The sequence below is a fragment of the Gordonia marina genome, from assembly GCF_052036135.1.
Classification (GTDB): Bacteria; Actinomycetota; Actinomycetes; order Mycobacteriales; family Mycobacteriaceae; genus Gordonia.
Window position 1 is genome coordinate 1 of the sequence record NZ_JBPSDN010000019.1, and the last position, 55772, is coordinate 55772.

Consider the following 55772-nt stretch of genomic DNA (forward strand, 5'->3'; position numbering starts at 1 on the left):
CTACACGGCTACCTCGACGACCTCCCGCCCACCGAGTTCGAAGGGAGGTTCTACGCTACCCAGCAGGGCACCCAGGCCCTGGTTGAAATCAAATGACCAGAGCCTCCACCAGACCCAGTGCGGTTCACTCCGGAAGCCGCCGCGTCTTCGTGGAATCCCCAGCCGTGGTAGGCGCCGGCGAAAGCGATCGTCTCGGTGCCAATCTCCGGCAGCCGACGCTGAGCGGCGACCGATCGTCGTTCGTAGACCGGATGCTCGTAGCTCATCGAGGCCACGATCAGATCCGGCTCCACCAGGTCCGTCCTGCCCATCGTCACCAAGTAACGCGGAATTCCGGCCGACCCGTCACCGTGCGGCAGGCGCATCAGTCGCGTGAGATCGTAGGTGACGGCGACATCGGACCCGTCCGCTCGAATCTGGTAGTTCCACGACGCGCGGGCACGACGAGCGCGGGGAAGCAGCGATTCATCGGTGTGCAGGACCGCGGGTTTGCGCGCATAGCCGATGTGCCCGAGCACCTCGCGCTGTACGGGCGTCGGTGTCGCAAGCATCGCGAGTGCCTGGTGCGGATGCGTGGCGATCACCGCCGCGTCGTAGTGTTCCGTGCCACGCGGGGTCGCGACATCCACGCCTGCACCGGTCGAAGTCACCGCGGAGACCGGCGAGGAGAGCGCGATCGAGCCGCCGTGCGCCTCGATGTGCGTGGCGACCGCGGTCACATACGTCGCCGACCCCCCGGTCACGGTGCGCCAGCTGGGCGAACCATAGACCGAGAGCATCCCGTGGTGGTCGAGGAACGTGAACAGGTACCGCGCCGGGTAGCGTTTGGCGGTGGCGGCGTCGCAGGACCACACCGCTGCCACCAACGGGAACAGGAAGTTCTCCTGGAAGTAGCGGGACAGCCGGTAGTCCGTCGCGAACTCGTCGAGAGTCCGATCATCGACCGAGTCGTCGAGCACCCACTGGGCGAGTTTGTGGAACCGTTTGATTTCGGCGAGCATCAGCAGGAATCGGCCCCGGGTGAGGTTCCGCCAAGTCGGGAAGAGACCCGCGACACCAAGTGCCCCTGCATACTCCAGCCCCGTCACCTGCGAACGCACCGACATCGACATGTCGGTCTCCCCGGTAGCGATACCGAGCTGGCCGAAGAGCTTCAGCAACGTGGGATAGGTCCGGTCATTGTGGACGATGAACCCAGTGTCGATCGCGATCCGGCCACCGTCGGGCGCCTTCACCACCTGAGTGTGCGCGTGACCGCCCAGACGGTCGTCGGCCTCATAGACGGTCACCCTGTGTCGCTGCGAAAGCAGATAACCCGCAGTCAGTCCGGCCGCCCCGGCCCCGATCACCGCGATAGCGCTGCCCGGATAAAGTTCCTTTGCTTCAGTCACATCGGTCATTCGGATCTGCTCACCGGTCGGATGGGTCCGTCCCGCACACTGGTGGTATGAAGCCATCGTCGATCGTCTGGTTCCGTCGGGACCTGCGGCTATCGGATCTTCCGATGCTGACCGAAGCCCGGGCCCACGCGCCGGACTCCGTGGCCGTCTTTGTGCTCGACGAGAACTTGTGCCGGCCATCGGGGGCCGCCCGCGCCGCTTTCCTCGCGGGCTGCCTGCGAGCCCTGGACGCCGAGCTCGACGGCCGCCTTCTCGTCGTGGCCGGCGACCCGGCCCGCGTCATCCCCGAACTCGCGACGCGGCTGGACGCCGTGTCGGTGCATGTCAGCGCAGACTTCGGTCCGTATGGCGCGGCGCGTGACCAGAGGACCGAACACGCCCTCTCGGCACTGGTGCGGCCGGTCCCTCTGGTGCGGACCGGCTCGGCGTACGCGGTGTCGCCCGGGCGCCTCTTGACGAAGACCGGTGGACCGTACCGGGTGTTCACCCCGTTCCGGCGCGCGTGGCTCGACTACGGATGGCATTCACCCGCTGTCACCGGCGCACGCACCCTCAATTGGGTCGATCCTTCACACATGCCCGGCCGTGTCCCGTTCGATGAGGTCGCAGCGAAGCTTGGCGAGAACTCGTACACCGCCCACCTCCCCGAGCCGGGCGAGGCCGCGGCACACCAACGGTGGGCGGACTTCCGCGACGAGGGCGATCCGGGGAACGGCGGCTTGACCGACTATCACGAACTCCGCGATCGCCCGGACCGCGACGCCACGTCCCGTCTGTCTCCGTATCTGAAGTTCGGGTGCATTCATCCCCGTACCCTCCTGCACGACCTGCGTCACCGCGACGACCCGGGCTCGACGGCCCTGCGCAACGAACTCGCGTGGCGCGACTTCTACGCCGACGTGCTGCACCACCGCCCGGATTCGGCCCGGCGGAACTTCAACCCCAAGTTCGACGCGATCGAGTACGACACTGGACCTGACGCGGACGAAGCCTTCGCCGCCTGGTGCGCGGGCCGGACCGGATACCCGATCGTCGACGCCGGGATGCGGCAGCTCGCGGCCCAGAGCTGGATGCACAACCGGCTCCGCATGATCGTCGCGTCCTTCCTCACCAAGGATCTGCACCTGCCCTGGTGGCGCGGCGCGCGCTATTTCATGACCCGGCTCATCGATGGCGATCTCGCGTCCAACCAGCACGGATGGCAGTGGACGGCGGGCTGCGGCACCGATGCCGCCCCGTACTTCCGGGTGTTCAACCCGGTGACGCAGGGAGAGCGTTTCGATCCGACGGGTGACTATGTTCGCCGCTGGGTACCCGAACTCCGAGGCATTCACGGCAAAGCCGTACACCGGCCCTGGAAGCTCGCGGCGCAACCGGACCTCTTCGCACGGGGGGCGTCGTATCCACCGCCGATCGTGGATCACGGCGAACAGCGCGACATCGCGCTGGCCCGCTACGCCAGACTCTGACTACGGCCTTGGCGGAACCAGTCCGGCCGGCGCACCGCTGCGAATACCCATCAGACACCGACGAAAGGACACTCCGCCGTGGGGATCATGCACACCAGCACAGTCGACGCACCCTGCGAGGAGGTGTTCGCCTGGCACAGCAGACCCGGTGCGCTGCGCCGGCTGCTCCCCCCGTGGCAGCCGATGTCGGCGATCAGCGAATCCCCGTCGCTGGCCGATGGGCAGGCCATCCTAGGACTGCCCGGCGGTCTGCGCTGGCGGGCACAGCACCGCGCAGATGGATATGACCCGCCGCACCGGTTCGTCGATGAACGCATCAGCGACAGCGCCCGTGACCTGCCCACGATGCTTTCCGGCCCGTGGCGGCACGAGCACGAGTTCGCCGCCCAGCCCGGCGGCCAGACCCGGATGACCGACCGCGTGCATACCGCGGTTCCCGCGGCAGCGCTGCGGTCGACGTTCCGGTTCCGGCACCGGCAGGTTTCCGACGATCTGTCCCGGCACCGGCACGCGCAGGCGGCCGGACTCACTCCGATGACGATCGCGGTGACCGGCGCATCGGGAATGGTCGGTCAGCAGTTCACCGCGTTCCTCACCACCGGTGGACACCGCGTGATCCGCCTGGTCCGGAGGCCCACCGATGCCCCGGATGAGCGGACCTGGAACCCGGAGTGCCCCGACGCAGACCTGCTGACCGGGGTCGATGCCGTCGTCCATCTGGCCGGAGCGCCGATAGCCGGGCGTTTCACCCCGGCACACAAGGCACAGATACGCGATAGCCGCATCGGACCGACTCGGCGGCTCGCCGCCGTGGCCGCCGGCGATGCGGCGGGGCCGTCGATCTTCGTCAGCGCCTCGGCGATCGGCTTCTACGGTCATGAGCGGCCCGGCGAGACGCTCACCGAAACCGATCCGGCGGGCGATGATTTTCTCGCCGACGTCGTGCGCGATTGGGAGGACGCGACTTCTCCCGCGGTCGCCGCTGGGCTGCGCTGCGTGCAAGTCCGGACCGGCATCGTGATGAGCCCGCTGGGCGGCGTACTGCGGCTGCAGCGGCCGCTATTCGCGTCAGGGCTCGGCGGGCCACTCGGAAACGGACGGCAGACGATGTCGTGGATCGATCTCGACGACCTCATCGACATCTACCATCGCGCCCTGTACGACGACCGGCTCGCCGGACCGGTCAACGCGTGCTCACCGGAGCCGGTCACCGGCAGCGAGTACGCGAATACACTCGGCCGGGTGCTGCACAGGCCGGCCCTGTTGCCGGTGCCCGCTCTGGGACCGAGCCTGATTTTGGGGCAGCAGGGCGCTCGCGAACTCGCTCTCGCCGACCAGCGCGTCCAGCCGTGGGTACTCCTGCACGCAGACCATCGATTTCGGCGCCCCGCACTGCGGGAGAGCCTGCGCCACCAACTAGGGAAGGCATAAAGATGGAGCAGCACGAAGAAGTCACCGTCACTATCGCGGCACCCGCCGATGCGGTGTGGAGTCTGATCAGCGATGTGACCCGCATCGGCGAGTTCTCCCCGGAGACGTTTGAAGCACAATGGCTGGGCGAGGCTGACGGACCGGTGGCCGGAGCACGGTTCCGCGGACACGTCCGCCGAAACGAAGTGGGGCCCATCTACTGGACCACCTGCACCGTCCTGGAATGCGAACCCGAGCGCGTGTTCACCTTCGGCGTCGGTTCCTCGAGCAATCCGGTCACCCGCTGGGGTTACCGGCTGACGCCGTCGCCGGACGGAGCCTCGGTCGACGTCACGGAGACCTTCGACTTCACGTCCTCGTGGTGGGCCCAGCCGTACTGGCTGTTGCTGGGAGGCTTGCGGAGACGGCGCGTCCGCCAGGACATGCTGCGAACCCTGGAACGGATGCGCGCCGTCGCCGAAAGGTGACCCCGCGGCCGCTCAGCTCCGTTCAGTGCACAGCGGCACGGTCTCTTCGAGACCGCCAGTCGTCGGCGAGGTCAGATACAGACAATCGGACTGACCCGCGTCGGCGATAGCCTTGCGCACGTCCCGCCAGTTCTTCGCCGACAGCGCGGGAGTCCGGGAGAGCACGAACCCGGACAAGCGGCTGGGATCGGTGACGACCGCCCAAGAGTAATCCGAACCCAGACCGACGATCACATAGTTCGGTGGGCCGTCGGGGCCACCCTGGTTCGGAATCCCGGGGAACCGGACGCGCAACTGCGCAGACGTCTTCTTGTCGACGACGTGCGCCGTTCCGATGATCGTGTTCGGGGTTCCTGCCCACGTCGTGCACTCGTTGCGAACGACGACGTCACCGCCGTCGCCGAGCGAGTAATGTGCCCGAGTATCTCGTGCGCACACCAGATTGAACGGTGCCGGAATGGCCGCCAGCTGGTGCCAGGTCCCCAGGTAACGGCTCAGATCAACCTTCGGAACCGGCTGGGGACCGCCCGGGGCGGCTTCGGCGCGTCCGGTGGCGCCGATGACGAGGCCCGATAGGGCAACAACGATCAGAACGGCACGAAGGAGACCGGCCGTGGTGCGAGAGTTGTGCATTGGTTCATCTTCCTAACGAGAGAAGACGGTGCGCTGCCCTTCTCGGACAGCGCACCGTCGTTCGGAGACCTACTTGTCGCTGGCCGGCGGCATGAGAACCTGATCGATCAGGTACACAGTCGCGTTCTCGGTCTTCACGCCACCACAGATCACGCTGGCTCCGTTGACCTTGAGATCGTCACCGCTTCCGGTGACTTTGAGCTTGCTCCCCTCCACCGTGGTGTGCTCACCGGCGACCTGCTTCGGTCCGACCTGACCGGGCACCACGTGATAGGTGAGCAGCGAAGTGAGCGCCGGGGCATCGGTCTTGAGCGAGTCGATGGTGGCCGGATCGACCTTGGCGAACGCGGAATCGACGGGCGCGAAGACGGTGAACTCACCACCGTTGAGCGTGTCGACGAGGTTCACCTGGGGGTTGAGCTTGCCCGATACGGCCGCAGCCAGGGTGCTCAGCTGCGGATTGCCAGACACGGCGACAGCCAGCTTTTCGTTCGCCATCTGCGCGATCGAGCCGGGGCCGCTGGGGACCTGCTTCGCATACGCCGCACACCCGCTACCGACCAGTCCGGCGGCCGGGTCCACGCTCCCGCTGGTCATGGCGGCGCTCGCGGTCGTCATGGTCGCGCTCGACTCCGACATTGCAGCACTGTCGGAGTCATTGCTGGAACACGCGGTCATGGTGGCCGCCACAGCGAGCGCAAAACCCGCCGCCGCAACCTTGGCAGTCATCGTCTTACCCGTACGCTTCATGGAAATCCCCTTCGTCGTCAGCACCGACTCGATAGTCGACGCTCTGTGCAGTGACATCGGTCATTCGGAGCCATCGCCGAAGTGGATGGTTTTCGGAACCGAAGAGGTTTTCCGCCACGCGACGCGGAGCGTCGTTCAGGCGAGTTCAGCCAACTGGCGGCCCAGCCCGTCGGCCCCCGCGCGCAGCAGGCTCCGGACGGCGGGCCGCAGGAGTGGTTCGGCTAATCCGAGCACTCCGTGAAAGTCGAACTCAACCGTGTAGCAAACCTCGGTACCGGAATCGACCGCGGTCACCGCGATGGTGTCGACGGCGGTCACCGACTTCTTCTCGCCGCGCAGACGGATCAGCGCGAGGGGCTCGCGGTCGGTCAGCCGGTAGTCGAGTTCGGTGCTGCGGCCGGCGAACGTGCTGACCACGCGGTACACCGTGCCGACCTCGCCGGCGCCGGCCAGCCGAGTGACGCGTACCGTGTTGGGGTCCCACCGGACAGCATTGGTGAAGTCCGCCAGATAGTCGAACACCGCCGGGGCCGGGGCCGGGGACCGCACGACCTGCTGCATACGGATCATCGGTTGCCCATCCCCGCGGCGACTCTGACGTCCCGCCACACCGAAATCCGGTCCTCCTCGCTGAATTGCGTTCGTTTCAGGTAGTGCAGCGGGCGGGAACGACGGTCATGCCAGAACTGGCCGCTGGGCGGGACGGGGCTGGTGGCCAAGAGCCACACCGCGGTATCGGCGCCCTGCTCGGCGCTGCGGAGCAGTGGGCCCATCACCCGCCCGAATCTCGGCAACGAATCGCTGACGCCGGGAGTGTCCACCCAGCCGGGATGCAGACCGGCCACAAACACGCCCGCGGGGGCCCAGCGCCGCGCGACGATCGGCAGCAGCGCGGTCTGGATCCGTTTTGAGCGTGCATATGCGCGCGCGCCCCGGTACTGGCCGGAGTGGTATTCGATGTCGTTCACCGGCAGTTCCGCGGTGTACATCCCGCCCGAAGACATGAAGATCACCCGTGCATCCGGGCTCTCGGCGAGCTGCGGCGCGAGCAGATCAGTGAGCAGGATCGGCCCCAGGACATGCGTCGCGAGCGACGATTCGTGGCCGTCAGCAGACTCGGTGCGTTCAGGTGGCAGCACGCCGGCGTTGTGCACCAACGCGTCGACCCGGTGCTGCGCGAGCCGGCCGGCCAGATCACGAACCTGGCCGAGATCGGAGACGTCGCCGATCTCGATGCGGACCATCGCGGCCGGGTTGCGGTCGATGATCCCCGCCCGTACCCGGTCGGCGCGCTCCTGGTTACGCCCGACCAGAACCACCTCGCCGCCGAGATCCGCCACCCTCCCGGCGATCGCCGCGCCGATGCCCGACGTCGCGCCGGTCACGATCACAGTCCGGTCGGCCAGTGCGCCTGCCTGCGGATCGTCATCAGACCACCGCGACGCCCTCAACCGGTACCCGATCTGCGAGTAGCCCAGCACGATCGATCGGTCGAGCGCCGTATCTGCCCAGTTCATTGCGCCCTCACTTCTTCGTCGCCCACCGGGACGATTCTGATTCGTCGGGGCCCGACGGTAGCAGCGGTCGACATCACTCGCCGTGAACCGCACACTCCCGCGGGCCCGGCACCGCCGAGTCGAGGATCACTCGTCCGCCGGATATCGAGTTTCGCAACACTGCTTAAGGCCCAAGCGCTGCCGTCGGCGGCCCCGATAGGCTGGTGGATACAGCCCTTGTTCTACCCCCGAAAGGTCGCAGCCCGTGCAGATCACCTCCATCGGCCACGCCGGCTTCCACATCGAGACCGCGGCCGGGTCGATCCTCTGCGACCCGTGGGTCAACCCCGCGTACTTCGCGTCGTGGATCCCCTTCCCGGACAACACCGAACTGGACTGGAAGGCCCTCGGCGACTGCGACTACCTGTACGTTTCTCACCTGCATCGGGATCACTACGACGAGCAGAACCTGATCGAGAACGTCAACAAGAACGCCACCGTTCTGCTGCCCGACTACCCGGTGCCGGACCTGAAGCGCGACCTCGAACGCCTCGGCTTCACCAAGTTCGTGGAGACCCAGGATTCGGTGAAGCACACCGTCTCCGGCCCCAAGGGCGACCTGGACGTCATGATCATCGCCCTGCGTGCGCCGGCCGACGGCCCGATCGGCGACTCCGGCATCCTGATCGACGACGGCGAGACCGTCGTCTTCAACATGAACGACGCCCGCCCCGTCGACCTCGACGTGGTCAAGGAGGAGTTCGGGCACGTCGATGTGCACCTGCTGCAGTACTCCGGCGCCATCTGGTACCCGATGGTCTACGACATCCCGCGCAAGTCGAAGGCCAACTTCGCCAAGCAGAAGCGCCAGCGCGGCATGGACCGGGCACGCAGCTACATCGAGCAGGTCGGCGCCACCTGGGTGGTTCCGTCGGCGGGTCCGCCGATGTTCCTGGACGACGACCTGTACGGCGTCAACGACTTCAACACCGGCAGCGAGGCCGACCAGGCGTCGATCTTCCCGGACCAGGCCGAATTCCTGGAGCAGATGACGACGCACGGCACCGACGACGGTGAGCGGCACCGCGGCCTGATGATGGTGTCCGGGTCGACGGCGACGTTCACCGGGTCCGCGCTCGACGAGATCGAGCACCCTTACCCGCCGGAGCAGGTCTTCGGCGAGAACAAGAAGCCGTATCTGGACCGCATGAAGGAGAAGTTCGCGCCGATCATCGCGGCGGAGAAGGCCACCTGGGCCCCGGCCGCCGGCGATCCGCTGCTGCCGCAGCTCAAGGAGCTGTTCGAGCCGATCATGGCGCAGTCGGACCTGATCTGCGACGGCATCGGCTACCCGGTCGGGCTCGTGGTGGGCGACGAGACGTTCGTCCTCGATTTCCCGAACCGGGAGGTCCGGATGAAGCAGGACGGCGACGGCAAGTACCGCTACGGCTTCCGGATCGCGCCCGAACTGGTCCGCACCGTCCTGCGCGACAACGAACCGGACTGGGTCAACACCATCTTCCTCTCGACCCGCTTCACCACCTGGCGGATCGGCGGTTACAACGAGTACCTCTACACCTTCTTCAAGTGCCTCACCGACGAGCGGATCGCGTACGCGGACGGCTGGTTCTCCGAGGCGCACGACGACGACGCGTCCGTCGAACTCGACGGCTGGGTGATCCAGCGCCGCTGTCCGCACCTCAAGGCCGACCTCGGCAAGTTCGGTGTGGTCGAGGCGGGCAAGCTCACCTGCAACCTGCACGGCTGGGAGTGGGACCTCAATTCCGGGCGCTGCCTCACCTCGAAGGGCCACGAACTGCGCGCCGAGAAGGCCGGCGAGCCCGCCACCAGCTGATGAGCTTCCCGCTCTCCGGTTACACGGTCGTCTCGGTCGAACAGGCGGTGGCCGCACCCCTGGCGACACGGCAGCTCGCCGACCTCGGCGCACGGGTGATCAAGGTGGAGCGGACCGACGGCGGCGACCTGGCCCGCGGCTATGACCACTTCGTCGAGGGCACGGCCGCGCACTTCGTGTGGCTCAACCGCGGCAAGGAGTCGCTGGCCGTCGACCTCAAATCGGACCGCGGGCGAGCGATCGTCCGGCGGCTGATCGACGACGCCGACGTCTTCGTCCAGAATCTGGCGCCCGGCGCGGCCGGCCGTCTGGGACTGGGTGCGGCCCGGCTCCGCGATGCGCACCCCGGGCTGATCGTCGTGAATCTGTCGGGCTACGGCAGCGGCGGACCCTACGAACGGCGCAAGGCGTACGACATGCTGGTCCAGGCCGAGGCCGGGCTGATCTCCATCACCGGCACCGCCGACCACGCGGTGAAGACCGGTATCCCGACCTCCGACATCGCGTCCGGCATGTACTGCGCACAGGCGGTGCTCGCCGCCCTGCTGCGGCGCGAGCGCACCGGGGAGGGCGCCGAGATCGAGGTCTCGATGTTCGAGTCCACCTTCGAGTGGATGGGCTACCCGATGTATTCGCAGCTCTACACCGGCCGGCAGCCGCCGCGGACAGGCGTCGGCCACGTGTCGATCGCACCGTACGACTCGTATCCGACCTCCGACGGCGAGATCCTGATCGGTATCCAGAGCGACAACGGCTGGCGCGCCCTGATGACCGAGGTGTTCTCGCGGCCCGACCTGGTCGACGACCCCCGCTTCGCCACCAACGTCGACCGCGTCGCGCATCGTGCCGAATGCGACGAGGTGGTCGCCGGGCTGACCGTGCGATTCACCGCCGACGACCTCTCCGCGCGCCTCGCGCGGGCCGGTGTCCCCGCCGCCGAGATCCGCGACGTCGGAGCGGCCGCCGGCCACCCGCAGCTGACTGCGCGCGACCGCTGGCGCCGGATCCGCACGGAGAACGCCGAGGTGGACGCGCTCCTCCCGCCGGCCACCTTCGCCGACCACGAAGCCCCGATGCGCGACGTGCCCGCCCTCGGTCAGCACACCCGCTCCATCCTGTCCGCCGCAGGCCTCTCGGACGACGAGGTGGCCGCCGCTTGTGCCGAGGGTGTCGTCCACGCGCCCCCAACCCGGTGATCCCGGCGAACCGGCCGGCCCCACCACCCCGCGACCCAGCCCCACCACCAGGCTGAGCGCGACAACCAGCCCCCACCCGTTGAGCCCGGCAACCAGCCCCCACCACCCGCTGAGCCGGGCGGCCGCCCCCGCAGCCCGTTGAACCCGGCAACCAGCCCCCCAACACCCGCTAAGCAGGGCGGCCCGCCTCCGCAGCCCGTTGAGCCCGGCAACCAGCCCCCACCGCCCGCTGAGCCGGACCGGCCCGCCTCCACAGCCCCTTGAGCCGGGGGCCCGCCTCCACAGCCCGTTGAGCCGGGCCGGCCGCCCCCCGCAGCCCGTTGAGCCGGGCGGCCCGCTAGGGCCGTCCGTGTCGAAACGACCCTTTCAGCCGGTCCCCGAGCGAAGGCGACCCGCCCGGCCGCGAAATGTCGCGGATACTGTCGCCGGTCAGCAGACGTCGCGGATCTTGCCGGATCCACCGTCCAAGTCGCTACCGATTTCGGCCCGACAAGGTCCGCGACAGATCACGCCGGCCCACTCAGCCGACGTTCGGGGGCAGCGGGTTCCATCCCGCTGGCGGGGTGACGCCGCCCGGCGACGCGGCCTGACCGCTCCTGCCGCACCGGCCGGCGGTGCGGCCGGATCTCAGCGAGCGATGTCGACGACGAGCCGCGCGGGGCCGCTCAGCGTGGTGATCCGCACCCCCGGGCGGTCCGCGGCCACCCCGATGAACGCGTCGGCCTGCCCCTCGAAGACCCCGGTCAACGTGACGCGGGTGATTCCGCCGGTGCCGGTGACCGGATTCGGCCCGGCGTACGCGGGAACACCGGTGTCGGCCGGGTAGCCCAGACCGAGGATCGTCAGCGCGATCACGGTCTTTCCGGGCACCTCGACGGGGTCGCCGCTTCCGGGCCGGCGCGGGTCGTCGGTGAACGACGCCCGCCACCCCGGCGTGCCACGACCACCGAGTTCGAAGACCACGCGATCGAAACCGTCATGACGTCCCACCCGGACATCGGTCACCGAGAGCCGGGCATCGCCGGAGGCCGCCCGGGATTGCGGCAGCGCGCCGGTCGGCACCGGCTCCCCCACCGTCGACGTCAGGGTCTCGACGCTCGTGACGGTGCGGGTCGTGGTCGCGGTGGACACCGGAGCCACCGGCGAACCGCTGGCCTGGCTCGATCGCCCATCGTCGTCACCGCAGCCGGCCAACAGCACCGTCGCACTCGCTCCGGCCGCCAGCACCGCCACGTATCTCCGCATATGCCCGGTTTACTCCTCCGCGCACCATTCCGCGAGCATCGAACTCGTCTCGCTGTTCCTCCGGAACCGGGCCGGATCAGCGCGGCCCCGCGGCACCTGGTCAGCCCCGGCCCGGGGGCATCGGACCCCAGCCCGGCGGCGGGGTCACGCCGCCCGGCGAGCGCGGCGACGGATACCGCCCCGTCGGCGGGTACTGCCCGGTCGGCGGGTACTGCCCCGTCGGCGGGGGCGCCCACGGGCGGGGCGCGCCCGGCATCGTCGTTCCGGGCAGCGGCGCACCCGGCATCGTCACGCCCGGCCCGTATCCGCCGAATCCGCCGGGGACGGGCGGTACCGGAGCCTGCGCGCGCGGACGGGCGAAGACCCCGTTGTACAGCGCGTATCCGGCCACCGCGAGCAGCGCCAGCGACACGATCAGCGCGAGGATCAGCGCCCAGCCAGCGCTCTGATCGACGTACATGTTGCGCCTGAGCACGTCGTCGGCCTCCCCGACGGCCTTCGTCGGCGTGACGTAGTCCGCGTACGTCGATGCGTCACCCCGATCCACCACGGCGGTGCCGGGAAACGGCTGTACGGCGACCGCCCCGGCCGGGTCGGACATGAACACCGCGGTCGCGATCAGCACACTCACACCGGCGGCCCCGCCGATCAGCGTGGCGATCGCCGGCCGCAGGCCCCACGCGATCAGTCCGCCCGCCGCGACGACCACCAGCCCCAGCACCAGCAGCGTGACGCCGGGGGCCGCGCCCGACCAGCTCTCGAGCGCCGACCGGATTTCGGCCTGGTCTTCCCGCAACCGCTCCCGGCTGTCGGAGGTGCCGGTGATCTCGGCGGTGGCCGAGCCCCAGCCACTGACCGAGATCGAGACGGTGCCGCGGTCGTCGGTGTCTTTGGAGATCAGCTCACCGTCGAACCAGCTGCCCAGCGGCAGCAGGATCAGCAGCACGCCCAGCGCGGCCGTCACGATTCCGAGCACCAGCTGAAGCTTGGGCGAGCCGGCCACATCGAGCCGCCGCAGCGGGCCCGGCGACGGCGGTACCGGTGGGATCGGTCCGCGCGGCATCGGTCCCGGCGGGCCGTACGACCACCCCGGTCCAGCGGGAAACGACACGGTACGGCTCCTCACTGCCGGGACGGCGCGACCGAACATCCCGGCGAATCGGGCTTCAACCTACCAACCGCGCGAACCGGACGCCCCGGCTCAGCTCATCTCGGCGAGGTGCCGCTCGATCGTGGCCTCCTCGACCGCGTCGGCGTACCAGGGACGACGGCCCCCGACCCGGTACACGACGCCGCGGCCCAGCATCTCCCCGGCCGTCGTGTGACCCTCGTCGAGCAGTGCCCGGATACGGTCCTCGCGGGCGCCGAGCGCCGCGGTGTGCGCGGCCAGATCCCGCAGGTAGTCCGCCCGATCGAGGTACGGGCCCTTGTGGTGGAAGGTCGCGTAGACGGCCGCGTCGATCTCGGCACATCTGGCCAGCGACGCCCGCACCTCGGGCAACCGCGAATCGAGGTCGGCGTAGACCGGCCCGAACGACATCAGATCGACGTCGGCGAGGAAGAACACCCCGTCCGGTTCGATGAAGAACCCGCAGTGGCCGCCGGTGTGACCCGGCAGCGGCACCACGCGAATGGTCACGCCGCCGCCGACGTCGATCACCTCGTCGTCGTCGAACGCGGTGGCCCGGGTGAGCGGGGACCAGCGGAATTCCCGTCGCAGCTCGTCGCCGACAAGACCGTCGGGCACGTTCATGTAGCGGCGGAAGGTGTCCCAGTCGGCCACGGCGGGCAGGTCCCGGTGGTGGACCGCGACCGGGACATCGGTCTCGCCCAGGCCGACCACGTGATCCTCGTGGTAGTGGCTGAGGAGCAGCAGATCGGCCGGCCACCGGGTGCAGTCCAGTGACGAATCGAGCTGGACCGTCGTCTGGCCGCCGGTGACCCGGAGCGGATTGCCGTGCGGGTACGCGCCACCGCCGCTGCCTCGAAGTACCACGACGTGTTCGCTGAGCCGCACTTCCTCCATGCCGCCGACCCTAATCCCCGGGCCGCGGACACACCGCCGAACCATTCCCTCCCCACCCCGAGTAAGGCTAGGCTCACTGAAATAGTGGGGCCGCGGGTCCCTCGACACAGAAGGGACGACGTGACCCAAGCAGTCGCTCCTGCCCCGGCGCCCGCCCCACCGGATCGGGCGCCGCGCCGCGGGGCGCTGACCCGCGCCACCGTGATCGGCGGCCTGCTCGCCCTCCTCGTACTCCTGCTGCTGGTCGGGCTCTTCGTCGGCAGCGGCGACATCACCGCGGGTCAGGCCTGGAACGCGCTGTGGGGACACGGTGATCCGACCGACGTCATCATCATCCGCGACGACCGCGTGCCACGCACCCTGCTCTGCGCGGTCGTCGGCGCCGCCCTCGGCGTGGCCGGTGCCGTGATGCAGGGACTGACCCGCAACCCGCTCGCCGACCCCGGCATCCTCGGCGTCAACGCCGGCGCCTACTTCGCCATGGTGGTCGGCTCGGTCGCCTTCGGCGCGGCGGGTGCGAGCTACACGTGGTGGGCGCTGCTCGGCGCGTTCGCCGCGTCGGGCCTGGTCTACTTCGTGGGCTCCCGCGGACCCGGAGGCGCCAGTCCGGCCAAGCTGGTGCTCACCGGCGTCGCACTCGCCGCCATGCTGAGCGGACTCGCCTTCGCGCTGACGATGATCCATCCGAGCACGTTCGACGCCATCCGGGGCCTGCTGATCGGCACGCTCGACGGCCGCGGCTGGGATCAGCTGACGATCGCCTGGATCCCGGTGCTCGCCGGTCTCGTCGTCTCGGTGGCCCTCGTCGGCTATCTCAACGCGCTGGCGCTGGGCGACGATCGTGCCAGTGCCCTCGGTGTCCCGGTCACCGCCGTCCGCGCGATCGGCTTCGTGGCCGTCACCCTGCTCTGCGGCGCGGCGACCGCCGCCGTCGGGCCGATCACCTTCGTCGGGCTGATGGTGCCGCACGCCGTGCGCATGCTGCTCGGCCCGGACAACCGCTGGGTGGTGCCGGTGTCGATGATCGGCGGCCCGATCATCATGGTCGCCTCGGATCTCATCGCCCGGGTCGCCACCCCGAGCGAGCTTCCGGTCGGCATGGTGACCGCGTTCCTCGGTGCGCCCGTCCTGATCTGGCTCGCCCGCAAGGATCAGGGGCCGAGCCTGTGACGACCTCCCGAAGCCGGTCGAGCTCCCCACGCCGGTCGAGCGAAGTCGAGACCACCGCCCCGCCCCCGGCGCCCTGGCCGCGCCGCATCCGGTTCCTCCGGCTCGGCCCGGTCAGCCTCAAGATCGATCTGCTCGCCACCGCGGTGACCGTCGTGCTGGTGGTCGCGACCGCACTGATCGCGCTCTGGTCGCTGGGGATCTCGACCACGTCGTCGCCGAACCTCGGCCTCGGCGAGATCTTCCGCGTGCTCGCGGGCCTGCAGAGCGGATCGGCGGCCGATCGCGTGGTCGCCGCCGCGCCCGCGGTGATCGTCGCGGTGCTCGGCGGCATCTCCCTCGCACTGTCCGGTGCGATCTTCCAGACCGTCACCCGCAATCCCCTCGGCAGCCCCGACATCATCGGCTTCACCACCGGCGCCTACACCGGCGCGCTGGTGGCCATGCTGGTCTTCGGGCTGGGCAGCGCCGGGACCACGGTCGGCGCGCTGATCGGGTGTCTGGCCACCGGCGTCGCCGTCTACTTCCTCGGCATGCGCGGCGGCACCGGGAACTACCGGTTCATCGTCGTCGGCATCGGCATCTCGGCGATGCTGGTCTCGTTCAACGGCTACCTGGTCGCCACCGCCGACGTACAGAACGCCGGGTCGGCGGCGGCCTGGGGCATGGGCAACCTGCGCGATCTGACCATGAGCGAGACCGTTCCGGTGTTCGTCGTCCTGGCGATCCTGCTTCCCGTGCTCGCCGTCGTGACGCCCCGGATGCGGATGTTCGAGCTCGGCGCCGACTCGGCACAGAGCAAGGGCGTCGACACCGGACGCACCGAACTACTGCTGCTGGTCGTGGGTGTCGGCTTCGCCGCGGCGACCACCTCGGTCGCCGGCCCCATCGCCTTCGTCGCCCTGGTCGCCCCGCAGCTGGCCGCGCGGCTCACCCCGAGCGCCGGTATCCCGCTGGTCACCTCGGCGGCCGTCGGGGCCACCCTGCTGGTGTCCAGCGATGCCATCGCCCGCACCGTGCTGGCCCCCACCACTCAGTTGCCGGTGGGTGTGGTGACCACCGCGCTCGGCGGCGTCTACCTGCTGTTCCTCCTCATGGCCCAGGCACGAAAGGCCCGACTGTGAATCCGCCCGCCCAGCCACCCGCGAGCCCGTCCGCGAACCCGTCGACCCCGGCCCGGCTCACCGTCTCCGGGCTGCGCGTCGGCTACGGCGACCGCGTCATCATCGAGAACCTCGACGCGGTGATCCCGGACGGCTCGTTCACGGTGATCGTCGGACCCAACGCGTGCGGCAAGTCGACGCTGCTCCGTTCGCTCTCCCGGCTGCTCAAACCGGCCGCCGGCGAAGTGCTGCTCGACGGGCGCCCGGTGGGCTCGTTCAAAGGCAAGGCCTTCGCCCGGGAGATCGGTCTGCTGCCGCAGCAGTCCCTCGCACCCGAGGGCATCACGGTGATCGACCTGGTGTCACGCGGCCGCTTCCCCTACCAGTCGATGTTCCAGCAGTGGACCGACGACGACCAGCGCGCCGTCGACCAGGCGCTCGCCGCGACCCGGCTGACCGAGCTGTCGACCCGCACCGTCGAGGCGCTGTCCGGCGGTCAGCGGCAACGCGTCTGGATCGCGATGGCGCTCGCCCAGGAGACCCCGATCCTGCTGCTCGACGAGCCGACGACCTACCTCGATCTGGCCCACCAGCTGGAAGTGCTGCAACTCTGCGCGGAGCTCAACGCGGCCGGTAAGACACTGGTCGCGGTCCTGCACGACCTCAACCAGGCGGCTCGCTTCGGCACCCACCTGATCGCGATGCGCAGCGGCGCGATCATCGCCAGCGGGGCGCCCGCCGACATCCTCGACGCCGCGCTCGTCGAGCGCGTCTTCGGTGTCCGCTCGCAAGTGCTGCCCGATCCGGAGACCGGCACGCCGATGGTCGTGCCGCTCGCCGAGAGCCCCGTCGACTTCCGTTCACTGCCCGGTGACACCGCGAATCTTCTTGCCACCCAAGACAACTGAATCCCCCAAGGAAAGGACCCACCATGTCGAAACGGCGTCTCGGAGCGCTCCTCGGCCTCCTGGCAGCACTCCTCCTCGCACTCACCGCCTGCGTCAAGACCGACGACGACGGCTCGAAGGACGTCTACAACGACCCGTCGGCCAATCCGGGGTTCTCCCTCCCGGACAATCCCCGCGTGGTGGCCCTCGGCTGGTCCGACGGCGGCATCGCCCTCGAACTCGGGGTGAAGCCCGTCGCACTCTACGACTGGATGGCCTTCGGCCCGGAGACCAAGGGCGTCGGCTCGTGGGACGCCGCCAAGTTCGGCGACGTGACCCCGACGCTGCTGTCGGCGCAGAGCCAGGGCGCCTTCAACTACCAGCAGATCGAGGAGCTCAAGCCCGATCTGATCCTCAACGTGCGGGCCAAGGACGACCCCAAGGTCACCGACCGGCTGGCCAAGATCGCGCCGGTCGTCACCGCCCCGAAGGGCAGCGCCGACTTTGCGGTGAACTGGAAGACCCAGACCGCGCTGATCGGCAAGGCGCTCGGGAAGTCGGATGCCGCCGACAAGCTGATCGCGGACACCGAGGCCACCTCGAACCGTCTGAAGGCCGCCAACCCCGCGCTGAACGGCAAGACCTTCGTGAACGCGGTGAAGTACGGCACCGCGTACGGCGCCTACCTCGCCGGCGACGCCCGCTTCGACATCTTCGCCGGTCTCGGTCTGGTCCAGAACCCGCCGGTCACCAAGCTGGCGAGCTCCGGCTTCTTCGCCAGCGTCCCGGTGGAGCGAGTGGGCGACCTCAACGCCGACGTCGCCCTGTTCTCCACCATCAGCCTGCCGTTCAGCGATCTGCAGAACGACGCCCGCCTGAACTCGCTGGCCGTCGTGCGTGACGGCCGCGCCGTGGAGATCCCCGAGGACGACCCCGCCAACAAGGGTCTCGCCGCCGGCACCCCGGTGTCGCTGAAGTTCTCGCTGGACGAGATCACCCCGAAGCTGGCGGCCGCCGCGGCCAAGCTGTAGCGATTCCGCCGCGGCGCGGCGGGCCCGACTGCCTGGTCGGGCCCGCCGCCTGCCGGGCTGGTCGAGCCCACATCGCGCAGAGTCCAGCGGTCGGGCCGTAAGGCGAGACCGTTCCGAAGGCACGCCCCAGACCCGACCGGCCCGCCTACCCGATCTCGACCTGTCGCGGATCTTGCCGCCAGCGGACAGACGTCGCGCATCCTGTCGGATCCGTCGACATATCCGCGACAGATTTCGACCCCGGCAAGATCCGCGACACCTCACTCCAGCACTGCCTCCCGAGGCGGAGCCGCCACATCGAGCCTCTCACCTAAGGCTCACGCCGTCGCCGGACCGGCCGCGCCCCGACCTGAAACCTTTCACCTCCGCGCGGGAACCACTGGGTCGGTCCCGCACACGCTTTGAGAGCCGATTGAACCCGCACGCACCTGAGCAGGTCGAGGTCACGCCACCCGAGCCCATCGACTCCGATCGGGAACCACCGATCGGGCCCGCACACCGCTTGAGAGCCGGTTGAGCCCCCACGCAACTGAGCAGGTCACGCCCACGCCGCGTGAGCCCCACGACTCCGCCCAGGGACCACCCGTCGGCCGGGGAGCGAGACCGTTTCAAAGGCAAGCCCGGTTCGAGCTGACCGTACTGTGACGTAGTTCCCGGGCCCGGTTCGCCGGAGTCGGCATCCGTCCAGGTCGGTACCCGGTCGGATCACCGGCCGCGGAATCTACGTCACGGTACGGTCGTGCTCAGCCGGTGAGCCAGCCGAGGTGCGGGGCGAGCAGGGCGTAGCCGACGAAGGCGACCACGTCGATCACCGCGTGGGCGATCACCAGCGGCCACACCCGCGCGGTGGCCTGATACCAGCGGCCGAAGACCAGGCCCATCACCACGTTGCCCAGACCCGCGCCGAAGCCCTGGTACAGGTGATAGCCGCCGCGCAGGATCGCGCTGCACGCCAGCGATCCGTTCGGGCCGAGGCCGAGCTGGCGCAGCCGCACCAGGAAATAGGCGACCACGATCACCTCCTCGGCCCACGCGTTCCCGATCGCGACCAGCACCAGCGTGAGGTACTGCCACCAGGGTCCGTCCGTCGAACTCGCAACCAGCTGCGCGTTGATCCCGAGCGCCCGGGCCACGGCGACCAGTCCCAGTCCGGGCAGCCCGATCAGCGCGGCCAGGGCCAGGCCGGGCGGCACGTCGCGCCGGGCCGGCCGGGTCAGTCCCACCTTGCCGAGCGCGATCCCGCCGCGCCACAGCAGGTAGACGCCGAGCGCGCCGATCGCCAGCAGCCGCCCGGCGCGCATCAGCTGCTCCAGGAAGTCGATCACGCCGACGGTCGACGCGCTCGGATTCAGCGCGACGGTGGTACCGCCGATCCCGCCGCGCAGCTGAGTGTCGAGCAGGTCGAGGAGAGCGGACAGCGCGGAGAAGCCGAAGGTGAGCGTCCCGACGATCACCAGCTCGATGATCAGCGCCCGGCGTGCACGCGGATCGGTCTCGACCGGCACCGCCGGTTCGGGGGCCGCACGCACCCGCTCCCAGAAGCTCACTCGTGTCAGCGTAGAGGCGGGCGCCGCCGGCCGGTCAGCGCCCGTCCCGGTACTGCTCGCGGATCCGCACGCTCTGCGGACTGAAATACTCCCGCGTCCTCCGGTTCCACAACAGATACGAGAAGAAGATCGGCACCACGAGGACGAGCGCCAGGAAGACCACGACGAGGACCACGCTCGGTCCCACGCCACCGCCACCGCCCGTACCGTCGGCCGCCGTGAACAAGACGAGACCGGACAGCACGAGGAGCACGACCAAGAGCACCAGCGCGATACCCACCGTGACCAGGTTGATGATCGTGATCACCGTGAAGTAGATGTACGCCCCGCGCGAGCCACGCAGCAGCAGGAGACCCGCCCACAGCTGAAGTCCGGTGGTCACCAGGGCGATGATGTCGAGCACCATCACGACCGTGCCCCAGCCGGCCAGCCACGAGTCGTAGTAGGCGTAGTCGTACCAGTACGACGCACCGGTGATCGTCAGCACGAGAAGTGCGACGCTCGTCAGGACCCCGACGACGGCGCCGATGATGCACCACCAGGCGAGGAAGGTCGTCTGCCACGGACGTTTCAGCGCCGTCTCGATCGCCCGCCCCTGCCCCCACGGATCGGCTAGCGAATACGGCATCGCGACCGGAATCGGCGGCGGAGCGACGGGAACCGGCGGCGCGGCGACCGGGTCCGGGAGTGCGGGCACAGCGAGCGCCGCTGCCGGGGTCGCCACCCGGGTCGGCGGGCGTTCCACGGCCGGACGTGCGGCGGGCACCGGAGGCCGTCGCACCGGACGCGGCGGAAGCGGTGCGACCGAACGTGCCGGAGGCGGCGTAACCGGACGAGCCGACGGTGGAGTGGGCCGGGCCGACGACCGGGGTTCCGCCGAGGCGGTCTGCGGCGGCCGGGCGCCCAGGGGCGGGATCGGCCGCTGTGGCGCGGGCGGCGGGGTAAGCCGGTTCTGCGACGGCGGCGGAGTGGGCCGATTGTTCACCGACGGCTCGCGGGGAGGCGTCGGAATCGCCGGGCCGGGGCCGCGGTTCTCCCGCGGATCCGGGCGGTCTGCGCCGCGCGGATCCGGCGGCTCGGCCTCGTCGCCCGCGGCGGTGGGCGTCGATACCGCCATGACACGCGTCGCCCCGTCGGCCTCCGGTGCGGTACGCGCGGGAATGCGGATCAGGCGCACATCGTTGACACCGTGGTCGTGCGGCAGGTCGGGGTCCGACGACGGCGCCGATCTTCGTTCGTCGGACGGCATGAGGTGATCCTAAGACGTGGCCGCCGAACCGCGCGTCACCCATTCGGCCGAATCGGGCGGCGAGCCGGTCAGGACCGGCGCAGCTCGTTCGCCACGAAACTGACGCCCCGGAAGAACGGCCGCGGCGCCGCGAAGCCGGCCGCCGCACCGAGCGTCCGCAACTCCGGTTCCGCCAGCGGATGGAAGTCGGTCTGCAACCGCTCCCGCATCGCGGCCAGCCCCTCCGGCGCCACCCCGCGGGCGGCGGCGTATTCGGCGATCACGTCGAGGTCGTCCTCGTCATGCTCCATCAGGTCGCAGAGCAGCAGCGACGCACCCGGACGCAGCCGCCCGGCGATGGCGGCGAGATAGTCACGCTTGGCGTCGTGCCCGGCGACGAAGTGCATCACGAGCAGGCTCACCGCCGCATCGAACGGTTCGCCGGACGGCAGGTCGTCGACGTAGCCCTCGTGGAAGCGCACCCCGCTCAGGCCCGCCGTCGCGGCGCGGCGCCGGGCCACGGCGAGCATGTCGGGTGACGGGTCGACGCCGATCAGCTCCCAGCCGGGGTTGGCCTGCGCGAGCGCCAGCGTCTCGGTGCCGGTGCCCGCGCCGACCACCAGCACCCGGGCGCGTTCGGGCAGGCGCGCGGCGAGGACCGCCGCACTGATCTCGTGGAGTTCCACATAGCCGGGGACGAGATTGACGATCCGGGCGTCGTAGCCGAGGGCGTTGCTCGCCGCGAACCGGTTGCCGAGAGTGCTGGTCACGCCTCGACCACCAGCTCGTGGAGGGCGGCGGAGAGGTCGCCCACTTCGGCGCACGGCCGCACGAACGGCAAGCGCACGTCGGCGTCGTCGGTGGGGGTCTCGATGCGGAAGGTGATACCGAACCGGTCCAGGCCGAGCGGCCGGACACGACCGCGCTGCAAGTGCTTCGGGAAGCGGCTCGCCAGGCGGTACACCAGATCCTGGTGGTCGGCGTCGAGGTGCGAGAGCCACTGGCCCTCGTACTCCCAGAACGGATCCGGCTGCGCGCCGGAGAGGGCCGCGGCATCCACCGACGACGCCCCCGCCGCGGTGGCGATCACCGCGTTGTCGAGATGCAGCCGGAGCAGGCAGTGCCCGTGTCCGACGTCGAGCAGCCGGGAATCGGGATGGTCGCCGGCGATCTCGATCGCCAGTTCGCGCTCGAGTTCGGTGGGCACCGAGTGCACCCGGCCGGACAGCCAGATCAGCGATCGCACGCGCTCGCGGAGGCTGATCGGCGCGCAGTCGGCGAGTTCGAGCATGGCCGGCACCCCGTCGAGGGCGGGTCCGGCGAGCGCGCGGGCCGGGGCATCGTCGGGCACCACCATGAAGGCCTCGGACTCGAAGAGATGCACCATCGCGACGGCCGCGGGCGCGCAGCCGTCGACCGACAGCGTGCCCTCGTGGGCGCGCCGGCACGCGGTCTGGATCCGCTCGGCGTCGCACGGAACCGCCATCGCGGCGGCGTCGGTTCCCTGCATTGGTCGACCTCCCCGGTCTGATTTAGGTGAGCCTTACTTATGGTCACCTAACTTAGACGCGCGCCTGGCGGGCCGTCAACAACCATCCGCCGATCAGGGACCGACTACCCTGGGCTCGTGCCCACCTTCGCTTACTTCGGCCCCGCCGGAACCTTCACCGAGATGGCGCTGAAATGCCTGCTCGACCGAGGCGCGGTCGCGGTCGACGGCGCCGCCCAGACGGTCGCCGCGGGCTCCCCCACCGCCGCCGTCGCGATGGTGCGAGACGGCGCCGCGGACTACGCCTGCGTGCCGATCGACAGTTCCCTGGAGGGCTCGGTCCCCGCGACGATGGATGCGCTGGTCCCGAAGGGCGACGAGCACCGGGTCCAGGCGTACGCCGAGGTCGCCCTCGACATCGCCTTCACGATCGCCGCCCGCGGGGACATCCCGGCCGGCGACGTCCGGACCATCGCCGCCTATCCGGTCGCCTCGGCACAGGTGCGCGAGAGCGTCGCCGCGGCGTTCCCGAATGCGGAGTTCGTCCTCGCCTCATCGAATTCCGGTGCGGCCCTCGACGTGGCCGAGGGCCGGGCGGATGCGGCCGTCACCACGCCGATCGCGGCGGACCTGCACGACCTGACCCCGCTCGCCGAGCACGTCGCCGATGCCGACGACGCGGTGACGCGTTTCCTTCTCCTCGGACGTCCCGGCACCCCGCCGGCGCGCACCGGCGCGGACCGCACCTCGGTGATTCTCGATCTGCCGAACGCACCCGGCAGCCTGGTCGCGGCGATGACCGAGTTCTCTTCTCGCGGAGTCGATCTCACGCGCATCGAGTCCCGCCCGCGCGGAGCCGGCGCGGCCGGCCAGTACCGCTTCTACCTCGATGCGGCCGGGCACATCGACGACGCCGCGGTGGGCGAGGCACTCCGCGCGCTGCACCGGAGCGTCGAGCGCGTGGTGTTCCTCGGCTCCTGGCCCGCGGACCGCAACGGCGGCGCCACGCCGCCGCCCGACCACTCGGAGAGCGTCACCTGGTTCGCGGCGCTGCGCGAAGGCGGCGACTGACATGGCGCGGCTTCATCTGGTCCGCCACGGCGAGACCACCTCCAACGTCTTGCAGCGGCTCGACACCGCGCTGCCCGGTGCGAACCTCACCGATTTCGGCGCCCGCCAGGGGATCCGGTTCGGATTGACCAATCCGCTGACCGCCCCCGCCGTGCTGCTCAGCTCACAGGCGCGCCGGGCACGACAGACCGCCGAGCTCATCGCCTCCGCGTGGGGGATCGACACCGCCGCGATCGACGACGTCCACGAGGTCCAGGCCGGCGACCTCGAAGACCGCAGCGATCGCGAGGCGCACGAGACCTTCCGCCAGGTGGTCCACGCCTGGCACCGCGGCGACCTCGACACCCGGCTGCCCGGCGGCGAATCCCTGGAGATGCTGCACCGGCGGTACCTGCCGGTGATCGACCGTCTCGCCGCGGAGAACCTGCGCGGGGACGCCGCACGCGACGTCTACCTGGTCTCGCACGGTGCCGCCATCCGCCTGATCGCCGCGCATCTGGCCGGCGTCGACGCCGAGTTCGCCCTGCGCAATCACCTCCGCAACACCGACTCGGTGGACCTGGAACTCACCGACGACGGCTGGCGACTGCTGCGCTGGGGCAACCGCACCGACTTCGTGTCCGACGACGTCGAACCCCTCGGCTGAGACGCGCCCGCACCGGGGTCCGGGAGATCCGCCCGGGCCTCACCTGCCGGCCGACGCGTCCAGCATCCCGAGCCATTCGATGAGCAGACGCGTCTCGGTCCCGCCCAGAACCTCGGGGTTCGCCGCCGCGATCTCGATCGCGGCGGCGAGCGGACTGTCGGTCCGCACGCCCGCGCCGGTGATCGCGGCGAGTGTGGCCTCCCGCACGGCGTCCGAGAGCGCCGGATCGGGGGTCGCCTGGATGATCTGGCGCAGGGTGACGCCGATGTTGGTCGCCAGCACGTGCGCCGCCGCCTGCTCGGCGGGCACCGCCAGCCTGCCCTGTCGTGCCGCCCGCTCAGTGAGCGCTCCGAGGATCGCGGTCGCCCTCCCCTGCGCGGCGGGCGAGTAGCCGGGGCGGACCTTCCCGTACATCAGCGTGTAGAAACCCGGGTTGGCCAGCCCGAAAGCCACGTGCGCATCCCAACCCGCACGGATGTCCTGAATCGGATCGCCCGACGACTCCATGGCGGATTTCTCCCCGAGATACAGGTCGAAGCCCCGCTCGATCACGGCCTCGATGAGCCCCTGCTTGGACCCGAAGAAGTGATACAGGGTGGGCATCTTGACGCCCACGGCGTCGCAGACCGCACGCAGCGAGAAGTCCTCGCCGGGCGCCGAGGCGATCAGGTCGGCGGCGGCGACGATCATCCGCTCCCGTGTATCACTGTTCGCAGTCTCTGTCATGTTGCTATGCTAGCGTCTGTATCACCGATATGGTGATACATACCAACGATATGGAGCAGACATGGCCGAGTACACACTCGCGGGAAAGAACGTCCTCATCGCCGGCGGCGCCAAGAATCTGGGCGGCCTGATCGCCCGGCAGTCGGCCGCGGCGGGGGCGAACGTCGCCATCCACTTCAACTCCGAGGCGAGCCGCGCGGATGCGGAGGAGACCTTGGCCGCCGTCCAGGGCGCCGGGGTCAAGGGCGTGCTGATCCAGGCGGATCTCACCGTTCCCGACAACGTCACGCGGCTGTTCGAGGAGGCCGAAGCCGGAATCGGGACGATCGACGTCGCGGTCAACACCGTCGGCAAGGTACTGCGCAAGCCCATCGTGGAGACCACCGAGGACGAGTACGACTCGATGTTCGACGTGAACGCCAAGTCCGCGTACTTCTTCCTCAAGGAAGCCGGCACCCGCCTCGCCGACCACGGCAAGGTCATCACGATCGTCACGTCGCTGCTGGCCGCCTTCACCGACGGCTACTCGACCTACGCCGGCGGCAAGTCGCCGGTGGAGCACTTCACCCGGGCCGCCGCCAAGGAATTCGCCGACCGCGGCATCTCGGTGACGGCCGTGGCGCCCGGCCCGATGGACACGCCGTTCTTCTACGGTCAGGAGACGCCCGAGCGCGTCGCCTTCCACAAGTCGCAGGCCATGGGCGGCCAGCTGACCCGGATCGAGGACATCGCACCGATCGTCGCGTTCCTCGCCACCGACGGATGGTGGATCACCGGTCAGACCATCTTCGCCAACGGCGGCTACACCACCCGCTGAACCCGATCACCCGCATACGACAGGAGAGTCCCATGACACCACCCATCCCCGAACCCGTCGCCGCCTTCCTCGCCCGGGTCAACGCGCACGACGAGGACGGCTTCCTCGACGCCTTCACCGACGACGGCGTGGTCGACGACTGGGGCCGGATCTTCACCGGCCGGGCGGCGATCAAACAGTGGAGCGACAAGGAGTTCATCGGCTCGAACGGCACCCTCACCGTCGAGGAGGCCGACGCGGACGGCGGCCGGGTCACCGTCGTCGGCGACTGGCGCTCGACGCACGCGAACGGCCGCTCGAAGTTCGTCTTCGACGTCGACGGAGACAAGCTCACCAGGATGACCATCCGCGAAGGCTGAGCCACGGGGCCCGTCGATCGGGTCCGCGACGGCCGACGACGCCGACGAGGCACCCGGCACCATCCGAGTCACCCGCCACCGTCTCGGATGTCGGCGGGTGCCTCGTCCGCCTCAGCCCCAGCCGTGGTCTTCCAGCCAGTGGTCGTCGATGCCGAAGTGGTGGCCGATCTCGTGGAGGACGGTGATGGCGACCTGCTGGCGGACCTCGTCGGGGGTGCGGCAGACGGACAGGATGATGTCGCGGTAGATCTCGATGGTGTCGGGCAGGAACCCGGCGTACTGGGTGGTGCGCTGGGTCAGCGCGACGCCGGTGTAGAGCCCGAGCAGATTCCGGTTCTCCGGGTTGAACGGCTCGATCATGATCACCACGTTGTCCATGGCGCGCATCAGCTCCTCGGGGAGCAGATCGAGCGCTTCACCGACGAGGATCTCGAAGTTCTCGTCGGACATCGCGACGGCCATCGTCACCCTCCCGAGGGGGCCGGGACTTCCTGGCCGTTCGGCGAATACCCGGGCGGCAACGGCACCGGGGTCGGCAGCGCGCGTCCGGGCGGACCCTGGGCCGGCGGCACCGGAAGCTTGCCGTTGACCAGGACCTGCTGGCGGGCGTCACCGACCAGTTTGGCGAAGCCGCCACGATCGGGCACGGCGACGTAGCAGACCACGCGACGGCTGCCGGTCATCCAGCTCACCTCGGAGATCACCGACCACTGGACGTTGAGGGTGGTGTTATCGAACTTCTTGGCGCCGCCGAAGAATCGGTTGGTCTGGTTGGGACAGATCGTCTTGAGATAGTCGTTCTGCGCGGCGACGCCCGGCCACGGCTTGCCGGAGTCACGGGAGCCGAAGCGCTGCGACAGGTCGACCACGCCGGTGGTCTGGAAGGCGTGCGGTTCCGCGCAGTCGACCGGCTCGCCGGTCGGCTTGCGGGTGGCGTCGTCGAATCCGATGCAGGTGCCGTCGGGCCAGGCGAACGACTGGTCGGTGTCGGCGGCGCGACCGGCGAAAAGCTCCTGAGCGCCATTCGGGCCGGGCTGCTCGATACCGCAGCGCAGCACGCGCGCGCCGCGCTCCCACTGCGCCTTCGGCGGGTACATCAGGCCCACCGCGAGCCGGCCCTGCGGATCCAGGCCACCGCCGAGGTAGCGGTCGACGATCACGCCGCACTGTTCGTCGCGGATGGCGGCGAACCGCTCGGGTCCGGGCCACGGCGCCGTCGGGCCGAATTCCGATCCGGGGAACTGGGCGGTATCGACGGTGCCGGCCACCTCGAACCGGTGCTGGTCGGCGCAATCGACCTTCGCCGGGGTGCCGGCCGCGCCGTCGCCCCAGGTGAGGCAGTCGCCGGCCTGCGAACGGGTGAAATCGGTCTCGGTGTACGAGCTGCCCTCGCCGATCACGGTGTCGCCGAGCTTCGCGCTGTCGGAGAAACCACCGCGGGCGAAGAGCACCCCGCCGGCCGCCACCGCGCCGACCAGCACCGCGACCAGCGCGACGACCAGGCGGGTCGCCGAGATGCGGCGCGCGGGAGCGGCGTCACCGGCGTCGCGGTTGTCTTCTTCGGGAGAACTCATCGTCGTCCATCATGCCTGGTGCTGGTGGAGGGTGCGTCGCGAGTAGGCTAGTGAGTCGTGATTGACCTGAAGATTGCGCGGGAGAACCCCGATCTGGTCCGCGACTCGCAGCGTGCCCGTGGTGAGGATCCCGGCCTCGTCGACCAGCTGCTGGAGGCCGATGCGGCGCGTCGTGCCGCGATCGCCGAGGCCGACGCCCTCCGCAACGAGCAGAAGGGCTTCGGCAAGCTCGTCGGCAAGGCGTCCGGCGACGAGAAGGCCGCGCTGCTGGCCCGCGGCAAGGAGCTCGCCGAGCAGGTCAAGGCGGCCGTCGCCCGTCAGAACGACGCCGAGCAGACGTTCACCGCCGCGCACCGCGCCATCTCGAATGTCATCTCGGAGCAGACCCCGCCGGGTGGCGAGGACGACTACGTGGTCCTCGAGCACGTCGGCTCACCGCGGGAGATCGCCGACCCGAAGGACCATCTCGAACTCGGCGAGAAGCTCGGCCTGATCGACATGGGCCGCGGCGCCAAGGTCTCCGGCTCGCGGTTCTACTTCCTCACCGGCCCCGGCGCCATGCTGCAGCTCGGCCTGCTGAACATGGCCGCCGCGAAGGCCACCGCCGCCGGTTTCACCATGATGATCCCGCCGGTGCTGGTGAAGCCCGAGGTGATGGGCGGCACCGGGTTCCTCGGTGCGCACGCCGACGAGGTCTATCACCTCGACAAGGAGGACCTGTACCTGGTCGGGACCTCGGAGGTGCCGCTGGCCGGGTACCACGCCGACGAGATCCTGGATCTGTCCGACGGTCCCAAGCGGTACGCCGGCTGGTCGACGTGCTTCCGCAGCGAGGCCGGGTCGTACGGGAAGGACACCCGCGGCATCATCCGGGTCCACCAGTTCGACAAGGTGGAGGGCTTCGTCTACTGCAAGCCGGAGGACGCCGAGGCCGAGCACCGGAAGCTTCTCGACTTCGAGAAGTCGATGCTCGCCGCCATCGACGTGCCGTACCGGGTGATCGACGTCGCCGCAGGCGACCTGGGCAGCTCGGCGTCACGCAAGTTCGACTGCGAGGCCTGGATCCCGACACAGAACACCTACCGCGAACTCACCTCGACGTCGAACTGCACCACGTTCCAGGCACGACGGCTCGCCACCCGCTACCGCGACGAGAACGGGAAGCCGCAGACCGCCGCGACCCTGAACGGAACGCTCGCGACCACCCGGTGGATCGTCGCGATCCTGGAGAACCACCAGCAGCCCGACGGCTCGGTGGTCCTGCCCGACGAGCTGGCCACCTTCACCGGTTTCCAGGTCCTCGAGCCGCGCTGACCTCGAGTGGATCGAGTCGTGGGCGGGCCGACGACACCGATCCGCGGGGACGTTTCGACACGGTTCGTCGCGAAGTTCATCTAGAGCCCCGTCGAAAGGCTCCTCACCGGCGGGGCGGGCTACGAGGGGTCCCCGACGGGCGGTAGCGGGGTCTTCGTCGCGCTACGAGAGGTCCCCAACAGACCGCAGCGGGGCCCCCGTCGCACTACGAGAGGTCCCCAACAGGCCGCGACGGACCCTCGCCGCGCTACGAGACGTCCCCAACGGGCCGCGACGGAACCCTCGTCGCGGCCCGTTGAGGGGGTCCCACGGAGTAGCCGGGGTCCGGCGAGCGCGGTTTCGATGATGATCGATCAGCCCTTGACGCAGAGGATGGTCCGGAGGCGGGTCACCACCTCGACCAGGTTCGACTGCGCCTCGATCACCGAGTCCAGGTCCTTGTAGGCGCCCGGGATCTCGTCGACCACGCCGGCGTCCTTGCGGCACTCGATCCCGTCGGTCTGCGCGCGCAGGTCGTCGACGGTGAAGGTCCGCTTGGCGGCGGTGCGGCTCATCCGCCGGCCGGCCCCGTGCGACGCCGAGTAGAGCGACGCCGGATTGCCGAGCCCGCGGACCACGTAGCTGCCGGTGCCCATCGACCCGGGGATCAGCGCGAGGTCGCCGGAGCCCGCGCGGATCGCACCCTTGCGGGTCACCACGTACTCGGCGCCGTCGACCGTCTCGCTGCCCACGTAGTTGTGGTGGACGTTGATCTCGTCGGTGAAGGCCGCCTGCGGGAACTGCTCGGCGACGACACCGCGGAACAGCGCCATCATGACCGCGCGGGAGTGGGCCGCGTAGTCCTGCGCCCACCGCAGGTCGTAGAGGTAGGCGTCCATCTCCGCCGAACCCGACAGGAAGTAGGCCAGGTCGCGATCGGGCAGGTCCTGATTGTGCGCCAGGCCCTTCGCGGTCGCGATGTGCCGCTCGGCGAGCTCCTTGCCGATGTTGCGCGAACCCGAGTGCAGAGTCAGCCACACCGCGTCGCCGTCGTCCAGGCACACCTCGATGAAGTGATTGCCGCCGCCGAGGGTGCCGACCGCCTTGGGCGCCCGGTCCATCGCACGAGACACGTTGGCGTGCAGCCCCTTCGCCGCCTCCCAGAGGTGATTGGACTGCCGCTCGACGGCGCCACCGAACCGGCGGGTGCGCACCTGCTGCTTGTGCACCTTGAAGCCGACCGGAATGGCCGCCTCGATCGCCGAGCGCAGCGCGCCGAGGCCATCGGGCAGGTCGGACGCGGTGAGCGAGGTCTTGACCCCGGCGACGCCGCAGCCGATGTCGACGCCGACCGCGGCGGGCGAGACGGCGTCTTCCATCGCGATCACGGAGCCGACCGTGGCACCCTTGCCGAGGTGGACGTCGGGCATGACGGCCACCTGTCGCACGGGGTCGAGCCGGGCGATGTTGCGCAGCTGATTCAGCGCGGCCTGCTCGATCTGGTGCTCGTGGGCCCAGAGGCGGACATTGGACTGACCGGTGAGTGTCACCGGGAACGCGGACATGATTTCTTGCCTTTCCGATTGATTGCCCGCGACACGCTACGGCACCGCGCGTGCGGCGCGCCACGCATTTTCCCTGCGCATTCCCCCGCCGGATTCAGCCTCTTCTGATCACCCGCCGGTACTCTTGCGACGATGAACGCTCAGCCTCCGCAGCCGCCGCGCATGCCTGGCGACGGCGGCCGCCGCGAGGGAGCCCCGAACAATCCGCCCGGCAGGCCGCCGCGACGACCGGTGCCCCCGCCCGCGCAGGGCCGGCCCGCACCGGCACAGCCCGCGCCCGGCCGTCCCCTGCCGCCGCCCCCGCGGCACCCCGCCGGTCAGCAGCAGCCGCCGCCCGCCCGCGGCCAGCACGAACGGCCCCGGCACGTCGAACCGCCGACCGCCTACGCCCCGGGCCCGGTGGCACCCCCGCCTCCGCAGGCCTGGTCCGCCGATCCGCCGCCCCGACCGGGCCCGCCCCGTCCGGATCCGCGCTGGGCGCGCACGCTCCCCGGCGCCCCCGACGACCAGCGCGAACCCCTCCCCGCGGTGGCCCCCGACGGCTACGCGCCGCGGCAGGAACCCGAACCCGTTCCGGGCGGCCCGCGACCGGCCGGACGACGCCCCGCCGACGCCCGCGGACCGTCACCCGCCGAGCGGTCGGCCGGTTCCCGCAGCCGTCGTCCCCGCGACGGCGGCGACGGGCGCCCGCCCGCCGGGCCGGATCAGGGCTCGGCGAAGAAGCCGAAGAAGGTCCGGCATCGCCGCCGCAAGCGCCGGATCCTGCCCTGGTTCCTGGTGATTCTGCTGGTGCTGGTGATCACCCCGGTCGGCCTGATGTTCTACTACGACAGCAAGCTGCACCGCACCGACGCGCTCGCGTCGTACAGCGGCCGGCCGTCGAACACGCCCGGCACTACCTGGCTGATCGTTGGCACCGACTCGCGCGCGGATCTGAGCCAGGCGCAGAAGGACAAGCTCGCCACCGGTGACAGCGACGGCGCCCGCACCGACACGATCATGCTGGCGCACCTGCCGCCGCGCGGGAAGCCGATGCTGATCAGCATCCCGCGCGACCTCTACGTGCCGATCCCCGGCATGGGCAGCCACAAGATCAACGCGGCATTCAACGAGGGCGGGCCGAAACTGCTGGTGCAGACCGTCGAGAACCTCACCGGCCTGCGCATCGATCACTACGCGGAGATCGGCTTCGGTGGTTTCGACCGGCTGGTCGACGCCGTCGGCGGGGTGACGATGTGCCTGGACCAGCCGTTGCACGACCCCAAGGCCGGCCTTCATCTGAAGGCCGGCTGCCAGAAGCTCAACGGCGCGCAAGCGCTGGGGCTGGTGCGCACCCGCGCGTTCCCGAACGCCGACCTGGAACGCGTGGTGAACCAGCGCAAGTTCCTCACCGCGCTGATGCACAAGGGGTCGAGCCCGGGTGTGCTGCTGAACCCGTTCCGGCTGTTCCCGTTCCTCAACGGCGCGGTGGACTCGCTGACCGTCGCCGAGGGTGACCACCTCTGGAACCTGGCGTGGCTCGCCTACAAGCTGCGCGGCGACACCATCACCACGACGGTGCCCACCGGCGGCCCGGAGTACACCGACGACGGCGACTCACTGGCCGTCGGCCAGTCGACGCACGACTTCTTCGACTACCTGCGCAGGGGCCAGTCGATCCCGGCGGACCTGCTCTCGGACACCGGCGGCGCGGTGTCGTGAACGGCGGTCGCCGTTCGACCTCGCGATCGGCGCGGACTCCACCCGACCGGCGCGCGGGCGTCAGCGCAGGGTGACCTGCCGGCCCAGGATCCCGGCGCGCGAGCTGCGCTCGGCGGCGGTGAGGTCGGAGTCGTCGGCCAGGGCCTCGGCGAACGCCTTGTCCAGCGCGTCGAGCGCGCCGTACCACTCCTCGTGGTGCCGCTCGTTGTCCAGGTCGAACACCGGGACCACCAGACCGTGCGTGCGGAACGACCCGGCGAACCGCGAGCCCTCGCCCATCGTCAGCCGGCCGGCCGCGTGCAGTTTGGCCATCGCCTTCATCAGCGCGTCCTCGTCCTCGGGACGCACCCAGCGCAGATGCGCGCGGTCGCCGGCGTCCACCCACCACGGGGCGCCGACACCACTCGGCGGCGTCAGCCGCGCGGTCGGCATGATGGTCTCGTTGGCGCGCTCGAGCATCGCCCGCACCTGCGGGGTCACGTCGGCGTCGTCGCCGAACCACCAGTCGAAGTCCGGGTAGACGATCACGTCGAGGGCGGCGGACGGATCCACGACACCGGCCAGGCCGCCCGGCGAATCCGCGCCGCGGAACTCACTGCCGGACGCGGCCTTGGCCGCCCAGCCGAGCACGGTGGCGAGGGAATCGGCCAGGTCGGCGGGCTCCGGATCGGTCTGCAGGGCAGCCAGGCCCTGCGTCACGATGCCGGTCAGGCCGCGCTCGGCGGCGAACTTCCCCCACTTCGACGCGTCCCGGGTCCGCACCAGACCGGGCACCGCGCCGGGGAGGATGGTCACGAAGTCCACCTCGTTGGGGGCGTCGAACCCGTCGACGAACCGCACCTGTGCCGTCGCCGACGCGATGAACGCGCGCATGGCCACCAGATCGCACTCCGCGGTCGGCAGCGCCGCGAAGGGCCGCACCGGCCCGGCGAGCGCCGCCGCCTGCCGTGCCTTGCGCGCCGCGACGCGCTCGGCGCGGTTGCTGCTTCCCGACGGTGCTCTCCGCTTGCTCTTCTTAGCCATGCTGCCTAGCTTCTCATCCCGCCCGGATCAGTCGACGGTGACCAGCCAGTCGCGCACCTGCGCCGGGTGGTTGGTGGCGATCCAGCGCACCCCGAGGTCGGCGCACAACTGCACGTCGCTGCGCTCGTCGACGGTCCACGCGTAGGTGACGCGGCCGCTCGCCGCGGCCCGATCCACCAGCTCCGGATGGCTGCGCAGGGTCTGCACGGACGGTCCGACGCCGGTGGCGCCCACCGCGGTCGCGGCACCGGCGCTGATGCCGCGCAGGGTCTCGCCCAGCAGGATGGTGGGGAGCATCGGCGCGGCGCGGCGCACCCGCCAGATCCCCGACGCCGAGAACGAGATCACCACGGCCCGGCTGTGATCGGCGGACGGCGGCGCACCGACCCGGAACTCGTGCAGGGTCTCCAGCAACCGCTGTTCCACCAGGCTGCCGAAGCGCACCGGATGCTTGGTCTCGATGAAGAGCCGCACCGGGCGCCGCCAGTCGAGCGTCAGTTCCAGCAGTTCCGGCAGGGTCAGCACCGACGCGGGCTTACCGCCCTTCCACGACCCGAAGTCGTACTGGCGCAACTGCGCGAGCGTCATCTCGCTGACCACGCCGACGCCGTCGGAGGTGCGATCGATGGTGCGGTCGTGCACGCACACCAGCTGATGATCGGCCGTCAGCCGGACATCGCATTCCAGGCCGTCCGCACCCTCGGACAGCGCGGCCTCGTAGGCGGCGAGCGTGTGCTCGGGATGGTCGGCCGACGCACCCCGGTGGGCGACGACCGCCGGCTTCCCCGAGCGGGACACGTCCGAGTTCATGCCGCCACCACCAATCGTCGCGGCGGGGCCGAGGCGACCTCGTCGCCGGTCACCACCACCTTGTCCAGGCGCGGACCGAGCCACCGGGCGAACACCGCGGAGGCCGCGAAGGCGAGGGTCGCCCAGGCCATCGCGTCGGCGCCGGTCTGCACGCTGTCGGTGAACAGGCAGGCGATGCGGTAGGCGAGCGCGATCGCGCCGATCAGGCTGACCAGCCCCCACGCCACGGCCACCCGCCGGACGGCCCGCTCCACCCGGGCGACGCCCGGACCACCGGCCGCACGCGCCGCTTCGACCAGCGCGAACGGCGCACCCACGACGTTGACGAAGATCAGCGCGGTCATCAGCAGCACGGCCCATGCCGGTCGTGGATCGCTCCGCCCGGCCAGCGCATACGAGTCCGCACGCACCTGGATCATCCAGCGCGTGAAGTAGTAGAGCCCGACCACGACGCCCGCCGCGGCCACCCAGCCGCACAGCATCACCAGGGCCAGCGTGCCCAGATCCCACCACGCGGGGATGGGGCGCGAGCGGTTGACCATCAGCGTCACGTACCGCAGGAGCTGCATCACCGCGGCCGCCACCAGGAACGGCCACAGGAACGTCAGCCAGCGGCGCAGCGACGCGGCCGGATCGGTGCCCGCCTCCTCGGCGGGCGGCGCGACGACGTCGAACAGACCCCAGCGCGGGATCTGGCCGTAGCGTGCCGGAACGGTGCGTCGCCGTGGTGCCGGGGACGGCCGCGGCGGGAGCGTGTCGGCGGGGCGATGCGCCACCCAGCGCAACCGCGGCGGCGCGGGCCGAGTCGGTGTGCGGCGGACGGCCGGAGTGGGAGCCGCCGCCGCGGCGGGGGCCGGAGCCGGGCCGCCGGCGACCGGCCGGCGAGTGGTCTCATCGAGCACGGTGAGCGGCCGGCCGCACCGCGGGCAGGTGGCGCGGCCCGGCTGGTGTTCGGCCTGGATCCGGCACGACAGGCAGACGTCGAGCATCACGCCGACTGCTCCGGGCCCGTCTCCACGGGCTTGCCCGCGGCTTCCCAGGCGACCATGCCGCCGTGCACGACGGTCGCGTCGATGCCCCGCATGGCCAGATACTGCGCCAGCCGGAAGCTGCGCCCGCTGGTGCGGCAGACCACTAGCAGGTCGGCGTCGAGGTCGATCTCGTCGAACCGCCCCGGGACGTCGTCCAGCGGGATGTGCAGTGCACCGCGCACGTGCCCGGACTCCCACTCGTAGCCCTCGCGGACGTCCAGCAGCGTGCGATCGGTGACATCGGTGAAGTCGTCCGGGAGGTCGGCGACGTCGATCTGTTCGATGTCCATGCTCACGTCGACCATGTTCCCACAGATCGCCCCGGAGGCACCGGGCTTGCCGGTCGAAGACGGGCGCGGAATCCCTACCACATCGCGGCGTGATCCGGTTGCGACGGTTCATCGAATTCGTCCCAATAGTTATCCACAGGATTCGGCCGGGTTGTCCACATGGTCCACATGCCACCCGTCGCGCTGTGCATAACCCTGTGGATTTGTGGACAACAGCGAGGTCGACAATCAAAATGTGACGCGGACCTCACATTTTCGGGCGATTTGAGACTCCCGGATGCCTGTGCGTCACCTCCGGGTTTGCCGACGGCCACCCGGGCGTCCCACACCCCGGCCTGTGGACAACGTGTGGACAACACGCGCAACGACACTCTGAAGCAGTGCTTGCGAGTTGCGTGTCGCGGTGGTTTCTGCGGGTCCACCGATCGTGTGACGCCCACCGCGGAACGCTTCGGGTCACCCCGCCGCGAACTCCGCCAGCAGTGCGGCTTCGCACTCCACCTCGGCGCGCTGAGCGGGGTGCAGGTCGACCAGTTCCGTCAGCTCGACGCTCCCCGAGCCCAGTCGCCAGGTCCCGGCGAGCCGGCCGTCGACGAGCACGAACCCCGGCGAGCGCCCGTTGGCCGTCACCGTCCGCGCGTACACGTCCCGATCGGCGACGCGGTCACGGTCGGCGTTGGCCACCAGTACCCCGTCGTACGGCGCGAGCAGACGCACCGGCACCGGCTGATCGCCCTCGGCGATCGCCAGACCGTCCAGGTCGTACAGCTCCCGGCCGTCCGGTCCGGCGAGCTTCACCAGCTCCCAGTCGGCCTCCATCGCGTCGAGCAACGGACGCAGACCCGACAGCCCACTCCAGGCGGCCACCGCGGCGGCCGACGCCGGCCCGTGGCCGCGCAGGTACATGCGGATCAGGTCCTTGCGCGCCTCGTCGCCGATCAGCGCGGGCTCACCCGGCCCGATCCAGTGGTCGAGGAGCACGTACGACGGCGCGCCGCTGCGGCCCCACAGTCCACGCGGTGGAATCTGCACCAGCGGCAACCGGGCGCGCGCGACGGACGTCAGCGAATCCGCCGGCGCCTGCGGCCACCGCCCGGTCAGTTCCGTGCGCAGCCGCGCGGCCGAGATCCCGTGCTCGCCGCCGTCGTCGTCGAACAGCCGCCGGGCCGCCTCGACGACGGCCGCGGGGTCCACGTCGCCGAGCTTGCGCAGATGATTGCTCGTGAGCGACGCCTCCAGCGCGGGCTGCACCGCCCCGCGGATCCATCGGGCGTCGAGGCCGTCCATCAGGAACACGGTGCCGCGCTGCAGCGCCATCCGGACCACCTCGCGGTCAGTCAGGAGCGCGTCGAGCTCCGCGGGGTCGAAGCCGTCGATACGGGACCAGAGCGCGAAGAACGCCGCCCGCGGATCCTGCGACTGCACTCCCACGCAGCGGTCGATCACCTCGATGGGTTCCTCCGCGACCCGCTCCACCAGGTGCTGACGCACCAGCAGGGTCCGGTTCCACTGTTCGGCCGAGATGCGCTCGGTCACCGGGACTAGCCCGCGGTCGGGAACGTCAGCCCGGTCGCCGCGTGACAGCGGTAGCCGTTGGGATTCTTGTGCAGGTACTGCTGGTGATAGGGCTCGGCGTAGAAGAAGCGGCCCGCCCCAGCATCGTCGAGGAGGGATATCTCGGTGGTCACCGGGCCGTAGCCGGCCTCGGCGAGGACCGGCTCGAAGCGCCGCGCGGCCGCCACCGCGGCCTCGTTGTCGTCCTCGGCGAAGGTGAAGACCGCCGAGCGGTACTGGGTGCCGATGTCGTTGCCCTGCCGCATCTCCTGCGTCGGATCGTGCGCGGTGAAGAACACCGCGAGCAGTTCGTCCAGGCTGACCTGCGCCGGATCGAAGACGACGAGCACCGATTCGGTGTGGCCGGTCTTGGCGGTGCACACCTCCTCGTACGTCGGGTTCGGGGTGTAGCCGCCCGCGTAGCCCGCGGCCGTCGTATACACGCCCGGCACCCCCCACAGGATCTCCTCCACGCCCCAGAAGCAGCCGCCGGCCAGCACCACCGCACGCAGGCCGTCGTCGAAGGTGCCGACGCCCCCGTTGGCGTACGACCCGTCCGCCTCCGGTTCGCCGCGCAACGGGTGCCCGAGCACCGCGTGAACGGCAGGCACCGGCATCTCCTCGTCGCGTCCCGGCAGGGCGTGCGCGGGATCCACCATCACGCGCTTGACGTCGGCGGCGGCTTGCAGGCGATCGAAGATGCTCATGCCTCCAGCGTACGACTCCCCCCGGCGCCTCCGGCGGTGCGCCGCGGGGCCCGGGGTTTCGCCGAACGGTCCGCACCGGTAGCCTGTGGTCACCATCGCACCTGTGAGGTGCGTCACCACCTGTGACCGAGAACGAGGATGACGCCGTGACGACGAGGCAATCGGTGACCCGGTCGGGCTCAGTGACCCGGCGGTCCGAATCGTGGCCGGTCTACAACGTGGGCGGTCAGTGCCTGGCGATCGCCGCGACCATCGCTCTGATCATCGTCGCGATCGCGCTGATCATCCTTCTCTGACCCTTTTCGCGGACGCGGCGGGGGCCCGGGTGCAACCCTTGCGCACCGCCGCGGGAAGGGGAAGGGTAGAAATTGGACCGAGTACGAATAACGCACAGCGAAAGAAGAGGATGACCGTGGCTGTCTACACCCTGCCCGATCTCGACTACGACTATGGCGCCCTGGAGCCGCACATCTCCGGCAAGATCATGGAGCTCCACCACGACAAGCACCACGCCGCCTACGTGGCCGGTGCGAACACCGCCCTGGAGAAGCTGGAAGAGGCCCGCGCGGCCGGTGACATCCAGGGCAAGGTCTTCGGCCTGAGCGCCAACCTCGGCTTCCACCTCGGTGGTCACACCAACCACTCGATCTTCTGGAAGAACCTCTCGCCCAACGGCGGCGGCGAGCCCACCGGCGACCTCGCCGAGGCCATCGGTCGCGACTTCGGCGGCTTCGAGCCCTTCAAGGCGCACTTCACCGCCGCGGCCACCACCCTGCAGGGCAGCGGCTGGGCGATCCTCGGCTACGACACCATCGGCAAGCGCCTGGTGATCGAGCAGCTGACCGACCAGAGCGGCAACACCTCCGCCGCCCTGATCCCGGTCGTCATGCTCGACATGTGGGAGCACGCCTTCTACCTCGACTACCAGAACGTGAAGCCGGACTACGTCAAGGCCTGGTGGAACGTCGTCAACTGGGAGGATGCCGCCGCGCGGTTCGCTCGCGCGACCGCCGCGGACGGCCTGATCGTTCCGTAACGACAGACCTCACCCGCAGTTCGCAGTACGACGACGGCGCCCACTCCGGAAACGGAGTGGGCGCCGTCGTCTGCTCCCTGCCCTGAGAAGTGGGGGCGCCCTGAACAGCACTTTCCTCCCTTTCGCCGACATACAACGCGATGTGCGATCCCTAGGTTGAATGGCGGACTGCCAGGCAGTCGCCCCGAGAACAGCTCGTTCTACCGCGAACCCAGGGAGGGAATTCCCCCATGACCAGCCGTACCCGCCTGATCGGCACCGTCGCCGGCGCCGCAGCCGCCGGCGCGATGCTCATCGCCCCCGCCGCCGCCCACGCCGACGGCACCAAGGACCCGCGCTACAGTCGGCCGCCGACCACGAGCCAGCCGAAGAAGAAGCAGGATCCGACCTACACCGCGCCCGTCCGGCCGTGTGGCAAGGTGACCGTTCCGAACGGCGGCTACGACGCCCGGCCGCAGAATTTCCCGGTGAACCTCGGTCGCAGTGGTCCGACCGCCTTCGACATCACCTACGACATGCAGGATCAGCCCGACAAGCTCGATGTGATCTACCAGGGACGCCAGATCGCGACCACCGGATGGCGCGGGTCGGAGAGCAGGAACAAGTTCAACCACCCGCTGGCGGGTCCCGGCGTGGGCTCGCTGACCGTCAACGTCCCGCCGGGCGCGTCGAAGGAGGTCACCGTCCGCGTGACCGCCGACCAGGACGGCACGGCCTGGAGTTTCACCGCTCACTGCCCGAGCTAACCCGGCGGCACGTCGGCCGTTGCCGAATACCGGGTCACGAGGGGAATGTTCCCCCGTGGACCGGTATTCGGGGATGCACGACATGCCGACCACACGACCGGGCTCGGGCAGCATGTCGGGGGTCGTTTCGACACGGTTCGTCACGAAGTTTATCTAGAGCCCCGTCGAAAGGTTCCTCACCGGCTCAACGGGCTATCCGGGGCTTCGTCCGCTCGGATCGCGCGGCGCGCTACTCGTCGTGCGCGATTCGCAGAACGTCGCGGATGCGGGAATCATGACCGCATCCGCGACGGTCTACCGGCACCCCCGGCGCACGGAGTACCCGGCCGGTCCCCGATCGGCGCCGCTCAGCGGCGTTTGGCGGCCTGACGCTCCAGGTAGCGGGTGCGGTTCCGCAGCGATCGCCTCGGCCACCAGGCGTAGCCCGCCCAGATCGCGAGGAAGCTGACCGCGGCGCCGATGACCAGCAGGATCGGCAGCCAGACACCCATCTCGTCCCAGATCTGACCGGCGTATCCCGATGCGGCCAGCACCGTCCCGCCCACGACCACCGCCCAGGCGACGGTGATCCCGAACGACCACCAGATCAGCCACCACTTCTCGGCCGGGGTGAGGACCCGCAGGTGCCGCTTCACGAAGGCGTCGACGGCGGTGGCCGCCGCGAAGAACGGCACCAGCGCACTTACCCCGCTCACCGAGCCGCCGATCACGCTGTCGATCACCGCGAAGATCGCGCTGAGCAGGATCGACATCCCCACGAAGATCGCGAGGTACTTCCAGAGCCGGTCGCTCTCCCCGGTGGCGGGCGCCCCCGGCGCGACGGGCGCGGGCGTCCCGGACGGCACCGGTCCGGGCTGCTGCGTCATCGGAGCACCACCGTGAGGGTGATGGCCGCCGCGCACGCCGCGGCCACCAGGATCAGCGTGACGGCGTCGGCCCGGCCCGGCCTCGACGGGTAGGCGGTGAGCCGTCCGGTGCCGCCGCGCGCGGTGATCGCCTCGCCCATCTCGGCGGCCCGGCGCATCGCCGAACTCAGGGCGGCGACCACCAGGTCGATGATCGTCATCTCGGCCGACGGATGCCCGGACTTCGGCGACGACGTCGGGCGCAGCCGGTGCGAGGCCCGCAGCATCCGCATCTCCTCCATCAGCATCGGCAGACCGCGGAGCGACAGCGCGATGGTCACCGCCCATTCGTCCACCGGGAGACGCAGCAGCCGCAGCGGTCCCATCAGGCGGGCGATCGCCGGAGCGATCTCGGCCATCGGCGTGGTCCAGACGACGAGGATGCTCATCGCCAGCACCACCAGCCCAAGCACGGTGCTGCGCAGGAAGACGACGACGCCCGATCCCCCGCTGGACAGCGCGGTGACGCCCATACCGACCAGGATCAGCACCCAGAACCACCACGGCGGACGCGGGATGGCCCCGAGCGGGATCCCGGCGACCACGGCGAACACCAGGACGCAGATCGCCACGAAGATCAGGCTGGGCCAGCTCGGCAGCACCCACGTCATCACGCCCAGCGCGAGCACGACGATGAGTTTGGTGCCCGCCCAGAGCCGGTGGACCGGGGAGTCGCCGGGCAGTTGCCGCAGCGGCGGAGTGCGCATGGTCATCGTCGTGCCTCCAGGACGCCGTCGATCAGTTCCACCCGGCGGTTGCAGACGCGGTCGAGCGCCTCCAGGTCGTGGGAGATGATGATGATGGTGATGCCACCGCGCCGCAGCCCGGCGAGCACATCGAGGACCTCCTCGCGGGCGCCGGGATCGAGGCCGGCCAGCGGCTCGTCGAGCACCAGAACGTCGGGCTCGGCGGCCACCAGCGAGGCCAGCACCACGCGCCGCATCTGGCCGCCGGACAGCGAGTCGACGCGGCGGGTGGCGATCTGCCGGGGCAGCGCGACGAGATCGAGCACCCGGCCGACCTCGGTGGTGGTGACCGATTCGCCGCCGACCGCCATGATCTCGTCGCTGACGGTGGTCTTCTGCAGCTGCAGTCGTGCGTGCTGGAATCCGAGGCCGACGCTGCCGACCTGATCGGTCATCGGCTCGTCGTGCAGCAGCACCTCGCCGCCGGACGGCTCGATCAGCCCGGCGATGATCCAGGCCAGCGTGGTCTTGCCCGAGCCGTTCCCGCCCACGATCAGCAGTCCGTCACCCCGGTTGACCTGCAGGCTCACGTGGTGCAGCGCGGTCACCTCCCACGGCGATCCGGGCAGGTACGTGTGCGAGACGTCGTGCACCACCAGCAGCGGATCGTGGTCGGGCGTCACCGCGGGCAGGGCTGGCGTGTGCTCCTCGGGCCGCATCCACTCCGGGGAGTGTTCGACGATCCGCCCGCCCTCCAGGTGGATCACCCGGTCGGCGGCGCGCGCCTCGGAGTCACGGTGCGTGATCAGCACGACGGTGATCCCGCGGGTGCGCGGCAGCGCGGCGAGGATCTCGATCAGGTCGTGGCGCCCGGCCGGGTCGACCATCGAGGTCACCTCGTCGGCGATCAGCAGCTTGGGCCGCCGGGCCAGGGCGGCGGCGACCGCGAGTCGTTGCTGCTGGCCGCCGGACAGATCCGAGGTCTCCCGTTCGCCCAGCCCACCGAGGCCGACCTCCTCGAGCAGCGCGTCGATGTCGACGTGCGCGTCGTCGGGCAGACCCCAGACCAGGTCGTCGGCCACCCGCGAACCCAGCATCTGGGCCTCCGGCCGCTGCAGCACCATCGCGGTGCCGCCCAGCCTGCCGAGTCCCGGGTCGCCGGGACGGTCGACGACACCGATGGTGGCCGGGGTGCCGGCCAGCAGCTTCGACAGCGTCGACTTGCCCGAGCCGTTCGCGCCGACGACGGCGACGAACTCGCCCTGGATCAGCGTCAGGTCGATTCCGGTGAGGACGTCGACGCCGGTGTCCGGGTAGCGGTAGCCGACACCGACCATGCGCAACGGCAGCGGCTCGATAGGCTCGTCGGCGGTGAGGTCGCCCTCGGCGTCGAGCGTGTCCTGCATGCGGATGTGGGCGAGCCGGTCGACCACGCCGTGCAGGATCCACCAGGCCACCAGCAACGACAGGAACGAGCCGACCGCGCCGGAGACGAGCATCCAGAGCCACCAGTAGTCGACGATGTTCTTGCCGAGTCCGGCGAACCAGTCGCCGGCGCCCTGCCACGACACGGTGGCCTCGGAACCCGCGGCATGCAGGCCGCGGGTGATCGCCTTGCCGATCCAGACCAGGACCTTGCCGACACCGCTGATCAGGTTCTCCAGAACCTCGAGCGCCAGCTTCCGCAGCGGCACCAGGATCCACAGGGTCAGCACCGAGACCGCGGAGAGCAGCGGCGCCACGATCAGCGAGACCAGCAGGAGCATCAGCAGCCCACCGCCACGCCGACGGACGTCGCCGACCACCGCGCCGACCACCGCCGCGGCCAGCACCGAGAGCGCGGCACCGAGGCCGGCGACCGCGAAGGTCACCGCCGTCGAGGTGACCGACGCGGCGACGACGGCACGCGGCCGGGTACGAGCGGCGATGAGCGCGATCGGGACCGGGGCCAGCAGGCCGGCGGCCTGCCCCATCGGGATCACGGCGGCGACCACCACGGCCACCACCGTCAGGCCCGACAGGATGGCGACGATCGCGATCTCCAGCGGGCGCAGCGGGCCGGTGATCGGGCGCGCTCGCGTATCGAGGGCATGAGACACAGCTGCCATTGTGCCTGGTGCCCGCGACGGCCCCGGCGACGCCGGGTACCCCGGCCGACTCCGTACGGGTACCCGAATCTCTTCTTACGGCGCTCCTACCTGCATATATGCGGCTATTCCATCTGTTGCGGCCCCGGGGCAGGCATGCCTAGCCTGGTTCACATGACAGCGGCACTCCTCCTCGGCTTCGGCGTGATCTTCGTCGCCGAACTCGGCGACAAGTCGCAGCTCATGGCGCTCACCTACGCTCTCCGCTACCGCTGGTGGGTGGTCCTCGGTGCGATCCTCGTCGCCACCACGCTGGTGCACGCGGTGTCCGTGTTCTTCGGCCACTACCTGGGCCTGTCGATCCCCACCCACCTGATGTCGATCGCCGGCGGCCTCGCCATGCTGGCCTTCGCGCTGTGGACGCTGCGGGGCGACGAACTGTCGGACGACGAGTCCACCAAGGCCGGCCGTGTCGGCGGCTCGGTGTTCCTCGCGGTGATGAGCGCGTTCATGCTGGCCGAGTTGGGCGACAAGACCATGTTCGCCACCATCACGCTGGCCACCGACCACAACTGGCTCGGCGTGTGGATCGGTTCGACGCTCGGCATGGTGACGGCCGATGCGGTGGCCATCCTCGTCGGGCGGCTGCTCGGGAAGCACCTGCCCGAGCGCACCATCGCGCTGGCCGCCGCCGCACTCTTCTTCGGCTTCGCGATCTGGCTGCTCACCGAGGGCCTGCTCGACGCGAGCGGTCCGCTGATCGGCGGCACCGTCGCTGCGGCAGTCGTGATCGCGGCCGCCGGCGCGCTGGTGATCGTGCGGACCTGGCGTCGCCGCGCCCAGGAGGCGGCGCGGAGCGTCGAGCATGACGACGAGGTCAGCCTCAACGCCTGACCGCAAGGCGGCGGCGCCGGACCCGGGGTCCTTTCGACCCTTCGACCGCGCAGGGCAAGACACGGGCCGATATGGCCGTCGGCCGAGCCCTTCGACTTCGCTCAGGAACCACCGGTCGAGCCCGCAAGGGCGAGACCGGGTCGGCCCTTCGACCGCGCGTCGTCGCAGGCTCCGCCGCACATGCTCAGGACCCGCCAAGCCCCCGTCAGGCGAGGAGGTCGTCGACCGTGGGGAGGCGGAGGATCTGCTCGGAGCTGAGCCACTCGCGCAGCACCTTGGTGGCCTGCACGTCGTCCTCGTTGTAGCGAAGCAGGCGGTCGCGCTGGGTCAGGTCCATCGGTCCCCCGCCGAGGCCGACCGCGGCGGCGTACCACTCCATGGAGGCCTCGCCGCTCGCCTCGTCGTCGCACCAGCCGAAACCGGCGACCGGCGCGATCCGCTTGAGCCCCTTGCCGTTCGGGCAGATGAAGTTCTTGTTGACGGCCTCGTAGACGTCCACCCACTCGGGCGAGGAGATGAAGGCATCGACCTCCTCGCGGGCCGGAACCCCGGGGATCGATCCGAAGCGGTCGGCGCTCGCGCGCAGCCACCGGTTCTCCGCCTGCTGCGAGTAGCAGTACGCCGCGAAGGTCTTGCCCGCCTCGTGGGCCAGCCGCCGCCGTTCCATCAGCCACGACCAGAAGCGCCCGAAGGCGTGGCCCTCGTCGTCGGTGGGCAGCGGATCCCAGGTGACGAAGGGCCGGTAGAGCACCGGCTCGCCGTCGACGTTGTCGGTGAGCAGCGTGCCCCACAGGTAGGCGCCGCGCTCGCCGTAGCTCTCCATGTCGACGTCCACCTCGACATCGGCGCGCCGCACCCGCGGCCGGTCCAGCCGGCGGACCAGCGGCACCTCACGGCGCCGGCAGTTCGCGGCGACCACCACATCGAGGAAGTTCATGTTGCCCGGCCACTCCTCGGGCGGATCTCCCCGGTACGCCGACAACTGCGTGACGGTGCTAATCCCCGCGTCGAGCAGCGCCGCGGTGCCGGTGCCGCCGACCACCAGGCTCACGTCGTCCCGCGCCACCAGTTCGGCCTCGCAGTCCGGCCACCATTCGCAGCTGCGGCACTCGTTGATCCGGCGGGGCACCGTCCGCACCAGTCCGTCGGCCACCGCGCGGCGCCGGGCGAAGATGTCGTCGTACTCGGGCATCACGGCGCCCAGCGGCACCATCAGGATGCAGTCGGCATCGACCCCGATCACCCCGCCGGCCCAATCCGCGCGATCCGGCGCGGCCGCCAGACCCAGGCCGTCGAGCATCGCGGCCAGCTGAGCCAGGCGCAGCGTGTCGCGCCGGTTGCGGCGCGAGGCACGCGACGGATCGGGTTCGGGCCGCCACTCGCCGAGCCCGCTGGTGCACAGCGCGGCCGGCTCGGCCGGGTCGCGGTCGGGCTTGGCCGGATTGGTCACCCGGTGGTTGACGACGATGAGCGGCACGTACCCGGCCCCGTGCCGGATCAAGGCCTCGGCGTGCCCGCGACGACCCGCGGCGGCGTCGACGGGCAGCGCGGCGGAGAAGATCCAGTCGGCACCGGCCTCGCACGCGGCGAGCGTCGCCGCCGCGCGCTCACGGTGCGGCAGGTCCGGATCGATCGAGACGACGCTCGTGCCCCGCTCGGCCTGCAGTGCGCGCAGCGTGTCGAGCACGGCGCGACGATGCTCCTGCGCGGCCTCGATCCGGCGCAGCGCCTCGGGGGTCTCGCCGATCGGCGTCGCCCGGGCGTCGGACGCCAAGGCGGAATCCAGCGCCAGTCGATGCTCGCAACCGGACAAGTCGCGCGCGCCGAGAATCGCTGCACCCACCCGCTGCCTGCCTCTCGTCGCCGATCACCGCCGTGTGGCGGTGCTGCGCCACAGTCTCATCCCCCTACGACACTATGCAAAACTGGTTACAGTCACGGCCACGCCGGTCGTCCCGCGGAAAGGACACCATGGGTTTCTTGTCGTCCCGCAAGGCTCGTCGCGTCGAGCGCAAGGCCGAGGCCAAGATCCGCAAGGCCGAGGAGAAGGCCCTCAAGACGCGAGTGCGCCTCGAGGCCAAGGTGCACTCGCACGAGGAGACCAAGCGGCATCGCAAGGCGCTGCGCGAGGAGCACAAGTTCCACAAGAAGGCGCAGAAGGCCGAGCGCAAGACCGCGAAGACCACCTCGAAGGCCACCCAGAAGGCGCATGCCGCCGAGGCGAAGACCGTTGAGGCACAGGCGAAAGCGGCCGAGAAGGCGGCACTGTTCGGGCCGGCGCGGGTGAAGCGCTACCTGACCGTCGCCAAGATGCTCGCGCCCATCGCCGGACCGATCCTGTACCGCGGCGCGATCGCCGCACGAGAGCAGGTCACCGCGGTGCAGGCACGACGCGCCGGTGTCCCGGCCGGTCTGCTGACCCAGTACGGCGGCCCGAACGCCGCACTGCGCGCCCGCATCGCCGCCGCGCAGAACTCCGCCGACCAGGTCGCCGAGCGGGAGAGCACCGCCGAGGGCAAGGACTTCGTGACCGCCATGCGCGGGCGTCTGGACAATCTGGTCGTCGCGACCGACGCCGCCGACACCATGCCGCCGGCCCAGCGCCGCGCCGCGCAGCGGGCGATCAGCAACGAGCTGACCGCGATCGACAACGACCTGCTCGCCCGACTCAACGTTCACCCCGCGTGACACCGCCGAAGGAGACTGCCCCGACGATGGCCGACACCGACCCCGTCCTGCCCACCGACGATGCCCCGTCCGCCGACGCCCCGTCCGCGCACCGCGACCACACGGTCGCCGAACTGCGCGCCGAAGCGAAGGCCCGCGGCCTGCACGGCTACTCGACGATGAAGAAGGCCGAGCTGCTCGCCGCCCTCGACGCCGCACCGGCCGCCGAGCCCCCGGCACCCGCGGACGCGATCCCGGCACCGTCGCAGGCACCGCCGGCCGCCGAGGCCACCCCGGCCATCGAGGCGCCCGCCGAGCGGCCCGCACTGTCGGCGGCCGACCCGGCGCCCGCGCTCGAAGCCGCACCGGCGGCCGCCGACGTGCCGGGCGACGACGAGTCCGCGACGACCACCGCCACCCCGTCGCCGCACGACGACACCGTCGCCCAGGCCGACGCCGCCCGCGACCTGTTCGCCCAGTTGCGCCGCACCGCGCCGACCCAGCTGCCCGGGGACCGGGTGAGCCCGGCGATGGTCGCCGCCGGCCTCGGCGCGCTCCTCGCGGTGATCCTGCTGCTGCGCCGGCGCGCCCGCCGTCGTCGTTCCTGATCGGCACCCCGTACGACAAGAGCGGCCCCACCGCGAAAGGTGGGGCCGCTCTTGATCTTTCGGCTTACCGGCCGGGCAGGTACTTCAGCGTGCGGATCGCCAGCGGCGTCAGCTTGAGGAAGACGTCACGCGGCACGCCGGGCATACCGTCCAGGCCCATGAAGCGCTGCGCGGCGATGGTCTGCGGCTCGGTGTACTTGAGTAGACCCTCCTCACCGTGACGGCGGCCCACACCCGAGATGCCCATGCCGCCCATCGGCGCGGCGGTGGAGCCCCACGCGGCGGCGTAGCCCTCGTTGATGTTGACGGTGCCCGCCCGCAGCTGCTCGGCGATCTTCTGCGCCTGCGCGGCGTTCCCGGCGAAGACGCTGGCGTTGAGGCCGTACTCGGTGTCGTTCGCGCGCTCGATCGCCTCCTCGACGGAGTCCACCGGGTAGATCGACACCAGCGGCCCGAAGGTCTCGTTGCGGAAGCACTCCATCTCATCGGTCACGCCGGTGAGGACGGTGGGCGCGTAGAACAGCGGGCCGAGGTCGGCGCGCTTGCGGCCGCCGGCCAGCACGGTGGCGCCCTTGGCGACGGCGTCGGCGACGTGCGCCTCGATGGTCTCCACCTGGGCGGCCGAGGCGAGCGAGCCCATGTCGGGCGCCAGGTCGTAGGTACCGTCGAGCTTCATGTTCTCCACGAATTCGGCGAACTTGCGGGAGAACTCGTCGGCGATCGCCTTCTCGACGTAGATGCGCTCGATCGAGATGCACAGCTGGCCCGAGTTGGAGAAGCACGCGCGGGCGGCACCCGCGACGGCGTGGTCGACGTCGGCATCGGCGGTGATGATCAGCGGGTTCTTGCCACCGAGCTCGGCGGAGAAGCCGATCAGGCGCTTGCCGGCCTGCTGGGCGAGGGTGGAGCCGGTGGCCGAGGAGCCGGTGAACATGACGTAGTCGGTCTGCTCGACGATCGCCTGCCCGACCACCGAACCCGGACCGGGGACCACGGCGTACAGCTCGCGCGGCAGCCCGGCCTCGTACAGCAGCTCAGCCAGCGCGAGCGCACAGTACGGGGTGTTGCTGTCCGGCTTGATGACCACGGCGTTGCCGGCGATGAGGGCGGCGACGGCGTCGGACACGGCCAGCGTCAGCGGGTAGTTCCACGGGCTGATCACACCCACGACACCCTTCGGCTGGTAGCGGACGCGCACGTCGGTGGCGCCGGGGATCATGCCCGCGGCCTTGCGGTCGGCCAGCATCTTGGGGCCGTGCGTGGCGTAGTAGCGCGCGGTGAGGGCGACGTCGAGCACCTCTTCCTGCGCGTAGATGCGCGCCTTACCGGTCTCCGCCTGCGCGATGTCCATCAGCTCGTCGGCGTGCGTGTGCACCAGCTCGGAGAAGGCGTTGAGCACCTTCGCGCGCTCGGCCGGCTTGCGCGCGGCCCACGCGGGCTGCGCGGCGCGGGCGCGCTCGACAGCGCGCGTGAGGTCGTCGGCGTCGCCGACCGGGATGGTCGCCATCTCGGTGGCGCTGTAGGCCTCCAGGACGGGCTTGGTGGGGCGAGCGGCCGGGTCGTCGATCGCGGCCAACGCGGCGAGCCGCTCGAAGTAGGCGGAAGTGGGCTTCGGCATGGGAACTCCTGGGAGGGTAGAGGCAGGCGGGGTCAGGCTTCGGGGGTCACGACGACGATGCCGTCGTCGTCGGAGAACAGGTGGTCGCCGGGCTCGATCACGATGCCGCCCAGCTCGATCGGGACGTCGCGCTCACCGGCACCGGTCTTGGTGGACTTGCGCGGGTTGGTGCCGAGGGCCTTGACGCCGATCTCCATACCGCCGATGGTCTTGGCATCCCGGATCGCGCCGATCGCCACGATCCCGGCCCAGCCGTGGCTGCGGCCGAGCTCGGCGATGAGGTCGCCGACCAGCGCCGTGTGCACCGAGCCCTCGCCGTCGATCACCAGCACCCCGCCCGGATTGTCCTCGGACAGGATGGACTTCAGCAGCGCGTTGTCCTGGAAGCAGCGGACCGTGGTCACCACGCCGGCGAACTCGCGGCGCCCGCCGTACTGGGTGAACTGGGTGTCGCAGCTGCGGACATCGGGACCGATCTCGTCGACCAGGTCAGCGGTGGGTGTGAATTCAGGCACGGTCATAGTCCGCCAGTCTATGCGGCCGGAGCAGGTGTCCGTACCTCGCGGTAACAGACGTCACGCCGTCCGTCGCCACGGCGCGACGCCAGGCCGTCGAGGCCGGTCGCGAGAGTGTCCCCTTTGTCGGTCGGCGACCGAAGAACCGGACGGTGTCGGCGCGACCTCCCCCCGCATGTGATTCAGCGGGGCTTCACCAGCGGGAAGGTCAGGACGTCGCGGATCGGGCGGCCGGTCAGCAGCATCACGAGCCGGTCGACACCGAGGCCGAGGCCGCCGGTGGGCGGCATCGCGTATTCGAGGGCGGTGAGGAAGTCCTCGTCGAGTTCCATCGCCTCGCGGTCCCCGCCGGCGGCGCGGAGCGACTGCTCGGTGAGCCGCCGCCGCTGTTCCAGCGGGTCGGTGAGCTCGGAATACGCGGTGCCGAGTTCCATCCCCCAGGCGACCAGGTCCCAGCGCTGCGCGAGACGCGGGTCGTCATCGCGGCTCCGGGTGAGCGGCGACGTGGAGGCCGGGAAGTCGAGATAGAAGGTCGGGAAGGTGGTCGACGACTCCACGAACTGCTCATACAGTTCCTGGACCAGTTCGCCCGCATCCCAGCCCGGCCGGTACGCGACACCGCGTTCCCGGCAGATCTCCCGCAGCGCACCGGCCCCGGTGCCCGGGCCGACGGTGCGGCCGACCGCCACCGAGACGGCGTCGTACACCGAGACCACGGGCCAGCGTCCGGAGAGGTCGACGCGCGTGCCCGATTCACCCGGCGAGACCAGCACCGGTTCGCCGTACACCGCGGTCGCCGCGGCACAGATCAGCTCCCGGGTCAGATCCATCATCGAGAGGTAATCCCCGTGCGCCGCATAGGCTTCCAGGCTGGTGAACTCCGGATTGTGACTCTGGTCGACGCCCTCGTTGCGGAAGTTCCGGCCGATCTCGAAGACCCGCTCCATCCCGCCGACGCACAGCCGCTTCAGGTACAGCTCGGGGGCGATCCGCAGATACAGGTCCAGGTGGTAGGCGTTGATGTGCGTGCGGAACGGGCTCGCGTTGGCGCCGCCGTGCACCTGCTGCAGGATCGGCGTCTCGACCTCGATGTAGCCGTCATCGCAGAGCGTGTCGCGCAACGCCTTGACCACCTTGCTGCGGGCGACCAGCAGATCACGACTGTCCCGATCGGTCGCCAGCGCCAGATAGCGGCGCCGCAGCGCCATGTCGGCGTCGGTCAGGCCGCGCCACTTGTCGGGCAGCGGGTGCAGGCATTTGCCGTTCAAGCGCCATGCCGTGACCAGCACCGACACCTCGCCGGAGCGGCTGACGCCCATCGTGCCGGACGCCTCGACCAGGTCACCGAGGTCCAGACTCCCGGCGAAATCGGGGCCGTCGAGCGACGACGGCTCCACCAGCAGCTGCACCGTGCCCGACTGATCGCGCAGCCCGGCGAACACCACGCCGCCGAGATCGCGCAGGGCGACGATCCGCCCGGCCACCGTCACCGGGGTCCCCGGGTCGGCCTCCCGCGCAGCGGCGGCCGTATGCGTCGGCGACTGGGCCGTCGGATACGGATCAACGCCCTCGGCCCGCAGCCGCTCCAGCTTCTCCAGACGCACCCGCACCTGACCGGCGCGCCGCGGCTGCGCCGCCGACACCGCGCGCGCGGCGCGATCGAGGTCCGCGATCAGCGCGTCGACGTCGACGCCCACCGGGATCGACGACGCGCCCGCGTTACGCGGCGGCGGCGACATCGAGGGGATGAATCCCTCGGTGATCAGCGCGGCCGCCCCGACCCGCAGGATCGACCGGCCACCGCCGAAGCACAGGAAGCGCGGCACCCATTCGGGCTGATACTTCGCGTTGGACCGGTACAGCGACTCGATCTGGAAGTAGCGCGAACTCAGCGACAGCACCCGGTAGAGCAGGTGCACCACCGGGCCGGCGCCGACTTCCTCATGCTGCGAGAAGATGCCGCGGAACGCCGCGAAGTTCAGCGAGATACGGGTGACACCGACCTCGTCGGCCTCGGTCGCCAGCGCGCTCACCATCGCCTCGACCACCCCGTTGGGACCGCTCCGCTCCCGGCGCATCACGTCGAGCGAGGCCCCGGAACGTCCCCAGGGGACGAAGGTCAGCAGACCGATCTCGCGGCCGTCGTCGCCGACCGCCTCGACGATCAGGGTGTCGTCGTCGGCGCGGTCGCCCAGGCGGCCGAGGGCCATCGCGAAGCCGCGCTCGGTCTCACCGTCGCGCCAGGCATCGGCACGTGCGGTCAGCGCGTCGAGTTCGCTGTCCGGCAGTTCCGCCATCCGGCGGATACGGACGGTGATGCCCAGGTTGCGGATACGACTGGCCGCGCCGCGCACGGCCTTGAACTCCGGCCGCGAGAGCGCGAAGTCGTCGGGGTGCACCACGGCCTCGTCACCGATGTTGAGGCTCCGCATGCCCGCCGCCTCGTAGGCGCGTGCCCCGCGGACACTGGCGCCGAGCACCGCGGGCCGCCACCCGTAGGTCTCGCAGAGCGCGATGAACTCGGCGATCGCATCGGGCCAGGCGTCGGGGTCGCCGATCGGGTCGCCGCCGGCCATGCAGGTCGCAACCTCGACGCGATAGGTGATCACCGCGCGGCCGTCGGGCGAGAAGACGGCGGCCTTGTCCCGGCGGGTGGAGAAGTAGCCGAGCGAGTCGTCCTCGCCGTACGTGCGCAACAGCGCGCGGATCAGCCGCTCGTCGTCGGGGGTGATGAGCGATGCCAGGCGCTGGGACCGGAACAGCACGAACGCCGCGGCGATCAGCGCCAGCGCGCCGAACAGGCCGAGCAGCCAGGTGACCCAGCCGGGCGCGTGGTGTTCCAGCAGCGGCCGCGCCTCGATCGACGCGAAGGCCACCACGTGGTCGAACGAATAGGCCAGATACCGGCCGCGTTCGACGCTGCCCGGCGCCAGGGCGACCAGCCCCCAGCCGAGCAGCGTCCCGGCCACCAGCCCGACGGCCAGCACCGCCAGGGAGCTGCGCAGCGCGCCGCGCCGCACCCGGGTCGGGAACTGCGCGTAGCCGAGCACTAGGATCACCAGGCACACGCTGGTCACCGCCAGCCCGACACCCAGCTTCGGTGGGCTCTCGTGCCGCCGCGCGGAGGCCAGCAGCAGGTCTTCCAGATTCGAGACCGCCATCACCGCCACGATTCCGGTGGTCACCGCCCAGGCGATCCGTTTGCGCAGCGACAACGACACCGCGAGCAGGCCGAGCACCACGACCCACGCCAGGCTGGTGCTCGGCAGCGGGAACAGGTAGTGGTCCACGAACGCGCGCGGCACCGCGATCCAGTGGCGGAACGGCGGCACCAGCGCCGAGATCAGCCCGATGAGCGCGAGCAGACCGACCACTGTCGCGGTGCGTTGCGGCAGGCGACGGCCGAAGCCGTCCGGGGAAGCGATACGCGCGAGCCCGGCCAGTGAACGGCGGTTCGCCGTCGCCCGCCGACTGTCCTGCTCGGTCCGCACTGAATTGGTCATGATGGCCCCATCTAACCCGCAGGTCGATGAGGGCAGACTGAGAACGGCGGCCACGCGTCCGGTACGCGTCGTTTATCCGTGCGGCACAATGACCGGTGTGGACGATGTCACGATCCGGGACGAGAGCATCCGGCTGGGCCAGTTTCTGAAGCTGGCGAATCTGATCGAGACCGGCGCGGACGCCAAGGCGGTGCTGGGCGACGAGCTGGTGACGGTGAACGGCGAGACCGAGATCCGGCGCGGGCGTCAGCTCCGCGACGGAGACGTCGTCGAACTCGGCGGGATCGAGGTCCGGGTCAAGTCCCTGGCTGCCGGGAGCTGAACTCAGCCGGCGCGACGGAGACGGCGGAACTCCTCCGTCGTGACCAGGCGCTCGTGCTCGGCGGCGAGCGGACGCGGGGCGCGCACGCGGCCCCAGAAGGTGCGCGCGGCGGTGCGGCCGCCGCGGCGACGGCCGCGGTCAGACGGGAATGCGGCGTGCATGCAGACCTCCGGCAGGATCGGGACACGGCCGGCTTCCGGCCTCGCCGAGTATGTCGCCGGCAGAGCGCGAGGCGTTACCCCGAGTCGCAGTGAGCGACGTCTCAACGCCCCGCTCTACGATCACGGGAGGACATACTTGGCGCCACGCCGCTCTCCCGTCAATGTCAGTCTTCCGGTCTCAACAAGTCTCTTGAGGACCGTCCGCGCCTGGGTCGGGGTCGTTTGACACAACTGCGCCGCGTCACGGCGTGTGATCGACCCGTATGCGACCACATAATCGACGATCATTCGCTCCTGCTGAAGGGGATCGGCGCCCTTGATGCGGACGTACGCGTTACGATCCTCCGCCATGTCGTAGAAGCGCGCCGTCAAGTGATACTTGCGACTTCGACCGACTCCCCGAGCCTCCAAGATCCCCTTGGCGACCAGTCCGCTCAAGATGGACTTCGCGGTAGCAGGGACCAGCGAAAGCTCGGTCGACACCTCCGCGGTGGTCGCAGATCCAAACGACTTCACCTCGTGAACAACCCTGAGGTCATTGAGACCCAACGGTTGCTGGTGAGCGTTTTCCCAGGTCAACAAGAACCGCACCAAGTCCAGATCAGCGCTCCCCAGAGGCACCGTGACAACCACTGAATCGCCAGTACTTCGCGAGTAGTCAGGAGTGTCGCGGCCCGCCCGCAATTGCTGCTCGAACATGTCGTTGACACCCTTGCCTCGGCGCTCGACGAGCCCCGCTCGCTTGAATGCATTGGCGAGTATCGGGCTACGCGGTCTTGATTGATCGAGGATGTTCGAGAGGGTAACGCCCGGTGGGAATCCGCCTGGACTTGAGACCACGAATTCGTCCTCCGAGATCTGGACCTGAATGGGCCCCAAGGTCGTGTAGTCCCGATGAACTAGCGCGTTCGCGACCGCCTCACGCCGTGTCACCGATGGGATCAACGGGACCTCCACACGGTGGAGACCGACTATCAATTCGGTTACCATGTTTCGCTGTTCGATGAGATCGCGGAGTTTCTCTGCGGCCTTGAGCAACGGCGCGATGAGCCTGGTATTCGTCGTCTCACCTCCCGACCGCAGATCCTGGAAGAGCACCTCTGCATTCGGAGTCCACCGATCCACTGATTCCGTCGTTCCGAAGAGCAAGACGGCGCCGATGCTCACCGGATCATTGAGAGGAACCAGACCCAGCGCCCGCAAGATATCGGAGTCCGACAGATCACCAAGGCCGTCACCGGCCACGCGGCAGAGTCGTCGGTATCTCTCGAACTCTTCCGGATCGAGATCAGTGTCTTTGGCGTCCCTGGCAGGTGCGGCGGCAAAGTCCTGTCCGCGAGTCACCATGCCCATGCTTACGATCTCGTGCGTCGTCATCGGCGCGCACGCCGGCGCACCCCTTGCGTTGATGACCCGCTTAGTGAAGACTCCCGTCTTCGTGCCTACCGGACCGGGATCTGCGCGAGGTACGTCGACTCGGACGACATCCTTCCCGTCGATCGCCTCGACCGTGACACCCACCGCGAGTGCGGGCTCGGTGTTCGCCTGGATCATCGCGGCGACTCGACCTGGGTTGGTCGCCTCTCCGTGACGAGGACGCGCGCCGAGAACCCGGCCGTCATCGTCGACCCCGAGCAGTAGGACACCACCGTCACCGTTGGCCAAGCATGCAACTGCCTTGACCAACTCCTTGTCGTTGACATCGGACTTGAATTCGGTGGTGAAGGTCTCACCGTCGCTGATGAGGTCGACTGTGCGCATGGAGCCATTATGCATAACCATGAACTCCTCCGTTCATAGTTGCCATGGAATCATAATTTTTGAATACTATGAGTCGGCAGCACTCGAAGCACGACCAACCAGCGGCCGAGTCCATTGGGTAGCAGCGCAGATGCACAGAAGCAGCGCTCGCGAGCGCTGCTTCTGTGACGATCCGCTGCTACGACTTACCGCTGGGCCACCGTGGTCGGCTCGATCGGGGCCGGCAGCTCCGTCGACACCGTCAGGTACGCGTCGACCGCGGCGGCGGCCGAGCGGCCCTCCGCGATGGCCCACACGATCAGCGACTGGCCGCGGCCGGCGTCACCGGCGACGAACACTCCGGGGACGCCGTTGGCCGCGAAGTGTGCGTCACGCGCGACGTTGCCGCGCGGGTCATAGGAAACGCCGAGCTTGTCGAGCAGGTCGCCGCGCTCCGGGCCGACGAAGCCCATCGCCAGCAGGACCAGGTCGCACTCCAGCTCGAAGTCCGAGCCCTCGACCTTCTCGAAGCGCCCGTTCACCATCTTCACCTCGTGCGCCTTGAGCCCGGTCACCTGACCGTTCTCGCCGACGAACTGCTCGGTGTTGACGCTGAAGACGCGTTCGCCGCCCTCCTCGTGCGCCGACGACACGCGGTACATCAGCGGGTACAGCGGCCACGGCGTCACCTCGGCAC

General features: G+C 70.1%; 54 protein-coding genes (1 of these 54 running past the window's edge). 22 read left to right on the top strand and 32 right to left on the bottom strand.

The annotated features are described in order from the left end of the window. Nucleotides 1–50: 50 nt before the first annotated feature. Nucleotides 51–1400: an NAD(P)/FAD-dependent oxidoreductase gene (locus ACSEEN_RS13080; RefSeq protein WP_440713406.1), complete on the bottom strand. Its 1350-nt coding sequence runs from the start codon at nucleotides 1398–1400 to the stop codon at nucleotides 51–53. A gap of 47 nt (nucleotides 1401–1447) precedes the next feature. On the opposite strand from ACSEEN_RS13080, the gene ACSEEN_RS13085 reads away from it, so the two are divergent. The 3 genes from ACSEEN_RS13085 to ACSEEN_RS13095 all read left to right on the top strand — a co-directional run bounded on the left by ACSEEN_RS13085 (nucleotide 1448) and on the right by ACSEEN_RS13095 (nucleotide 4767). Continuing rightward, nucleotides 1448–2869 (top strand): cryptochrome/photolyase family protein, encoded by a 1422-nt coding sequence (locus ACSEEN_RS13085; RefSeq protein WP_298445105.1) that lies wholly within the window; start codon nucleotides 1448–1450, stop codon nucleotides 2867–2869. A gap of 78 nt (nucleotides 2870–2947) precedes the next feature. Continuing rightward, nucleotides 2948–4300: a TIGR01777 family oxidoreductase gene (locus tag ACSEEN_RS13090; RefSeq protein ID WP_298445103.1), complete on the top strand. Its 1353-nt coding sequence runs from the start codon at nucleotides 2948–2950 to the stop codon at nucleotides 4298–4300. Nucleotides 4301–4302: 2 nt separating this feature from the next. Continuing rightward, nucleotides 4303–4767, top strand: coding sequence for an SRPBCC family protein (locus ACSEEN_RS13095; RefSeq protein WP_298445101.1), 465 nt, complete (start codon nucleotides 4303–4305; stop codon nucleotides 4765–4767). Between the two features lie 12 nt (nucleotides 4768–4779). Here the strand turns inward: ACSEEN_RS13095 and ACSEEN_RS13100 are convergent, their stop codons facing one another. The 4 genes from ACSEEN_RS13100 to ACSEEN_RS13115 all read right to left on the bottom strand — a co-directional run bounded on the left by ACSEEN_RS13100 (nucleotide 4780) and on the right by ACSEEN_RS13115 (nucleotide 7667). Beyond that, nucleotides 4780–5400 (bottom strand): lipocalin family protein, encoded by a 621-nt coding sequence (locus ACSEEN_RS13100; protein ID WP_371308197.1) that lies wholly within the window; start codon nucleotides 5398–5400, stop codon nucleotides 4780–4782. A 69-nt stretch (nucleotides 5401–5469) separates the two neighbouring features. Then, nucleotides 5470–6129: a fasciclin domain-containing protein gene (locus ACSEEN_RS13105; RefSeq protein WP_371308218.1), complete on the bottom strand. Its 660-nt coding sequence runs from the start codon at nucleotides 6127–6129 to the stop codon at nucleotides 5470–5472. A 156-nt stretch (nucleotides 6130–6285) separates the two neighbouring features. Continuing rightward, nucleotides 6286–6720 (bottom strand): SRPBCC family protein, encoded by a 435-nt coding sequence (locus ACSEEN_RS13110; RefSeq protein ID WP_298445097.1) that lies wholly within the window; start codon nucleotides 6718–6720, stop codon nucleotides 6286–6288. After that, entirely contained in the window at nucleotides 6717–7667 is a 951-nt protein-coding gene (locus ACSEEN_RS13115; protein WP_298445095.1) for an SDR family NAD(P)-dependent oxidoreductase, read from the bottom strand. Before ACSEEN_RS13115 ends, ACSEEN_RS13110 begins: the two co-directional genes overlap by 4 nt. 244 nt (nucleotides 7668–7911) lie before the next feature. On the opposite strand from ACSEEN_RS13115, the gene ACSEEN_RS13120 reads away from it, so the two are divergent. Beyond that, on the top strand, nucleotides 7912–9501 hold the full coding sequence (locus ACSEEN_RS13120; RefSeq protein ID WP_298440879.1) for an MBL fold metallo-hydrolase: 1590 nt from the start codon (nucleotides 7912–7914) through the stop codon (nucleotides 9499–9501). Next, nucleotides 9501–10697, top strand: a complete 1197-nt coding sequence (locus ACSEEN_RS13125) for a CaiB/BaiF CoA transferase family protein (RefSeq protein WP_440713407.1) — start codon at nucleotides 9501–9503, stop codon at nucleotides 10695–10697. Before ACSEEN_RS13120 ends, ACSEEN_RS13125 begins: the two co-directional genes overlap by 1 nt. 627 nt (nucleotides 10698–11324) lie before the next feature. On the opposite strand, the gene ACSEEN_RS13130 is transcribed toward ACSEEN_RS13125, so the two are convergent. From ACSEEN_RS13130 to ACSEEN_RS13140, 3 genes are all read right to left on the bottom strand, one after another. Next, complete coding sequence (locus tag ACSEEN_RS13130; RefSeq protein ID WP_440713408.1) at nucleotides 11325–11942, bottom strand: AMIN-like domain-containing (lipo)protein; 618 nt, start codon at nucleotides 11940–11942, stop codon at nucleotides 11325–11327. A 100-nt stretch (nucleotides 11943–12042) separates the two neighbouring features. Beyond that, entirely contained in the window at nucleotides 12043–13053 is a 1011-nt protein-coding gene (locus ACSEEN_RS13135) for a hypothetical protein (protein WP_440713409.1), read from the bottom strand. A 90-nt stretch (nucleotides 13054–13143) separates the two neighbouring features. Further along, the gene (locus ACSEEN_RS13140) at nucleotides 13144–13968 is read right to left on the bottom strand and encodes an MBL fold metallo-hydrolase (protein ID WP_440713410.1); all 825 of its coding nucleotides are present in this window, start codon (nucleotides 13966–13968) and stop codon (nucleotides 13144–13146) included. A gap of 120 nt (nucleotides 13969–14088) precedes the next feature. Here ACSEEN_RS13140 and ACSEEN_RS13145 point away from each other — a divergent pair, with 120 nt between their 5' ends. From ACSEEN_RS13145 to ACSEEN_RS13160, 4 genes are read left to right on the top strand one after another with little or no spacing between them, the layout of a single operon-like run. After that, entirely contained in the window at nucleotides 14089–15138 is a 1050-nt protein-coding gene (locus ACSEEN_RS13145) for a FecCD family ABC transporter permease (protein WP_247865712.1), read from the top strand. After that, nucleotides 15135–16259: a FecCD family ABC transporter permease gene (locus ACSEEN_RS13150; protein WP_440713411.1), complete on the top strand. Its 1125-nt coding sequence runs from the start codon at nucleotides 15135–15137 to the stop codon at nucleotides 16257–16259. Before ACSEEN_RS13145 ends, ACSEEN_RS13150 begins: the two co-directional genes overlap by 4 nt. Then, nucleotides 16256–17146, top strand: coding sequence for an ABC transporter ATP-binding protein (locus ACSEEN_RS13155; protein WP_440713412.1), 891 nt, complete (start codon nucleotides 16256–16258; stop codon nucleotides 17144–17146). Before ACSEEN_RS13150 ends, ACSEEN_RS13155 begins: the two co-directional genes overlap by 4 nt. Before the next feature lie 23 nt (nucleotides 17147–17169). Next, nucleotides 17170–18156 carry an ABC transporter substrate-binding protein gene (locus ACSEEN_RS13160; protein ID WP_440713413.1) on the top strand — a complete coding sequence of 329 codons (987 nt, stop codon included), beginning with the start codon at nucleotides 17170–17172 and terminating at the stop codon, nucleotides 18154–18156. Between the two features lie 743 nt (nucleotides 18157–18899). On the opposite strand, the gene ACSEEN_RS13165 is transcribed toward ACSEEN_RS13160, so the two are convergent. From ACSEEN_RS13165 to ACSEEN_RS13180, 4 genes are all read right to left on the bottom strand, one after another. After that, entirely contained in the window at nucleotides 18900–19703 is an 804-nt protein-coding gene (locus tag ACSEEN_RS13165) for a CPBP family intramembrane glutamic endopeptidase (protein ID WP_440713414.1), read from the bottom strand. Nucleotides 19704–19737: 34 nt separating this feature from the next. Beyond that, on the bottom strand, nucleotides 19738–20952 hold the full coding sequence (locus tag ACSEEN_RS13170) for a hypothetical protein (RefSeq protein WP_440713415.1): 1215 nt from the start codon (nucleotides 20950–20952) through the stop codon (nucleotides 19738–19740). Nucleotides 20953–21020: 68 nt separating this feature from the next. Beyond that, entirely contained in the window at nucleotides 21021–21701 is a 681-nt protein-coding gene (locus tag ACSEEN_RS13175; RefSeq protein WP_440713416.1) for a class I SAM-dependent methyltransferase, read from the bottom strand. After that, nucleotides 21698–22441, bottom strand: coding sequence for a DUF2470 domain-containing protein (locus ACSEEN_RS13180; protein ID WP_298444692.1), 744 nt, complete (start codon nucleotides 22439–22441; stop codon nucleotides 21698–21700). The genes ACSEEN_RS13175 and ACSEEN_RS13180 overlap by 4 nt, the downstream gene beginning before the upstream one ends. A gap of 117 nt (nucleotides 22442–22558) precedes the next feature. Here ACSEEN_RS13180 and pheA point away from each other — a divergent pair, with 117 nt between their 5' ends. Together pheA and ACSEEN_RS13190 are read left to right on the top strand one after the other, a co-directional pair. Beyond that, nucleotides 22559–23491 (top strand): prephenate dehydratase, encoded by a 933-nt coding sequence (gene pheA, locus ACSEEN_RS13185; protein ID WP_440713417.1) that lies wholly within the window; start codon nucleotides 22559–22561, stop codon nucleotides 23489–23491. A gap of 1 nt (nucleotide 23492) precedes the next feature. Further along, on the top strand, nucleotides 23493–24137 hold the full coding sequence (locus tag ACSEEN_RS13190; RefSeq protein WP_247865703.1) for a histidine phosphatase family protein: 645 nt from the start codon (nucleotides 23493–23495) through the stop codon (nucleotides 24135–24137). A 39-nt stretch (nucleotides 24138–24176) separates the two neighbouring features. On the opposite strand, the gene ACSEEN_RS13195 is transcribed toward ACSEEN_RS13190, so the two are convergent. Further along, on the bottom strand, nucleotides 24177–24863 hold the full coding sequence (locus tag ACSEEN_RS13195) for a TetR/AcrR family transcriptional regulator (RefSeq protein WP_440713418.1): 687 nt from the start codon (nucleotides 24861–24863) through the stop codon (nucleotides 24177–24179). A 61-nt stretch (nucleotides 24864–24924) separates the two neighbouring features. Between ACSEEN_RS13195 and ACSEEN_RS13200 the strand changes: the two genes are divergently transcribed. Both ACSEEN_RS13200 and ACSEEN_RS13205 read left to right on the top strand, forming a co-directional pair. Continuing rightward, on the top strand, nucleotides 24925–25680 hold the full coding sequence (locus ACSEEN_RS13200; protein WP_247865701.1) for an SDR family oxidoreductase: 756 nt from the start codon (nucleotides 24925–24927) through the stop codon (nucleotides 25678–25680). A 32-nt stretch (nucleotides 25681–25712) separates the two neighbouring features. Beyond that, nucleotides 25713–26039: a nuclear transport factor 2 family protein gene (locus tag ACSEEN_RS13205; protein ID WP_247865700.1), complete on the top strand. Its 327-nt coding sequence runs from the start codon at nucleotides 25713–25715 to the stop codon at nucleotides 26037–26039. A gap of 111 nt (nucleotides 26040–26150) precedes the next feature. Here ACSEEN_RS13205 and ACSEEN_RS13210 read toward each other — a convergent pair whose 3' ends face one another. Continuing rightward, nucleotides 26151–26501 carry a metallopeptidase family protein gene (locus ACSEEN_RS13210; protein ID WP_247865699.1) on the bottom strand — a complete coding sequence of 117 codons (351 nt, stop codon included), beginning with the start codon at nucleotides 26499–26501 and terminating at the stop codon, nucleotides 26151–26153. A gap of 2 nt (nucleotides 26502–26503) precedes the next feature. Next, a complete protein-coding gene (locus tag ACSEEN_RS13215) occupies nucleotides 26504–27613 on the bottom strand; it encodes a septum formation family protein (RefSeq protein WP_247865698.1) in 1110 nt (369 codons plus the stop codon). Between the two features lie 57 nt (nucleotides 27614–27670). Here ACSEEN_RS13215 and serS point away from each other — a divergent pair, with 57 nt between their 5' ends. Next, nucleotides 27671–28927 carry a serine--tRNA ligase gene (gene serS, locus ACSEEN_RS13220; protein WP_247865697.1) on the top strand — a complete coding sequence of 419 codons (1257 nt, stop codon included), beginning with the start codon at nucleotides 27671–27673 and terminating at the stop codon, nucleotides 28925–28927. Between the two features lie 353 nt (nucleotides 28928–29280). Here serS and ACSEEN_RS13225 read toward each other — a convergent pair whose 3' ends face one another. After that, nucleotides 29281–30471: an RtcB family protein gene (locus tag ACSEEN_RS13225; protein WP_247865696.1), complete on the bottom strand. Its 1191-nt coding sequence runs from the start codon at nucleotides 30469–30471 to the stop codon at nucleotides 29281–29283. A 132-nt stretch (nucleotides 30472–30603) separates the two neighbouring features. Here ACSEEN_RS13225 and ACSEEN_RS13230 point away from each other — a divergent pair, with 132 nt between their 5' ends. After that, the gene (locus tag ACSEEN_RS13230) at nucleotides 30604–32172 is read left to right on the top strand and encodes an LCP family protein (protein ID WP_247865695.1); all 1569 of its coding nucleotides are present in this window, start codon (nucleotides 30604–30606) and stop codon (nucleotides 32170–32172) included. 60 nt (nucleotides 32173–32232) lie between these two features. On the opposite strand, the gene ACSEEN_RS13235 is transcribed toward ACSEEN_RS13230, so the two are convergent. From ACSEEN_RS13235 to msrA, 6 genes are all read right to left on the bottom strand, one after another. Then, nucleotides 32233–33195, bottom strand: a complete 963-nt coding sequence (locus ACSEEN_RS13235; RefSeq protein ID WP_247865694.1) for a DUF5926 family protein — start codon at nucleotides 33193–33195, stop codon at nucleotides 32233–32235. Between the two features lie 27 nt (nucleotides 33196–33222). After that, nucleotides 33223–34005 (bottom strand): glycerophosphodiester phosphodiesterase family protein, encoded by a 783-nt coding sequence (locus ACSEEN_RS13240; protein ID WP_247865693.1) that lies wholly within the window; start codon nucleotides 34003–34005, stop codon nucleotides 33223–33225. Beyond that, nucleotides 34002–34997, bottom strand: a complete 996-nt coding sequence (locus tag ACSEEN_RS13245) for a DUF4328 domain-containing protein (protein WP_440713419.1) — start codon at nucleotides 34995–34997, stop codon at nucleotides 34002–34004. The genes ACSEEN_RS13240 and ACSEEN_RS13245 overlap by 4 nt, the downstream gene beginning before the upstream one ends. Then, nucleotides 34994–35326, bottom strand: a complete 333-nt coding sequence (locus tag ACSEEN_RS13250) for a rhodanese-like domain-containing protein (RefSeq protein ID WP_247868136.1) — start codon at nucleotides 35324–35326, stop codon at nucleotides 34994–34996. The genes ACSEEN_RS13245 and ACSEEN_RS13250 overlap by 4 nt, the downstream gene beginning before the upstream one ends. A 456-nt stretch (nucleotides 35327–35782) precedes the next feature. Further along, on the bottom strand, nucleotides 35783–36862 hold the full coding sequence (locus ACSEEN_RS13255) for a winged helix DNA-binding domain-containing protein (protein WP_298445936.1): 1080 nt from the start codon (nucleotides 36860–36862) through the stop codon (nucleotides 35783–35785). Nucleotides 36863–36867: 5 nt separating this feature from the next. Beyond that, nucleotides 36868–37587 (bottom strand): peptide-methionine (S)-S-oxide reductase MsrA, encoded by a 720-nt coding sequence (msrA, locus tag ACSEEN_RS13260; RefSeq protein WP_371308184.1) that lies wholly within the window; start codon nucleotides 37585–37587, stop codon nucleotides 36868–36870. A 146-nt stretch (nucleotides 37588–37733) separates the two neighbouring features. Here msrA and ACSEEN_RS13265 point away from each other — a divergent pair, with 146 nt between their 5' ends. The 3 genes from ACSEEN_RS13265 (at nucleotide 37734) to ACSEEN_RS13275 (ending at nucleotide 39369) form a co-directional block, all read left to right on the top strand. After that, nucleotides 37734–37883, top strand: a complete 150-nt coding sequence (locus ACSEEN_RS13265; protein WP_247865689.1) for a hypothetical protein — start codon at nucleotides 37734–37736, stop codon at nucleotides 37881–37883. Between the two features lie 116 nt (nucleotides 37884–37999). Further along, nucleotides 38000–38623, top strand: coding sequence for a superoxide dismutase (locus tag ACSEEN_RS13270; RefSeq protein WP_298445940.1), 624 nt, complete (start codon nucleotides 38000–38002; stop codon nucleotides 38621–38623). A gap of 230 nt (nucleotides 38624–38853) precedes the next feature. Next, a complete protein-coding gene (locus tag ACSEEN_RS13275) occupies nucleotides 38854–39369 on the top strand; it encodes a cupredoxin domain-containing protein (RefSeq protein WP_247865688.1) in 516 nt (171 codons plus the stop codon). A 347-nt stretch (nucleotides 39370–39716) separates the two neighbouring features. On the opposite strand, the gene ACSEEN_RS13280 is transcribed toward ACSEEN_RS13275, so the two are convergent. From ACSEEN_RS13280 to ACSEEN_RS13290, 3 genes are read right to left on the bottom strand one after another with little or no spacing between them, the layout of a single operon-like run. Continuing rightward, nucleotides 39717–40235, bottom strand: coding sequence for an ABZJ_00895 family protein (locus tag ACSEEN_RS13280; protein WP_247865687.1), 519 nt, complete (start codon nucleotides 40233–40235; stop codon nucleotides 39717–39719). Further along, nucleotides 40232–40987 carry an energy-coupling factor transporter transmembrane component T family protein gene (locus tag ACSEEN_RS13285; protein ID WP_247865686.1) on the bottom strand — a complete coding sequence of 252 codons (756 nt, stop codon included), beginning with the start codon at nucleotides 40985–40987 and terminating at the stop codon, nucleotides 40232–40234. Before ACSEEN_RS13285 ends, ACSEEN_RS13280 begins: the two co-directional genes overlap by 4 nt. Continuing rightward, nucleotides 40984–43068 (bottom strand): ABC transporter ATP-binding protein, encoded by a 2085-nt coding sequence (locus ACSEEN_RS13290; protein WP_440713420.1) that lies wholly within the window; start codon nucleotides 43066–43068, stop codon nucleotides 40984–40986. The genes ACSEEN_RS13285 and ACSEEN_RS13290 overlap by 4 nt, the downstream gene beginning before the upstream one ends. A 153-nt stretch (nucleotides 43069–43221) precedes the next feature. Here ACSEEN_RS13290 and ACSEEN_RS13295 point away from each other — a divergent pair, with 153 nt between their 5' ends. Beyond that, entirely contained in the window at nucleotides 43222–43941 is a 720-nt protein-coding gene (locus ACSEEN_RS13295) for a TMEM165/GDT1 family protein (RefSeq protein WP_247865684.1), read from the top strand. A gap of 205 nt (nucleotides 43942–44146) precedes the next feature. Here ACSEEN_RS13295 and ACSEEN_RS13300 read toward each other — a convergent pair whose 3' ends face one another. Continuing rightward, a complete protein-coding gene (locus tag ACSEEN_RS13300) occupies nucleotides 44147–45784 on the bottom strand; it encodes a TM0106 family RecB-like putative nuclease (RefSeq protein ID WP_371308182.1) in 1638 nt (545 codons plus the stop codon). Nucleotides 45785–45912: 128 nt separating this feature from the next. On the opposite strand from ACSEEN_RS13300, the gene ACSEEN_RS13305 reads away from it, so the two are divergent. Further along, nucleotides 45913–46629, top strand: a complete 717-nt coding sequence (locus tag ACSEEN_RS13305; RefSeq protein WP_298443839.1) for a DUF6474 family protein — start codon at nucleotides 45913–45915, stop codon at nucleotides 46627–46629. Between the two features lie 26 nt (nucleotides 46630–46655). After that, complete coding sequence (locus ACSEEN_RS13310) at nucleotides 46656–47216, top strand: Rho termination factor N-terminal domain-containing protein (RefSeq protein ID WP_371308181.1); 561 nt, start codon at nucleotides 46656–46658, stop codon at nucleotides 47214–47216. A 64-nt stretch (nucleotides 47217–47280) separates the two neighbouring features. Here the strand turns inward: ACSEEN_RS13310 and ACSEEN_RS13315 are convergent, their stop codons facing one another. The 3 genes from ACSEEN_RS13315 to lysX all read right to left on the bottom strand — a co-directional run bounded on the left by ACSEEN_RS13315 (nucleotide 47281) and on the right by lysX (nucleotide 52852). After that, the gene (locus ACSEEN_RS13315; protein ID WP_440713421.1) at nucleotides 47281–48834 is read right to left on the bottom strand and encodes a succinic semialdehyde dehydrogenase; all 1554 of its coding nucleotides are present in this window, start codon (nucleotides 48832–48834) and stop codon (nucleotides 47281–47283) included. A gap of 32 nt (nucleotides 48835–48866) precedes the next feature. Beyond that, nucleotides 48867–49355, bottom strand: a complete 489-nt coding sequence (rraA, locus tag ACSEEN_RS13320; protein WP_247865679.1) for a ribonuclease E activity regulator RraA — start codon at nucleotides 49353–49355, stop codon at nucleotides 48867–48869. Between the two features lie 176 nt (nucleotides 49356–49531). Next, the gene (lysX, locus tag ACSEEN_RS13325; RefSeq protein WP_247865678.1) at nucleotides 49532–52852 is read right to left on the bottom strand and encodes a bifunctional lysylphosphatidylglycerol synthetase/lysine--tRNA ligase LysX; all 3321 of its coding nucleotides are present in this window, start codon (nucleotides 52850–52852) and stop codon (nucleotides 49532–49534) included. A gap of 88 nt (nucleotides 52853–52940) precedes the next feature. On the opposite strand from lysX, the gene ACSEEN_RS13330 reads away from it, so the two are divergent. Further along, on the top strand, nucleotides 52941–53174 hold the full coding sequence (locus ACSEEN_RS13330) for an RNA-binding S4 domain-containing protein (protein ID WP_247865677.1): 234 nt from the start codon (nucleotides 52941–52943) through the stop codon (nucleotides 53172–53174). Nucleotides 53175–53176: 2 nt separating this feature from the next. Here ACSEEN_RS13330 and ACSEEN_RS13335 read toward each other — a convergent pair whose 3' ends face one another. The 3 genes from ACSEEN_RS13335 to ACSEEN_RS13345 form a co-directional block, all read right to left on the bottom strand. Beyond that, nucleotides 53177–53335 carry a hypothetical protein gene (locus ACSEEN_RS13335; protein ID WP_247865676.1) on the bottom strand — a complete coding sequence of 53 codons (159 nt, stop codon included), beginning with the start codon at nucleotides 53333–53335 and terminating at the stop codon, nucleotides 53177–53179. Between the two features lie 120 nt (nucleotides 53336–53455). After that, nucleotides 53456–55096 (bottom strand): ATP-binding protein, encoded by a 1641-nt coding sequence (locus ACSEEN_RS13340; RefSeq protein WP_298443830.1) that lies wholly within the window; start codon nucleotides 55094–55096, stop codon nucleotides 53456–53458. 185 nt (nucleotides 55097–55281) lie between these two features. Beyond that, nucleotides 55282–55772: the end of a glutamate synthase subunit beta gene (locus ACSEEN_RS13345; protein WP_247865675.1), read on the bottom strand. The gene runs 964 nt beyond the window's last position; 491 of the gene's 1455 nt are visible here — the last part of the coding sequence; the start codon falls outside the window, past its right edge; it ends in the stop codon at nucleotides 55282–55284.

Excerpts from the sequence above, each read along its gene's own strand:
- ACSEEN_RS13080 (WP_440713406.1), bottom strand. The coding sequence starts at position 1,400 with ATGACCGATGTGACTGAAGCAAAGGAACTTTATCCGGGCAGCGCTATC.
- ACSEEN_RS13085 (WP_298445105.1), top strand. The coding sequence starts at position 1,448 with ATGAAGCCATCGTCGATCGTCTGGTTCCGTCGGGACCTGCGGCTATCG.
- ACSEEN_RS13095 (WP_298445101.1), top strand. The coding sequence starts at position 4,303 with ATGGAGCAGCACGAAGAAGTCACCGTCACTATCGCGGCACCCGCCGAT.
- ACSEEN_RS13100 (WP_371308197.1), bottom strand. The coding sequence starts at position 5,400 with ATGCACAACTCTCGCACCACGGCCGGTCTCCTTCGTGCCGTTCTGATC.
- ACSEEN_RS13105 (WP_371308218.1), bottom strand. The coding sequence starts at position 6,129 with ATGACTGCCAAGGTTGCGGCGGCGGGTTTTGCGCTCGCTGTGGCGGCC.
- ACSEEN_RS13110 (WP_298445097.1), bottom strand. The coding sequence starts at position 6,720 with ATGATCCGTATGCAGCAGGTCGTGCGGTCCCCGGCCCCGGCCCCGGCG.
- ACSEEN_RS13115 (WP_298445095.1), bottom strand. The coding sequence starts at position 7,667 with ATGAACTGGGCAGATACGGCGCTCGACCGATCGATCGTGCTGGGCTAC.
- ACSEEN_RS13125 (WP_440713407.1), top strand. The coding sequence starts at position 9,501 with ATGAGCTTCCCGCTCTCCGGTTACACGGTCGTCTCGGTCGAACAGGCG.
- ACSEEN_RS13130 (WP_440713408.1), bottom strand. The coding sequence starts at position 11,942 with ATGCGGAGATACGTGGCGGTGCTGGCGGCCGGAGCGAGTGCGACGGTG.
- ACSEEN_RS13140 (WP_440713410.1), bottom strand. The coding sequence starts at position 13,968 with ATGGAGGAAGTGCGGCTCAGCGAACACGTCGTGGTACTTCGAGGCAGC.
- ACSEEN_RS13160 (WP_440713413.1), top strand. The coding sequence starts at position 17,170 with ATGTCGAAACGGCGTCTCGGAGCGCTCCTCGGCCTCCTGGCAGCACTC.
- ACSEEN_RS13170 (WP_440713415.1), bottom strand. The coding sequence starts at position 20,952 with ATGCCGTCCGACGAACGAAGATCGGCGCCGTCGTCGGACCCCGACCTG.
- ACSEEN_RS13180 (WP_298444692.1), bottom strand. The coding sequence starts at position 22,441 with ATGCAGGGAACCGACGCCGCCGCGATGGCGGTTCCGTGCGACGCCGAG.
- ACSEEN_RS13190 (WP_247865703.1), top strand. The coding sequence starts at position 23,493 with ATGGCGCGGCTTCATCTGGTCCGCCACGGCGAGACCACCTCCAACGTC.
- ACSEEN_RS13195 (WP_440713418.1), bottom strand. The coding sequence starts at position 24,863 with ATGACAGAGACTGCGAACAGTGATACACGGGAGCGGATGATCGTCGCC.
- ACSEEN_RS13200 (WP_247865701.1), top strand. The coding sequence starts at position 24,925 with ATGGCCGAGTACACACTCGCGGGAAAGAACGTCCTCATCGCCGGCGGC.
- ACSEEN_RS13205 (WP_247865700.1), top strand. The coding sequence starts at position 25,713 with ATGACACCACCCATCCCCGAACCCGTCGCCGCCTTCCTCGCCCGGGTC.
- ACSEEN_RS13210 (WP_247865699.1), bottom strand. The coding sequence starts at position 26,501 with ATGGCCGTCGCGATGTCCGACGAGAACTTCGAGATCCTCGTCGGTGAA.
- ACSEEN_RS13215 (WP_247865698.1), bottom strand. The coding sequence starts at position 27,613 with ATGAGTTCTCCCGAAGAAGACAACCGCGACGCCGGTGACGCCGCTCCC.
- ACSEEN_RS13225 (WP_247865696.1), bottom strand. The coding sequence starts at position 30,471 with ATGTCCGCGTTCCCGGTGACACTCACCGGTCAGTCCAATGTCCGCCTC.
- ACSEEN_RS13230 (WP_247865695.1), top strand. The coding sequence starts at position 30,604 with ATGAACGCTCAGCCTCCGCAGCCGCCGCGCATGCCTGGCGACGGCGGC.
- ACSEEN_RS13235 (WP_247865694.1), bottom strand. The coding sequence starts at position 33,195 with ATGGCTAAGAAGAGCAAGCGGAGAGCACCGTCGGGAAGCAGCAACCGC.
- ACSEEN_RS13240 (WP_247865693.1), bottom strand. The coding sequence starts at position 34,005 with ATGAACTCGGACGTGTCCCGCTCGGGGAAGCCGGCGGTCGTCGCCCAC.
- ACSEEN_RS13250 (WP_247868136.1), bottom strand. The coding sequence starts at position 35,326 with ATGGACATCGAACAGATCGACGTCGCCGACCTCCCGGACGACTTCACC.
- msrA (WP_371308184.1), bottom strand. The coding sequence starts at position 37,587 with ATGAGCATCTTCGATCGCCTGCAAGCCGCCGCCGACGTCAAGCGCGTG.
- ACSEEN_RS13275 (WP_247865688.1), top strand. The coding sequence starts at position 38,854 with ATGACCAGCCGTACCCGCCTGATCGGCACCGTCGCCGGCGCCGCAGCC.
- ACSEEN_RS13280 (WP_247865687.1), bottom strand. The coding sequence starts at position 40,235 with ATGACGCAGCAGCCCGGACCGGTGCCGTCCGGGACGCCCGCGCCCGTC.
- ACSEEN_RS13285 (WP_247865686.1), bottom strand. The coding sequence starts at position 40,987 with ATGACCATGCGCACTCCGCCGCTGCGGCAACTGCCCGGCGACTCCCCG.
- ACSEEN_RS13290 (WP_440713420.1), bottom strand. The coding sequence starts at position 43,068 with ATGGCAGCTGTGTCTCATGCCCTCGATACGCGAGCGCGCCCGATCACC.
- ACSEEN_RS13295 (WP_247865684.1), top strand. The coding sequence starts at position 43,222 with ATGACAGCGGCACTCCTCCTCGGCTTCGGCGTGATCTTCGTCGCCGAA.
- ACSEEN_RS13305 (WP_298443839.1), top strand. The coding sequence starts at position 45,913 with ATGGGTTTCTTGTCGTCCCGCAAGGCTCGTCGCGTCGAGCGCAAGGCC.
- ACSEEN_RS13310 (WP_371308181.1), top strand. The coding sequence starts at position 46,656 with ATGGCCGACACCGACCCCGTCCTGCCCACCGACGATGCCCCGTCCGCC.
- ACSEEN_RS13315 (WP_440713421.1), bottom strand. The coding sequence starts at position 48,834 with ATGCCGAAGCCCACTTCCGCCTACTTCGAGCGGCTCGCCGCGTTGGCC.
- rraA (WP_247865679.1), bottom strand. The coding sequence starts at position 49,355 with ATGACCGTGCCTGAATTCACACCCACCGCTGACCTGGTCGACGAGATC.
- lysX (WP_247865678.1), bottom strand. The coding sequence starts at position 52,852 with ATGACCAATTCAGTGCGGACCGAGCAGGACAGTCGGCGGGCGACGGCG.
- ACSEEN_RS13330 (WP_247865677.1), top strand. The coding sequence starts at position 52,941 with ATGACCGGTGTGGACGATGTCACGATCCGGGACGAGAGCATCCGGCTG.
- ACSEEN_RS13335 (WP_247865676.1), bottom strand. The coding sequence starts at position 53,335 with ATGCACGCCGCATTCCCGTCTGACCGCGGCCGTCGCCGCGGCGGCCGC.
- ACSEEN_RS13340 (WP_298443830.1), bottom strand. The coding sequence starts at position 55,096 with ATGCGCACAGTCGACCTCATCAGCGACGGTGAGACCTTCACCACCGAA.